This is a genomic window from Citrobacter sp. RHBSTW-01044 (genome assembly GCF_013781945.1).
GTDB lineage: Bacteria > Pseudomonadota > Gammaproteobacteria > Enterobacterales > Enterobacteriaceae > Citrobacter > Citrobacter braakii.
In genome coordinates, this window is sequence record NZ_CP056180.1 from 3730081 (window position 1) to 3787751 (window position 57671).

The following is a 57671-nucleotide window of genomic DNA, read 5'->3' on the forward strand; positions in this document are numbered from 1 at the left end:
ATGCCGTCCAAATCGCCGCCATAAAACGTGGACCCACCGGCCTGGGCCGTAAGCGGTTCATCCCACTCGCGCCGCACAATATCGTGTCCGGCAGCGTGGTGGTAATAGACGTTATCCTGAGTCGCTTCACGCGACTGGCTGCGGGCAAAACGGTCCGGGAAAATTTGGTAAAAAATCTGATCGGCGACCCACTGCGGACCGTTATCCGGCACATCAACAGCAAACTGCTCCAGACGCGCAGGCGGAAAACGGCTGAATCCCTGCGGGGTAAACCACAACTGACGATCGAGCCAAAGTAATTTAAAACTATAGCGTCGACGAGGCTGTCCGCTGGAGAGATCGATCGCCGCTCTCCACGCGGTCACGCCCGGTTGCGGCTGGCTGCGTTGCTTGTGCATACCCAACGAAATCTCTTCGTTATCGTTTTCTGCGCGTAGCGTCACCCGCTGGGGTGGATTTTCCCCCGCCAGCCATAATGTAATCGTCAGTTGATCTTTGTTTTGCTTAACAAATGGGGCAACCGGAAGGTGCCAGGCGTTCAACATCACGTATCCCCTTTGATGATAATGACGTCACCTTGCCATAGCGAAGTGCAGGATCACTCATCATCTTAACGTTTATTGGGGGAGGAGTGCGGGGGAGGAGAAAATTGCCGGGTAACATTAAGCTACCCGGCAAAAATATTACTGCGCTTCAGCCAGTTGGCGCTCGCGACGGCGCTTGAAAACCCAGCCGGCAAGCAGCAGGATAATCCACGCAAAGCCGACGTATAGCGAAATGCGGGTATCCGGATGATAGCCGATAAGCGCGATGATAAAGACCAGGAAAATCAGGCCAATGACGGTCGTCACAACCCCACCCGGCACTTTAAATTTCAGCGCCTTAACCTCTTCCGGCGGCAGACGACGACGGAAGGCAATTTGTGACAGCAGGATCATAATCCACACCCATACCGTTGCGAAGGTCGCCAGAGAGGCGATCACCAGGAAGACGTTTTCCGGCATGATGTAGTTAAGATACACCGCAAACAGCAGCGCGATGGTCATCACCATCACCGTCACCCATGGCACGCCACGACGCGACGTCTTGGCGAACATTTTCGGCGCGCTGCCCTGCTCCGCCATACCGTGCAGCATACGCCCCACGCCAAAGACGTCAGAGTTGATGGCCGACAGCGACGCGGTCAGGACTACGAAGTTGAGGATCCCGGCGGCAAAGGTAATCCCCATATGCTGGAACGTCAGAACGAACGGGCTACCGTCAGTGCCGACCTGGTTCCACGGGTAAATAGACATGATGACGAACAGCGTCCCCACGTAAAACACGAGGATACGCATCGGTACGGAATTGATGGCCCGCGGAATAGATTTTTCCGGGTCTTTGGCTTCGCCAGCGGTAATCCCGATAATCTCAATCCCGCCGTAGGCGAACATCACCATTTGTAGCGACATCACCATGCCGAGCCAGCCGTTGCTGAAGAAACCGCCGTTGCTCCACAGATTATGGATACCGGTAGGCTGTCCGCCGTTACCAATCCCCCAAATGATGATGCCAAAACCGGCGACAATCATGATGATAATGGTGGCGACTTTAAAGAACGAGAACCAAAATTCCAGCTCGCCAAACACCTTCACGCTCATCAGGTTGATGGCGCAGATAATCAATACCACGCTGAGTACCCAAATCCAGTGCGGTACGGCCGGGAACCAGACGCCCATGTAAATACCAAAGGCAGTCACATCGGCAATGGCGACAATCAGGATTTCAAAACAGTAGGTCCAGCCGGTTATGTAGCCTGCCAGCGGTCCGAGGTTTTCCTGCGCATAGCGCGAGAAGGAGCTGGCTGCAGGGTTATGAACGGACATTTCGCCCAGCGCGCGCATAATGATATACGCCGCTACGCCGCCGATAATATAGGCCAGCAACACGCTTGGCCCCGCCATTTTGATGGCATCGGCCGAGCCGTAGAACAGCCCGGTACCAATTGCTGAACCTAATGCCATAAAGCGAATGTGCCGGGTGCTCAGCCCACGCTTTAGCTTGTTATTACTTTCCATCGATTCCTAACCTGTTAACACAATAAAAAACCACGGGGCCATGTTAATAGCCCCGTGGTTAAAACTTATTGTCAGTGATATTAGTGTGCGCTGGAGGTCACTTGTCGACCCGCTGCACGATCCCAGATAACTGCCAGGACCACCATCACGACTGTTGGCATCAACCACGCCAGCCCCTGTTCCGCCAGCGGTAAACGCTGGGTCCAGGCCGGTAACACGTCGCCAATTGCAGAAGCTTTAATGCCATCAAGGATACCAAAAATCAGGCTGATAAACATCGCAGGTGCAATGACGCGGGAAGAATTATGCCACCATGAGCGGGTAAAACTTAATACAACCAGTGCGATACATGGCGGATAGATAGCCGTCAGCACCGGAATAGAGATCTGAATCAGATGGCTCAGACCCAGGTTAGAGACCACCATCGAGAAGCCGCCGAGGATAAATACCAGCGTACGATAAGACAGTGGAACGTACTGGGCAAAGAACTCTGCGCACGCGCAGGTCAGGCCAACAGCGGTGACCAGACAGGCGATGAAAATCAACGCCGCCAGCAGGAAGCTCCCTGCGCCACCAAAGGTGTGCTGAACATACGCATGCAGAATTGCCGCGCCGTTAGCAGATTGATCGACCAGAATTGCGCTATCTGAACCCAGACGGAACAGCGCGAGATACAACAGCGTTAAGCCCACACCCGCCATCAAACCCGCCCAAACGGTATAACGGGTCAGCAGACGCGCTTCAGTAACGCCACGCGAGCGAGCGGCGTTGACGATAACAATACCAAATACCATCGCGCCCAGCGTATCCATGGTCAGATACCCGTTCACGAAGCCATTAGAAAACGCAGCAGTTTGATAGGCTTCCATCGCATTGCTGATCGGGCCTGCTGGCCAGACGATTGCGGCGACAGACAGGACCACCAGCGCCAGGATTTTCAGCGGAGCCAGGAAATTACCAACCGTATCCAGCAGTTTGCCCGGATACAGCGAAACCAGAATTACAATCGCGAAATAGACCACGCTGTAGATAAGCAGTGGCAGCGCGGAGTCACCGGTCAGCGGAGCAATCCCGACTTCGAAAGAGACCGTTGCGGTACGCGGCGTAGCAAATAACGGTCCAACAGCCAGATAGCACACGGTCGCCAGCAGCAAACCAGCGACTTTACCGATAGGCGTGCTCAGTCGGTCCACACCACCACCGACTTTCGCCAGCGCGACAACGGTAAGTACCGGCAGGCCAACGGCGGTAATCAAAAAGCCAAAAGCCGCAGTCCAGACGTGTTCACCTGCCTGCAAACCAACCATTGGGGGGAAGATGATGTTACCTGCACCAACGAACAGTGCAAATGTCATAAATCCCAAAGCGATAATATCGCGCGATTTTAACTGATGGGTCATAAAGTCTTACTGCCTGTGGATGTGGTGTTGAAAATAATAAATTTTTGCCTTTCCCTGGGGGACAATACAGCGGCATTTTTGCTCAATTCCAGCGGGAAACACTCCCAGACTGGCGCGGCGAAGAATAGTTTTTCGATTTACCGCGTAAATGCAGTCGGTATGACAGCACCTGGAGCGCAATTTAAACGCTTATAACGTTTTAAAGCAAGGTGGGATCCAAAAACCAGAACAATATAGCGATATGAAAAATGTGGTTAGCACAAAACACCATTTCATGGAAAAAGGTATGGGTAATAGTTCGAACAAAAAACAACCAAACGTCGTAAAATTCAGGATGGTTATATTGACCGCATAGAAAAAGCCAGCTTGCGCTGGCTTTTGGAAAGATTATCTTACGAATGCGCCTTAACCGTTAATTTTGGCAATTAAACGTTCCGGGATCACGAAACTAAATCGCGTCCCAACGCCTGGTTCGCTTTCGATACTCAAGCGACTGTCGTGATGATGCAGCGCATGCTTAACGATGGCCATACCAAGTCCGCTGCCGCCCGTTTGCCGTGATCGCGCCTTATCCACACGATAAAAACGTTCGGTTAATCGTGGAATATGCTCGGCGGCAATGCCTGGACCGTTGTCTTCCACGCAAAACTCCGCCCCCGACGCCACATGCTGCCAGCGTACGGTAATGTGCGTTCCCGCTGGCGTATGGTTCACCGCGTTGTAGACGAGATTCGAGATAGCGCTACGCAACTGCTCCTCGTTACCCCGCACGTTCAGGCTGTTATCAACATCAAAGGTAAACGTATGTTTTTGCTGGCTCAGCGTTTGCGCTTCGTGTTCGAGCACGCGCAGCATCATGGGCACATCGACCTTCTCATTCAGCAGTAGCGTCGGCGCAGCCTCAATTTTTGACAGCGTCAGCAGCTGTTTCACCAGCCCTTCCATGCGATACGTTTGTTCACGCATGGTATGCAGCGCTTTTTCACGCGTCGTCCCTTCCAGCGGATGCTCCTGCATCATTTCCAGGTACCCTTGTAACACCGTCAGCGGCGTACGCAGTTCATGGCTGGCGTTGGCGAAAAAGTTACGTCGTGAACCTTCCAGTTGATGCATCTGGGTAACGTCGCGCGCCACCATCAGCAGTTGCTTATCGGTATAGGGCATCACGCGAATTTCCAGATGCCGTCCGGTATTGAGTACCAGATTGATCGGTCGGCTAAAATCGCGCGTTTTCAGATATTGTGTAAATTCCGGGTAGCGCAACAGGTTAAGAATATTTTGCCCGCTATCGTCCGGCCAGCGCAGTCCCAGAACCTGCTGGGCCAGTCCGTTACACCAGAAGATACCGCCTTCTTCAGTGGTCAGCACCACCGCGTCGGGTAGCGATTCCGCCCCGCTGCGAAAACGTTTAATCAGATTACCCAGTTCACGACGGCGCTTTTTGTTGCGCAGTTGCATTTGATGCAGCCCGTACAGCAACGGCTCCCAACTGCCTCGCCCCGGCGGCGGCGTCATGCTTCTGTCGACCCATAGCCACCAGGACAAACGTAATAAATTCCAGAAATGCCAGATAAGCAGGCCCGTTACCGACGCCAGTAAAAACCAGGGCAGGTAACCGAAAAAAGCGCTAAGGATAAATGCCGGTATGCAGCACAGGATCAGCTCCAGTACCAACCTTTTCCATGACAATCGTTCTAGCAAACGTCTTACTCCCTATACGGCCTAATCCTTCAGGCCCTGATTCTTGTCAGTCAGAAGCGGGTTGAAAAACGATATCCCGTCCCGCGAACCGTCTGCACCATACGATCGTGTCCGCTGTGCTCCAGCGCCTTACGTAAGCGGCGGATGTGCACATCCACTGTCCGGTCTTCCACGTACACATTGGTTCCCCAGACATGATTGAGGAGTTGCTCGCGACTGTAGACACGCTCGGGATGAGTCATAAAGAAGTGCAACAGTTTGAATTCGGTCGGCCCCATATCCAGCGGATCCTCGCCGGTCATCACGCGATGCGAGGTGGGATCAAGGCTTAGCCCCTGCATCTCTATAACCTCTTCGACCGCCATCGGTGAAATACGACGCAGAACTGCTTTAATACGCGCCACCAGCTCCTTGGGAGAAAAGGGCTTGGTAATATAGTCATCCGCGCCGGTTTCCAGCCCCCGGACGCGATCTTCCTCTTCCCCCCTCGCTGTCAGCATCATCACCGGGATATCCCGCGTCATCGCTTCGCGCTTGAGATGTTTAATAAACTGTAGACCCGAGCCGCCTGGAAGCATCCAGTCAAGCAGGACGAGATCCGGCCAGGGTTCATTAAGTTGGTTCACAGCACTGTCATAGTCTTCGGCTTCAACGGGTTGAAATCCGTTTTGCTCTAGCACGAAGCAGACCATTTCACGAATTGGAGCTTCATCTTCTACGACCAGAATACGTCTCGCCATGATTTGCCCTGTTTGTAATTAAATCGTTTGCCATCAATACAGTGCCATTATGCGTCAGTTTTATGACAGATTTATGAAAAGATAGTCCAGGTTTAACGCAGCCCGGCGAATTATGACAGCCCGGAGACAAGATATTCCCACTCGTGAAGGGTTATAATCCCCGCCATTGTTTTATCGTCATGGAACTCTTATGCGCATCCTTCACACGTCTGACTGGCATCTGGGCCAAAACTTCTACAGCAAGAGCCGCGCCGCCGAGCATCAGGCCTTTCTCGACTGGCTGCTGGAAACGGCACAATCCCAGCAGGTGGATGCCATTATTGTGGCAGGCGATATTTTCGATACCGGCTCACCGCCTAGCTATGCCCGTGAGCTGTATAACCGTTTTGTCGTCAATCTGCAGCAAACCGGCTGTCATCTGGTGGTGCTGGCAGGCAACCACGACTCCGTCGCCACGCTCAATGAATCCCGCGATATTCTGGCGTTTCTCAACACCACGGTGGTTGCCAGCGCTGGCCATGGGCCGCAGATACTGCCGCTACGCGACGGTACGCCGGGGGCGATCCTGTGTCCGGTGCCTTTTTTACGTCCGCGCGACATCATCACCAGCCAGGCCGGGCTGACAGGACAAGAAAAACAGCAGCATTTACTGGGCGCAATCACCGACTATTATCAGCAGCAGTATCAGGATGCCTGCACGCTGCGCGGCGACCACAATCTTCCCATCATTGCGACCGGGCATTTGACCACCGTCGGTGCCAGTAAAAGCGACGCCGTACGTGACATTTATATCGGTACGCTGGACGCCTTCCCGGCGCAAAACTTCCCACCGGCAGACTACATCGCGCTGGGACATATTCACCGGGCGCAGGTTATCGGCGGCACGGAACATATTCGCTACTGCGGCTCGCCGATTCCTCTCAGTTTTGACGAGTGCGGCAAAAGCAAATGTGTACATTTGGTGAGCTTTGACGCGGGGAAACTCAGCGCCGTTGAAAATCTCACCGTGCCGGTTACGCAGCAGCTTGCGGTACTGAAAGGCGATTTAGCCGCCATTACTACCCAGCTTGAGCAGTGGCGCGGCGCGCAGCAAGAGCCACCGGTGTGGCTGGATATTGAAATCACCACCGATGACTACCTGCATGATATGCAACGTAAGATCCAGGCCTTAACCGAAGATTTACCGGTAGAGGTGCTACTGGTGCGCCGCAGTCGTGAACAGCGCGAACGCATTATGGCCAATGAACGACGTGAAACGTTAAGCGAGCTGAGCGTGGCAGAGGTTTTTGACCGCCGCCTGGCGCTGGAAGAACTCGAAGAACCGCAGCGTGAGCGGCTTAACCAGCTGTTTAGCGCAACCTTACAAACGCTTGCCGGGGAGGCTGAAGCATGAAAATTCTCAGCCTGCGCCTGAAAAACCTCAACTCCCTGAAGGGAGAATGGAAAGTCGATTTTACGGCAGAACCGTTTGCCAGCAACGGGTTGTTCGCTATCACCGGGCCAACGGGCGCGGGGAAAACGACCCTGCTGGACGCAATTTGCCTTGCGCTGTACCACGAAACGCCGCGCCTGAATACCGTGTCACAGTCGCAAAACGACCTGATGACCCGCGACACCGCGGAGTGTCTGGCCGAGGTCGAGTTTGAGGTGCGGGGCGAAGCCTACCGCGCATTCTGGAGCCAGAACCGGGCGCGCAATCAGCCGGAGGGCAATCTGCAGGTCCCTCGCGTAGAGCTGGCCCGCTGCTCCGACGGTAAAATCCTCGCCGATAAGGTCAAAGATAAGCTGGAGATGACCGCCGAGCTTACCGGGCTGGATTACGGACGTTTTACCCGTTCGATGCTGCTGTCTCAGGGGCAGTTTGCCGCATTTCTCAATGCCAAACCGAAAGAACGCGCCGAGCTGCTGGAAGAGCTGACCGGCACTGAGATCTACGGCCAAATCTCCGCCATGGTATTTGAAAAGCACAAATCAGCGCGTACGGAACTGGAAAAACTGCAGGCCCAGGCCAGCGGTGTTGCGCTGTTAGCGCCAGAACAGCTGCAATCTCTGACAGAAAGTTTGCAGGTACTTACTGACGAAGAAAAACAATACCTTACCAGCCAACAAGCCCAGCAGCAGCACCTCAACTGGCTCATGCGGCAAAATGAGCTACAGGCGGAGATAAACCGCCACCAGCAGGCATTACAGGCTGCACTTCAGGCGCAGGAAGAGGCGCAGCCGCAACTGGCGGCGCTGAGTCTGGCACTCCCGGCCAGAGCGTTACGCCCACACTGGGAGCGAATCCAGGAACAAACGGCTACGATTGACCGTACGCGACAGAAGATTCAGGAAGTGAATGCTCGCTTACAAAGCAGCTTAGCGCTGCGCGGACGTATTCGTCAGCAGGCACAAACGCAGTCGGCCGCTATGCTCGCCGGACAGCAAACGTTAACCGACTGGTTGAAGGAACATGACCGCTTCCGTTTGTGGAGTAGCGAACTGGCAGGATGGAAAGCGCTGCTGGCCCAACAGTCCGACGCCAGCGCCCAACTGCGCCAGTGGCAGCAGTTGCGGGAGAACGACACGCGCAAGCTCGATGCGCTGGCGCTTCCCACGCTGACCCTTTCGGCACAACAGGTAACGGAAGCGCTGGCGCAACATGTGCAGCTTCGTCCGTTACGCCAGCGTCTGAGTAATCTGCATGGGCAAATCGCCCCGAAGCAAAAGCAACTGGCGCAGCTACGCGCCACGCTTGTGCAGCGTCAGCAGGAGCTGGCCCAGCGCAATGCGGTGCTTACAGAAAAGCGTCAGCGCTATAAAGATAAAAATCAGCAGCTTGCCGATGTGAGAATCATTTGCGAGCAGGAAGCCCGCATCAAAGATCTGGAAAGCCAGCGGGCATTATTGCAATCCGGCATGCCTTGCCCACTTTGCGGCTCCACCACGCACCCGGCGATTGAGCGCTATCAAACGCTCGAACTGAGTGTGAATCAGACACGGCGTGAAGCGCTGGAAAAAGAGGTCAAAACGCTGGCCGATGAGGGTTCAACGCTACGTGGTCAACTTGAGGCGATAACCCAGCAACTTCAGCGCGATGAACGCGAAGTACAAGCGCTTTCTCAGGAAGAGCAAGCACTTACTCAAGAGTGGCAGACAGTCACCGCCAGCCTCAACGTGACGCTGCAACCGCAGGATGACATCGCCCCGTGGCTTGCCGCCCAGGAAGAGCACGAGCAGCAGCTTCACCAGCTGAGTCTGCGTCATACCCTGCAGGCGCAAATCACCGCACACACAGAGCAGATTACTCAGCTCCAGCAGCATATTGACCAGCGTCAGGCAACGTTAACCGCCGAGCTGGCCTGTCATGGTCTGTCCCTTCCGGCCGAGGGTGAAGTCGCCTCATGGCTGAGCGAGCGGGCGAACGAAGCGCAAATGTGGCAGCTGCGCCAGAACGAACTGACTGAATTACAGGCTCGAATCGCCCAGCTTGCGCCGGTGCTGGAAACGCTGCCTGAAACCGATGCGCTTGGTGAAAACATTGAGAATCTGTCGCTGGAAAACTGGCGGCAGGTGCACGACGATTGCCTCTCTTTACAGGGGCAGTGGCAAACCTTACAGCAGCAGGAGGCGCAGGAGGTTCAGCGCGCTGCAGAAATTCAGGCGCAGTTTGATACCGCATTGCAGGCCAGCATCTTTGCCGATCGCGACGCCTTTGTTGCCGCCCTGCTGGATGAAGAGACCTTTAACCGCCTTGAACAATTGAAGCAATCACTGGAAGGCCAGCGACAGCAGGCGCAAACGCTGCTTAATCAGGCGCAGCAGGCGCTGGCGACTCATCAACAACAGCTACCAACCGGGGTGGATCTCACGCTCACCGTGCAACATCTTCACGACGCGCTGGCGCAACTCACCCAGCAGCTACGGGAGAACACCACTCGTCAGGGCGAAATTCGCCAGCAGCTCAAGCAGGATGGTGAAAACCGCCAGCAGCAGCAGGCGCTGATGCTCGAGATTACGAAAGTCGCACAGCAGGTCGAAGACTGGGGCTATCTGAACGCGCTGATCGGCTCGAAAGAGGGAGATAAATTCCGCAAGTTTGCCCAGGGGCTGACGCTGGATAATCTGGTCTGGCTTGCCAACAACCAGTTGACCCGTCTGCACGGTCGCTATCTGTTGCAGCGCAAGGCCAGCGAAGCGCTGGAGCTGGAAGTGGTTGATACCTGGCAGGCCGATGCCGTGCGTGACACGCGTACGCTTTCCGGCGGCGAGAGCTTCCTCGTGAGTCTGGCGCTGGCGCTGGCGTTGTCCGATCTGGTCAGCCACAAAACGCGAATTGACTCCCTGTTCCTCGACGAAGGTTTCGGCACGTTGGACAGCGAAACGCTGGATACCGCCCTGGATGCGCTCGATGCGCTCAACGCCACTGGCAAAACCATTGGTGTCATCAGCCACGTTGAAGCGATGAAAGAACGCATTCCGGTGCAGATCAAGGTCAAAAAAATCAACGGACTGGGCTACAGTAAACTCGATAAAATGTTTGCAGTTGATGCCTGATAGCAGCTCAGTACCTGGAGGCCGGATATGCGCCAGCGTTATCCGGCACGGCACATAGCACGATCGTGAATACACAAAGACGGATATGAAATGGCATTCCACTTCGCTTATCCGCAAGCTATCTCTATTGGCGGCGAACGTTCGCCGCTATGGCGCACATCGTGCGTCTTTCTTGTTGGCAGGTGGTATGAAAAAAGTCATTTTCTCTTTAGCTCTGGGGACATTTGGGCTGGGCATGGCCGAGTTTGGCATCATGGGTGTACTCACCGAGCTGGCGCGGGACGTGGGAATTTCCATCCCTGCCGCTGGCCATATGATTTCGTTTTACGCCTTTGGCGTGGTGCTGGGCGCGCCTATTATTGCGCTCTTTTCCAATCGTTTTTCGCTCAAGCACATTCTGCTGTTTCTGGTCACGCTGTGCGTGATCGGCAACGCCATCTTCACCCTCTCCTCCTCATATTTAATGTTGGCGGTGGGCAGGCTGGTTTCCGGCTTTCCACACGGCGCGTTTTTTGGCGTTGGCGCGATTATCCTGTCGAAGCTGGCCCGTCCGGGAAAAGTCACCGCCGCCGTCGCGGGCATGGTTTCGGGTATGACCGTTGCTAATCTGATTGGCATTCCCATCGGCACCTGGCTGAGCCAGGAATTTAGCTGGCGCTACACGTTTCTGCTGATAGCCGTCTTTAATATCGCCGTGATGGTCTCGATAACTTTTTGGGTACCCAACATCAGCGATGAAGCAAAAGGGAAACTGCGCGAACAATTTCACTTTTTGAAAAACCCCGCCCCGTGGCTCATCTTTTCCGCCACCATGTTTGGTAACGCCGGGGTTTTCGCCTGGTTCAGCTACGTCAAACCGTACATGATGTTCATCTCCGGCTTTTCCGAAGCGCTGATGACCTTCATCATGATGCTGGTGGGATTGGGGATGGTGTTGGGAAATCTGCTGAGCGGTCGCCTTTCTGGCCGCTATACGCCGCTGCGTATTGCGGTAATAACCGACTTTGTAATTGTGCTGGCTCTGCTGCTGCTCTTTGCCTTTGGCGGGATCAAAGCCGCGTCGCTGATCTTCGCCTTTATTTGCTGCGCGGGCCTGTTTGCCCTGTCGGCGCCGCTGCAAATTTTGCTGCTGCAAAATGCTAAAGGGGGTGAGCTGCTGGGTGCGGCTGGGGGGCAAATTGCCTTTAATCTCGGCAGCGCGATTGGCGCCTGATGCGGTGGTATGATGCTGACGCTGGGCTTTGCCTACAACTACGTGACGTTGCCGGCGGCGCTGCTGTCGTTTTCTGCAATGTCGTCGCTGCTGCTCTACGGTCGCCTGAAGCGCAGCGTATCCCGGATGACTCCCGCTGCCGGATAGCCTCTGCGCTACCCGGCAACGCGAATATTACTCCTGCGGCCACAACCAGGCCGCGCCGCGCACACCGCTGGAGTCACCGTGCAGCGCCTTGCGTAGAGGCGTTTCGCACTCACCGCCAAAAACAAACTGTTTAATCAACGTTGGCACGTTTTGATACAGTCGGTCGACATTGCTCATTCCACCGCCCAGCACGATCACATCCGGATCGAGAATATTCACCACATGTGCCAGTGATTTCGCCAGACGCAGCTCGTACCGACTCAACGCCTGTTCGGCCTGGGCATCCCGGGCATTAACAAGACTGATAATTTCACTGCCCTTGAGCGACTTACCGCTCAGACGCTGGTAGTCGGTGGCAAAACCGGTTCCGGAAATGAAGGTTTCAATGCAGCCTTGCTTGCCGCAATAGCAGGGCACTTCCTGCCGATAACGCAGTTCGTCTTCGTCCATCCACGGCAGCGGATTATGCCCCCACTCGCCCGCAGTACCGTTCCCGCCCGTGTGCGCCCGGCCGTTCAGCGCCACTCCTGCGCCACATCCTGTACCGATAATCACCGCAAACACGGTTTGCTCCCCCGCCGCTGCACCATCAACGGCTTCAGAAACCGCCAGGCAGTTGGCATCATTTGCCAGCCGCACTTCGCGATTCAGACGCGTACTCAGGTCTTTGTCAAAAGGTTGCCCGTTAAGCCAGGTCGAGTTGGCATTCTTCACCACTCCGGTGTAAGGCGAAATTGAACCGGGAATGCCCATCCCGACGGTTCCCGACTGCCCGGTGGCCTTTTCCGCCATCTCCACCAGCGCGGCGATGGTTTCTATCGTTTGCCGATAATCATCACGCGGCGTGGGCAGGCGATGGCGAAAAAGCTGTTCGCCTGCATCGCCAAGCGCGATAACTTCCGTTTTCGTACCGCCTAAATCGATACCTATACGCACTGTTTGCTCCTCTTCCCGATTAACAATGCAAGCATAGCGACAATTCGCTATCATGCCCGCTGGATTTAACGACAAGGCCGTGGAAATTATCATGCTGTGGTTCAAAAATTTAATGGTTTACCGTCTTAGCCGCGATGTTTCTTTGCGTGCCGAAGAGATGGAAAAACAGCTGGCATCAATGACGTTCACCCCTTGCGGTAGCCAGGATATGGCAAAAATGGGCTGGGTTCCGCCGATGGGATCGCACAGCGATGCATTAACGCATACCGCCAATGGCCAAATTATTATCTGCGCCCGCAAAGAAGAAAAAATTCTGCCGTCGCCGGTTATCAAACAGGCGCTGGAAGCCAAAATATTCAAACTGGAAGCTGAGCAAGGTCGCAAACTCAAGAAGACCGAAAAAGACTCGCTGAAAGATGAAGTTCTGCACTCATTGCTGCCGCGCGCCTTTAGCCGTTTCAGCCAGACGATGATGTGGATCGATACCGTCAACGATCTGATCATGGTTGATTGCGCGAGTGCGAAGAAAGCCGAAGATACGCTGGCGCTTCTGCGTAAGAGTCTCGGTTCGCTGCCGGTCGTTCCGCTGACGATGGAAAACCCCATTGAGCTGACGCTGACCGAATGGGTTCGCTCCGGCACAACGGCACAGGGATTCCAGTTATTGGATGAAGCCGAACTAAAAGCGATCCTTGAAGACGGCGGCGTGATCCGCGCGAAAAAGCAGGATCTGGTCTGCGACGAAATCGCCGTGCATATCGAAGCGGGCAAACTGGTCACCAAACTGGCCCTCGACTGGCAGCAGCGCATTCAGTTCGTGATGTGTGACGACGGCTCGATTAAGCGTTTGAAGTTTAGCGACGAGCTGCGCGATCAGAACGAAGATATTGACCGCGAAGATTATGCTCAGCGTTTTGATGCCGATTTCATCCTGATGACGGGTGAACTGGCGGCGCTGATTAAAAGTCTGGTGGAAGGATTAGGCGGCGAAGCGCAACGTTAAGCCGTGTTTACCGAATGGCGGCACAATGTCGCCATTCGTCATTTCTATGCTTACAGATAGCGGCAAAGATAGGATGTTGGCTCTGCCACCTGCAGATGAAACTCGCTGTTGCCCGGTACGTTGAACACGTCCCCTGCGGCATACACCTTCCACTCGGTTTCCCCCGGCAGCAGCACGTTCAGTGCGCCGCTAACGACAGTCATCTCTTCAGGCGCCGCAGTACTAAAGGTATATTCGCCTTCAGCCATCACGCCAACACTGGCGCGGCCAGTACTGCTGCTGGTAAAACCGATCGATTTTACTTTGCCGGAAAAGTATTCATTACTTTGAAGCATACAACTGGCCCTATCTCGTGATTAAGTTGAGAACCAATATAGGGGGCTGACGTTCCACCTGTCACGCAAAATTACGCCAACAGCTCCGAAGCCAGTCGGGCAATCAACACATTAGACAGAAGAACCGGGACATCCAGCGATTTTTGCAGTAAATCACGATGGCGTTGATTGAACCCCAGACAATCCAGCATGATCACATCCGCGCCTTGCTCCAGCAGTTCTTTCCCGGCATCAATCAATTGTTGTTCGGTACCTTCGATCGGATTCGCCACGGCATACACTGGTGGAGTTTGTAACACCTGCCATTTTTGCGTCTGGGCTTTGAGCAATTCGGTGACGGGGACAATAACCCCGACCTGATGCCCATCGACAATCGAGGCCACCAGCGGGGGGATAATACGTAACGGCTCCAGCAGAATGCTATTGCGGGCGGTCAGGCGAGCGATTGAGGCGGTACTCATCAGCAGGATCACGTCAAAGCCCTGGTTATCCAGCACCTCCACGATACTTTGCAGTGAGCGCTCAACCTTCTGGCGTGAGACATGCGCAAGTTGGTGGTCGCTGAGCAGCGTTAATAAAGGCTCGTCACCGGGCGAAACGCCGTACTCAGCCATCACATCTTCTCGCCGCATCTGTCCAAGCAGACTGTGGTGAGTAATGTGCTGTTCATCGATATATTCCGTCAGGAGCGGTAACACCTCACACATCGGCACCACGCCAATCGTGAGGATAGCCAACGACGCACTCATTTGTTGCTCCACCATCTTCTTACTTTGCTGTGAAATCCCGGGCAAGTGCCGGGCGCTGACCTGCGCTACAAATGCTCAAAAGCGTAGCAGCTGATCGGCGGTGTATTGTGTAAAGATTCCAAATCATTCCGGTACTGGATTGTTATTGCTTAATTTTCAATTTTAACGGTATACGGCGAAATTTAAGAAAATGTGATGAACGCCCGTCGTGGCACTTTTCAGACTCGTGCCAGGACGGTGCTTAATATCAGGTTTTATCGGGGTCTTCGTAGCGTTTTTTGGCATCCATGGCTTCCTGCGCAGAAGGATGCTCACTGATCAACGTATTCGGTTTAGGGTGATCGGCTCGAAGTTGATACCAGGTTACCGTCTGGCCTGGCGTCCCCTTTTCAACCGTAACAATGTTCGCTTGACGTGGGTAAGGTGGTTTTGTCGGCATAGTTCTTCCTTTTCACTGGATGAACATTAAGTATAGACACCGCCCTGTAACCGTGGCGCTGCCTGCGCCAGTATCTCAAGAATGTCTTCCACCACCTGCGCAGGTTTATGGGTGGCATCAACGATGTAGTGCGCAGCTTCACGGTACAGAACATCGCGCTGAGCGAGCACTTCCTGCACCTCTTCAGTCAGCGGCTTACCGGTTAAGGTTGGGCGCAATCCCTCTTCAGGCGTGGCCTCCAGACGATCAACCAGTACTGATACCGGTGCGCTTAAATAGATAACCACGCCGTGGCTGCGCATGTAATGACGATTAAATTCGGTAAGAATGATGCCGCCGCCGGTCGCAACAACCGTTGCCGGGGCTGTGACGGCCTGCAGAGCGCTCGTCTCCTGGGCACGAAACCCTTCCCATCCTTCCCTTTCGACGATCTCCGCCACGGTCATCTGCACGTGCGATTGCAACCAGCGATCGGTATCGACAAACTGGAAATCGATAGCCTTCGCCAGCGCCATACCGGTAGTTGTCTTACCACACCCCCGGGGGCCGACAAGATAAAGAGGTTGCGTCATTACAGAAATTCCCCAGGGAGCCGCGAGCGAGCGGGATCTGATGCGGTTAAAGATATAATCATATCACCAAACTAGTACATCGCCAAAACGTAAAGAAAAAATTACATACAGGGTAGAGATACCTATTAACTCCTACTATAACAAGAATTCACCATGAATAAAGTGTAAATAATAAATTACACGTTTTATTTTCTGCGCTGTACTTCCAGCCACCACTTATCAAGCTCAGCAGCAAAATGCTGCCTGTCTCGTGGTGAAAGGCTGTCCGGCCCGCCGGTCTGAATACCGCTGGCGCGTAGCGTATCCATAAAATCACGCATCATCAGACGCTCACGGATCGTGGCTTCGGTATAACGTTCACCGCGCGGATTAAGCGCCGCCGCACCTTTTTCAATGACTTCTGCCGCCAGCGGGATATCCGCTGTTATCACTAAATCACCGGCATTACACTGGCGCACAATCTCGTTATCCGCCACGTCAAACCCGGCGGGAACACGTAATGTGCGGATAAACCGCGAAGACGGGACGCGCAAACTTTGGTTGGCTACCAAAATAAGCGGCATCTGCATGCGCTCAGAAGCGCGGTACAAAATATCTTTAATCACATTCGGACACGCATCGGCATCCACCCATATTGTCATAATTTCTCCCCACTGATGTGCAGTTGCACATTGTCGCGTGCTTTTACTTGCAGGCAAAGTGCTGTTTATCCTTCTGCACATATTCAATCCGCGCTAAGCTTAGCTTTCCCAGGTAAAACAATGAATATCACGCATAGGGAGTGACAAAATGGACAAGAAAATCGGTTTTATCGGCTGCGGTAATATGGGCAAAGCGATACTTGGCGGCATGATCGCCAGCGGTCAGGTTCTCCCCGGACAAATCTGGGTCTACACCCCTTCCCCCGATAAAGTCGCTGCATTGCACGACCAGTACGGTATTAATGCGGCGCAGTCTGCGCAAGAGGTCGCGCAAATCGCTGACATTGTTTTTGGGGCCGTAAAACCAGGCATCATGATTAAAGTGTTGAGCGAAATTACCTCCAGCCTGAACAAAGACTCCCTGGTCGTCTCGATTGCCGCTGGCGTCACCCTCGATCAGCTCGCCCGCGCGCTGGGCCATGACCGTAAAATCATTCGCGCGATGCCAAACACGCCGTCACTGGTGAATGCCGGAATGACCTCCGTCACACCGAACGCCTTAGTCACGCCAGAAGACACGGCCGACGTGCTGAATATCTTCCGCTGCTTTGGCGAAGCGGAAGTCATTGCGGAGGCAATGATTCATCCGGTCGTTGGCGTCAGTGGTTCAGCCCCGGCCTATGTCTTTATGTTTATTGAAGCAATGGCGGACGCCGCCGTGCAGGGTGGCATGCCTCGCGCGCAAGCTTATAAATTCGCGGCGCAGGCAGTAATGGGGTCGGCAAAGATGGTGCTGGATACGGGTAAACATCCCGGAGAACTGAAGGATATGGTGTGCTCGCCTGGCGGAACCACCATTGAAGCGGTACGCGTCCTGGAAGAACGTGGTTTCCGTTCATCAGTGATTGAAGCGATGATTAAGTGCATGGAGCAGTCGGAAAAACTCAGCCGCTCCTGAGTTAACACCGCCGGACGTCAGGCCGCCGCCTCAGTGCGGTTACGTCCGGAATTCTTTGCTTTGTAGAGCGCCATATCCGCCGACTTTAACCATTCTCGATAATGCTCGGTTTCTGCGGTCAGCGGCGCAACGCCCACGCTGATCCGCAGAGCAACCTGCGGCGCGCAGGATAAACGCAGTTGGCCAAGTCGTTCGTGAACACGAGACATCGCCGCAATCGCGCTGGTTGCCGGCGTGCCGCACATAATCACCGCAAACTCATCACCGCCAAAGCGCCCGATCACGTCGCTACCGCGTAAGGTCATCTGCAACTGGCGGGTCAGCGCGACAATCGCCTGGTCCCCAACGTCATGACCCCAGGTATCATTAATGCTCTTAAAATGGTCGATATCGATAATCAGTAACGTGGCGTCACGCTGGTAGCGGCGGCAATTATCAAATTCATTACGCAGTAACAGTTCCCAATGGCGGCGGTTGTACACCCCAGTCATGCCATCTCGCGTACTCATCACCTGTAAACGGCGTTTATGTTCCGCCAGCTTGATGACCGTCTGGTAGCTGACCCAGGCAAACAGCAGCGGATAAATCACCAGCACCGGCAGCGTCAATAGCACGCTAAGTTGAGTACTGCTAAAAGCGACGGAGATATCGGTTAACTGTAACGTCACCAGGCATGAAACCATCATCAAAACGGCGCCTGCGATGAATATTCGCATCCCGCCTGCGCCCATCAGGTTGATGCAGATAATCATCAGCAGCGCCGTGGATGGCAACAGGTTTACGCCCATAATCCCTATCCACATACCGGCAAGAATGGCATCGGCTTTTAAGTTGGTAAATTCGCTATGCAGAGGATCGTCGGCTTTGCTGGCCAACTGCCAGGCCAAATGCGGCCAGACAAACGCCCATCCCACCAGTAATAGCCACCAGCCCCCGGTAATGGGCTGAGCAACTAATACCGACGCGATAGGGAAAAACATTCCCCCCAATCCCACCGCTCGCGGCAGCCTGATTCGTCGGGCGAATCGCAGACCGGAACGTTGGTGGTCATTTTGATGAAGCGATAAAAATGCTTCATTCGGGACGACCTTCTTTTGATAAAAGTTTTCATCATTCATTGTATTTGGGAATATTCTGAAACAAATTTCCCAAATTATAGGAAGGGGTCTGGTGGCGGAAGTATGATATTTCGGGTGAGCGATTTTACCTGCTCACCCGTAAGTGCTACGCAGATTTTTTCAGGCAAGCGCTCATAAATTTATTACGATCATCACCTTTCAGAGACTGCTCCGTCGCCTTCACGTTACATTCACGCATTTTTTGCTGCTGCGGCGTCAGGCTCTTTTCCTCCGGCGCAGATTTACTGTTTTTCAGGCAATCACTCATATATGTCTTACGCGCATCCCCTTTTAAGGTCTGCGCCGTTGCCTGCTGATTGCAGGTGGTCATACGCTGTTGTTGCGGGGTTAAAGTCTTCTCGGCAGCACCGACGGTAGTTAAAAAAATCAGACCAAAAAGCAGCGTCATTAATAATGTAATTTTCATAGCATCCTTCTTTTCTGAACGACAACACACAGGTAAGTTTGGCTGCTAACGATAAAAATACCACCCGGCGGCAAAAGTATTGCCGCCGGGCGTCGGGTTATTTCAGTCCTAACGCCGCTTTCATGGTGTAAAACAGGTCGGTTTGATCGGTCAGGCCGACCACATTCGCCGCGTGCGGGCCATAGGCTGCAATTCGCAATTGGCTGCCGGTGTGCTCCTGAGATTCCTCTTCAGAGTTGCCGTAGCTGATGACCATGACCGCGCCATCTTTGGTGTTCAGCGCCTGGGTCAGACCAGGCGCTTTGGTATCCGGCGCAACAATCTGGCTGGCATGTGCGTGGTCAGCGGTTACCACCACCAGGGTGTTGCCATCTTTCTTCGCAAAGGCAAGCGCGCGCTGTACCGCCTCGTCCAGATCGACCGTTTCACCAATCTGTCCGCACGGGTTGGCGGCATGGTCCTGTTTATCGATTGACGCCCCTTCCACTTGCAGGAAGAAGCCTTTCTCATTTTTGCTTAACAGCTCAATCGCTTTATCCGTCATCTGCGCCAGCGTTGGCACGCTGTCGTCACGCTTTGGATTTGGCGTACAGGTCACAACCGGCTTATCCAGATTGCCATGATAAGACGCTTTCGGACCTTCCCAGCGCACGGGCATATTGCCGTCAGAGAACAGGCCCAGCAGCGGTTTATCCTGATTAGCTTCGGTAATCGCCGCCAGCGTCGCGGTATCACTCACCATCTGATAACCGCGGGCCAGGGCTTGTTCACGCAACGTTTTACCCTGCCACTCGCCCGCCGCAGCGGTTTCCGCAAACGTTTTGGCCCCGCCGCCCAGCGTAACGTCAGCCCTGGCATTCAGTAATTGTTCGGTGATTGACCCTTTACCGCCTTTTTCCAGCGCATTGGTTGGGCATTTTTCACGTGTCACGCCAGGGCCATAGCACTTACGCGAAGTCACATGGGCAACCAGCGCCGCCGGGGTAGCATCCTGCAATTCAGCGGTAGAAACGTTGCCCGTTGCCAGCCCCGCCGCTTTTGCCATTTCAAGAATTGTGGCGTGATCTTTTTCATGAATATCAACGCCCAGCGCACCATTATAGGTTTTCACACCGGTGGTCCACGCCGTCGCGGATGCCGCAGAATCCGTCACATAATCGGGTTTACCCGTTTTCTTATCCAACGCATAGTGCGTGTATTGTCCGGTCAACGGTAAAGCATCAATTCCTTTAAAAAAGCCGCCTGCGCCTTCGGCATAATTTCGCGCGGCCGTTATTTCTGAGTCACCCATCCCATCGCCAATCAATAAAATAATATTTTTGGCAGGTTTATCGCTCAGAGATTCGCGCAGAGCCGCCGTTTGATCGGCAGACAATCGGCGGGCGCCGCCCGGCGTGGTGATATCACCCTGAGCGGCACGATTATCCATAACCGCTATGGCAGAGGTTTCTGCATTAATAACCGGGGTAAACAGCAAAGGTAACAGGGCAATAGCGAGTGCGCTTTGTTTCACTTTATTTTCTCCATGTATAAATACGGTAAAATTAAAACAAAGCGACTATAAGTATTTGATGTGACACTTTTATGATAATTTGTGGATGACGCACCACGGATTACTCAAAACGCTTTTGGCACACTCTCGCCAGCGTTATGAACGTTGGTCAGAAATGCAGGCATACGGCCTTCTCCAGCCAAAGCCCCCTCAATTTGGCGAATAAATATTTGCCGATCGTTACACGTCATATTGCGCAGCATTTCGATGATTACCTGCTCCAGCGTTTCAACCTGCGCCGTCAGTTCTTGCGACTCTTCTTCTTTTTGGGCGAGCTTAAGTAACAACTCAGTAACGAGATTTTTCATTTACGTATTCCCTTAACCAAATATAGGTCACGTTATCATTAAGACTCACAACTGCCTAGAGGATGAAAGTTGTATTTTCATAAGAAATAAAACGTTTTGCGAAAACAATCACAACACAAAATAAGGGAGAAGGAGTCTTAGCGCAGAATTATTCCATATAAAAGGGTAAGGGGATTAATAATCACCTGGATATATAAATGCATAATGATGGATTAACAACGCTTGCGGGCAGCGTTGTTAATCAGGTACTCAGCGTGCGCAGCGCCGACGTCGCAACGCGATAGCCAGTTGCCAGATGTTGATAAGCACAATGCACGCCGTGGCAATAAACACCCAGCGAAAGCCCGCCATTGCCGAAACCGTTGCCCCCATTAATGGCCCGGCTACGTTGCCGAGGTACATAAATGACTGGTTATAACCAAAAATGCGCCCGGTTATCTGGTCGCTGGAGTATTTCACCAGCAGCGTCTGCACCGCGGGCAACATCGCGCCGTCGGCAAAGCCGAGCAGAAAACGTAAGACCCCCAACTGCAACGGCGTAGTGACCCATGACATGGCGAAAAACAACACGACGGCGAAGATTAACGTTGCCATTAAAATCCGCTCGGTCCCAATACGATCGCCTAATTTACCTAGCCGGGGCGCAGAAATCAGCGCCGAGATGCCCGGAACCGAAGCAATCAGCCCGCTGAGAAAGGCAATATTAGAACTGTCTGGGACCATTGATTTAATAAACAGCGCCAGAATTGGCCCAATTGAGCCGTTACATAACTGGATCACCATCGTAGTAAAAAACAGGCTGATCACCAGCGCCGGATAAGGCAGCGAGGCAAAGACGGCCTTCCCGCTCAGGCGTTCGCTTTTTTTGATTGTCGGGCGCACACCTTCTTTGATAAAGAACAGCGTGACCAGAAAACTCACTACCAGCAAAGCCGCGGTAATACAGAATACCGCCCGTAAGCCAACGTGGTCGGCAATAAAGCCCCCCATCAGCGGTCCGCCAATAACGCCGCTAATTTGCGCCGTCGAGAGCGTACTCAGCGCCCACCCGCTGCGTTCGCGCGGAACCTGTGAGGCTACCAGCGCCATCGCATTGGGAATATAGCCAGACGTTAACCCCATGATCCCACGCAGCAGAAAAAGCTGCCAGACGTTAGTGGCAAAGGCCTGCAGTAAAATCGCAATCGCCATGCCCAAAGAGGCCCGCAGCAGCATCAGCTTGCGTCCTTTACGGTCGGCTAAACTCCCCCACATCGGAGAGACGATGGCTGAAATCAGGAAGGTGACGCTAAACGTTAAGCCGGACCACATTGAGAGTGCTTCATGGGAGCTTACCCCCAGTTGGGAGATATAGAGCGGTAAAAAAGGCAGGATTTGGCTGATCGCCAGGCCGGTGAAAAAGCAACCGAACCATACGGAAATGAGGTTGACTCTCCAGGATTCCATAGGGACTCATAACGATAAGTAGCTGAAAACTGTGAGTAGTTTAACAAATTACTTAGCCAAATAAGGGTTCACAGGTGCGATATATCACAGTTTAGGATTTTATCTTCCCGCTCATCATATTTGTGATATACCTCACGTCAACCCCACAATATCAGCAGGGGTTTATGCTCCGCGTCCGTTCTGCGCGTTTGCGCTTATCTGTTCCTCTGTTGCCCACCAAAACAATCTGCCAGAAGCCGAGGAAACCTGCGTTTTGTCGTGGTAAGGTATGTGCTTTGCATTCATGGAATGGGTTTTTTAAGATGGCAAAGTTGCGGGTAGGAATCGTATTTGGTGGTAAATCAGCGGAACATGAAGTGTCATTGCAATCGGCAAAAAATATTGTCGATGCCATCGACAAGACTCGCTTTGACGTTGTGCTGTTAGGTATTGATAAGCAAGGGCAATGGCACATTAGCGATGCCAGTAACTATCTGCTCAATTCAGATGATCCAGCGCATATTGCGCTGCGTCCTTCCGCGACCAGCCTGGCTCAGGTCCCGGGTAAACAAGAGCACCAGTTGATCGATGCGCAAAACGGTCAGCCACTGCCAACGGTCGATGTTATTTTCCCGATCGTACACGGCACGTTGGGTGAAGATGGCTCTCTGCAGGGTATGCTGCGCGTGGCGAATCTGCCGTTCGTCGGTTCTGATGTCCTGGGTTCTGCGGCATGTATGGATAAAGACGTGACCAAACGTCTACTGCGCGATGCCGGATTAAACATCGCGCCATTTATTACGCTCACCCGTGCCAATCGCAACCGCATCAGCTTTGCCGAGGTGGAATCCCGCCTTGGCCTGCCACTGTTTGTGAAACCAGCAAACCAGGGCTCGTCCGTTGGCGTCAGTAAAGTGACCAGCGAAGCGCAATACAATCAGGCCGTCGCGCTGGCATTTGAATTCGACCATAAAGTCGTGGTGGAACAAGGGATCAAGGGCCGCGAGATCGAATGCGCGGTGCTGGGCAACGATCAACCGCAGGCCAGTACCTGTGGCGAGATCGTGCTGAACAGTGATTTTTACGCTTACGACACCAAATACATTGACGATAACGGTGCCAAAGTGGTTGTTCCGGCAGCGATCGCACCGGAAGTTAACGATAAGATCCGCGACATTGCTATTCAGGCTTATCAGACGCTGGGCTGCGCCGGTATGGCGCGCGTGGACGTTTTCTTAACCGCAGAGAACGATGTTGTGATCAATGAGATCAACACGCTGCCGGGCTTTACCAACATCAGCATGTATCCAAAACTGTGGCAGGCGAGCGGCTTAGGCTATACCGATTTGATCACTCGCCTGATCGAACTGGCGCTGGAACGTCATGCGGCGGATAGCGCGTTGAAAACCAGTATGTAAACCCGCCTGGATGCCTGATCGATAGCTATTGGGCATCCTTTGCTTCTTCTTCATCTTCCACGCGGCGACGGATAATTAATCCGGCCAGCCAAAAGCTAATCACCCACGTCACCAACCCCACCGCATAGGTCTGCCATCCCTGCGCTTCAAAACCCAGTAAGCCGACCACACCGTTCAGAATAAAGATAAGCCCAATAGCGAAGGCATAGTAGTGCCAGTCTCGGCGGATTTTAACAGGCAGGTTCATAACGGCTCCGGTGGAAATACAACGTGAAAGCGCATCCTCGCACATTTCCTCATAGACGTCTGTGGCCTGTGCGGAATTTCTGAAATGTAACTTGATTTCACTTAAGGTTACGTAATTGTGACAACCAGCAAAAAACCGAGATCCAGGAATAATCTCTACCTGAAATTACCATCATTCTGATATTGACATTGCCGATCACCTGTCAGACTCACTGTCAGTTCCAGGCATCACGTCAAAAAAAGCAGGTTATTTCCGGAGGTCTTTATGGCTGATTTTACGCTCTCAAAATCCCTGTTTAAGGGCAAACATCGGGATACCTCCTCCCTGCCCGGCAACATTGCGTATGCCGTATTTGTGCTGTTTTGCTTTTGGGCAGGCGCGCAGGTTTTAAATCTGTTGGCCCACGCTCCCGGCATCTATGAACAACTGATGCAGTTGCAAATGCAAGAGACAGGACGCCCACGAGTTGAAATTGGCTTAGGCGTCGGTACCCTTTTTGGGCTGGTCCCTTTCCTTGCCGGAAGTCTGATTCTTGGCGCCATCGCGGCATTCGTGCGCTGGCGCCGCCGTCATCATAATGATGGCTGACCCATACATTTCGCCCGACGCTCGTCCACGCGTTTCGCAAACCATGCGGTAGTCAGATTACGTGTAATCTTCGGGCTTTCCAGCTGAATGCCTGGCAGCATTTCACGGGGTAGCGCTTTCCCGCTCTTCGCTTCCGCCAGCTTATAGACCTTCTCGTACAGCGCGGTATCCTCAAAGGCCAGACTGTCACCTTTTTGCAGTTGACGGTGGATCTCACTCTCGCTCATCCCCAGCTTCCCGGCCAGTTTACGTACCGCCAGCTCGGTTTTGCCCGGCTCGCTGCTGCCGTAGAGAATCAAGTCACCATCCATCGCCAGCTTCACTCCGCTGGCTTTACTGACCGCATTCTGGAAAGCTGCATTGCGGCTGGCATACCATCCCGCATTGAAATCGGCGAAACGGAAGATTGGCGCGCTGTAATTCGCCGGGTAGTTAAGCAGATGATACGTACCGAACCACAGCCCACCGCGGCGGCTGAACACTTCCTGACGAACTGTTCCCGCCATTTTCCACGGATACCCGTCGGCGTGCTGCTCGGCAAACGCGATACTGACCTGCATTGGCCCACCGGTATGTACCGGATTAAGCGAACCAAACAGCGTCTGCCCCATCGGTACCATATTGATAAAATCATCAAAAATGGCGCTAAGCTGTTTTTCCGTTTTCACCGTATCCAGACGCTCGCTGTAGCTTTTCCCCGTTGGCGAGTTAATCTTCAGTGCGGTATGCACCATAAACTGCGGGATATGCATACGCTCGGCGCGCCGGTCGATCTCTTTCCAGGCGATTTTACTTAAGTTTGGAACGGCCGGATCCGCCTGATAGTTTGACTCCTGTTGCGCAACCGCTAGCACCGAACAGATATTTTCAACCGTCGGCGCCAGCTTCTGGCTTTCAAACGTCTTCGCTAAATCCTGCGCCCATGCGTCCCGGTCTTTCACGCTGGTGGGCATTTTCTGGCGCACCACGCTCGCCACATCGACGGCTTTCTCCCCTTTTTTTAGCGGCTGCGCGGGTTGGCTACTACATCCCACCAGCACCAGAGCGGCCAGACCGGACAAGGGGTAAAGACGGGAAACCGTCGACATAACATCTCCTTTTTTATTAACTAAGCGTATGGGTAACTTCCTGAATATCCTGGCCATCAAGCTCACGTTCAAAGCTGCGCAGACGCTTATAAATAGACATCAGTTCGACTAACGTTGTCCAGGAGTTAATCAAATACTGGAACGAGCCGCGCACCTGGCCAAACACGTTGGTGATTTGCGTCATCAGGCCGAGCGTAATCGTACCGGCAACAATCGACGGAAACAGCAGGAACAAGCCGAAAACGTTATCAACCTGCAGGTATAGAATACGGGCGATATTGAAGTACATATAGTGAAAATAGAGGCGGAAGTAGTTCTGGCGCACCGCATGGAACAGTTCACGCACCGTCGGCGGGGTCGCACGATTAGCGTCATCTTCGCCGTAAACCAGTTCTTTACGGTAAGCCGCTTCCACGCGCTGGTTTTTAAACTCCAGCCCCGGAAGTTTGATGCCGACTACCGCCAGCAAGCCGGTTCCCATCAACGACCAGACAATCGCGGCAATCACCAGGCCATAAGGAACATGTCCAACAATGGGCAGGTCCGGCACATGGGCCGAGAGAGTGACCAGGACAGGTAAGAAGGCAATCAGCGTCATAATCGCATTGATAAAGCTGACCCCCATATCTTCAAGCGTGGAGGCAAAACGCATGGTATCTTCCTGCACACGCTGCGCCGCGCCTTCGATATGACGCAGATGCTGCCAGTGCGCCATATAGTGTTCGTTCATTGCGGTACGCCAGCGGAATACATAGTGGCTGACGAAGAAGTTGTTCATCACCCCAATGACCACGGCAATCAGCGCAATGCCAAGAAAGATGCCTACTTCATGATAGAACTGCTCAATCTTCACCTTATGCGGCGCACTCAACGCGGATTGAATCAGATCATAGAATGGCGCATACCAGGCGTTGACGGCGACGCCAACTTCAACCAGAAACCAGGTCACGAAAATAATCAGCGACGTGCCCAGTATGGACCAGTACTGCCAGCGGTGCGGGCTGTAGATAAACCAGAACAGCGCGAACACACCAACACAAAGAATGTAATACGCATAAAAAATCAGGTAATCCAGTGACCAGAATCGGGCCGCGCTAATCGGTACGTCTCCCGACGCGCCGGTAATATGTGCAACCCAGGCTCCCCCACCTCCTTGCCAGAATACAACGGCGACCAGTGCCCAAATAAATGCCGAAATAAAGAACGGCCCCGGCTTTGGGAAAAAAGACTTAAACATAGTGCTCTCCTGCTAACTTCTTATCGTTATGACGACTGCTGTGTATTTGCCACCGTGGAGTGCGGCGGCCAGACGGCTTACGCCCAAAAACACAAGCTGAAACCGACAAGTGTGACCAAAACCGCGGCACTTAGTTCGCACCCGGGTATGAAGAATTGTTTCTGTGATTTTCACACTCGACAACGTTCCAGCAAGTGCAGATTATCACAGCGTGAGATCACAAAAGCGAACATCCGTAATCCGGGAAACGCTCGCGTTTACTCATCGTTACGTTTTTCACACTATCATTGGCTGATAAGCGCTTTGCAATACGCCGATGAGTAGTATAAATACGCATACGCACGACATCCTTTTTCACTTTCTCTAACTCATGGACACCACCGTTGAAACGTAGTCTGCTTTTTTCTGCCGCGCTGTGTGCGGCGTCATTGACATCTGTCCAGGCGGCACAGCCTATAACCGATCCGGTCTTCGCCTCTGATATCGTCGATCGTTATGCCGACCATATATTTTACGGCAGCGGTGCTACGGGGATGGCGCTCGTGGTGATTGATGGTAACCAGCGAGTATTTCGCAGCTTCGGCGAAACACGCCCTGGCAATAACGTCCATCCGCAGTTGGATTCCGTTATTCGAATTGCCTCTATTACTAAATTAATGACCAGCGAAATGCTGGTGAAATTACTCGATCAGGGTACGGTTAAACTCAACGATCCATTGAGCAAATATGCGCCGCCTGGCGCGCGCGTGCCGACTTATCAGGGCACGCCGATCACGCTGGTGAATCTGGCGACACATACCAGCGCGTTGCCGCGCGAACAGCCTGGCGGCGCGGCGAAGCGCCCGGTATTTGTCTGGCCAACCCGTGAACAGCGCTGGAGCTATCTCTCAACCGCCACGCTTAAAGCCGCACCGGGCTCGCAGGCTTCTTATTCCAACCTGGCGTTTGACCTGCTGGCCGATGCGCTGGGAACCGCATCCGGAAAGCCTTATCCGCAGCTGTTTGAAGAAAAAATCACCCGTCCGCTGGGGATGAAAGACACCACCTTTACCCCATCCCCCGATCAATGCAGACGCCTGATGGTCGCGGAAAAAGGCGCCAGTCCTTGCAACAATACCCTGGCGGCGATGGGCAGCGGCGGTGTTTATTCAACGCCCGGCGATATGATGCGCTGGATGCAGCAGTATCTCTCATCTGATTTTTACCATCGTAGCCAGCAGGCCGACCGTATGCAGACGCTGATTTATCAGCGTACGCAGTTAACCAAAGTGATAGGGATGGATGTTCCGGGTAGAGCCGATGCGCTGGGTTTGGGCTGGGTCTATATGGCGCCGAAGAATGGGCGACCGGGAATTATTCAAAAAACTGGTGGCGGCGGCGGCTTCATTACCTATATGGCGATGATCCCGCAGCAAAACGTCGGGGCATTTATCGTGGTGACCCGCTCTCCGCTAACCCGCTTTACCAATATGAGCGACGGTATCAACGATCTGGTTGCAGAACTGAGCGGGAACAAACCGCAGGTTATTCCTGCATCCTGACTTAATACTCAAAAGGCAAACGGTTAATGCTCACCAGTTTGCCTTTATTCATTTCAATGTAACCACCTTTACGCAATGCCGCGAGAACCTCAGCGACAACTGAGCGTGAAATTCGCGTGCGTTGGTGAATATAGTTCATGACGCCGATACGCGAACGCAGTACGTCGTCCCATTTCATCATGGATATCAGCGTCGCGCGGATCTGATCGTAGGAGTTATTGCCGATCAGCTGCAGATCGCGCAACTCAAACATGGAGTTTTGCCATGCCAACCAGCAAAAGGCTTCACGCCAAAGCTGGCATTGTTCAATTATATTTATCGTTTGCGAAGCAGGCAGGTGGTATCCCGTACAATTACTTTCGGTTATTAATTTGTATTGTACATCTGTTTTCATCACGCCATCAGAAAGGCCCATAATAAAAGGCGCCTGTGCAATCCCGACCAGTACGCATTCCCCTCTACGTAAGGAAACAACACCACTTAAAATAACGAAAGTATCATCACTATTAATATCACCGGAATAAATTATTTCTTTTTCGTTCCCACACTCAAAGTGTTTACCATATTTCGCTAAACATTTATCAAGCTTACCAAACTCAAGAAGAGGTTTATTTGAAGATAGCATGTGCGCATTCCTTGCAAGAAATGCCCGTCAAATCCGTGACGGGCATTATTCTAAATTAAATTACCTTTTATTTCTCTGCGAGAAAGTTGTTACCAGGTATATTTAACACCAACGTTTGCAGACCAGTCTTGATCGACATCACCACCACCGAGGTAATTAGCATCAGTGTATGCGCTGAAGTTCTTGGTGAAGCTAAACTGAGTACCCAGTCCAACGCGTACCGCAGAACCTTCTACGCCGTTGTCGATAGAATCACCGTTTACATCAGAATCGTTGTTAGAGTCGTCGTAAACGTAGGCCAGTTTGAAGTACGGGGTCAACGCCTGGTCATCGCTGTAGGCGAAGGTATAACCTGCATCTACACCAAGTTCATAACGCATGCTGTCATAAGACTGACCGTCAACTTTCATGTCGTTGCTCAGCTTATAGTCATCACCAGACTGGAACAGACCGGATACGCTACCGTAAGGGGTTACGTAACCTGCGTCACCCAGCTTCAGGTCATAACCCAGTTTCAAGCCAAAGCCCCAGGCATCAGAAGAGGTGCTGCCATCAACATACTGACCGTTGCTCATGCTGGCAGACAGATCGTTGTTGAAGTGGGAGTAGCTTAAGTTACTGTCAACAAAGATGTTGTTCGCAAAACGAGCAGAAGAGTAGATATAGGCAGTCTGGCTATCCTGATCTACCTGGCCGGTACGATCACTCATGTCACCTTTCGCAAAGCCTGCCGCAGCACCGACAATCCACTTAGCGTTGTTACCATCGATTTTGGAATCAACACCGACCATGATGCCGTTAACATCCTGATCATAGTTAATGTTGCCGTTATCCGCATCGAAGCTGCCGCCGAAGTAGCTCACCCATGCACCACCGTTATCTACCAGACCATGACGCGCGTTAGTCAGACGAGTACCAACGGTGTCTTGTTCCAGGTTCCAGATATTCGTATTGGCAGACGGAATGCTCAGCGCCATGTTCGCGTAGTCGGTCAGCTCCATCTGCTGCAGAACAACGGTGTTACCCTGCTGCTGAGCCTGATAGGTGTAAGCACCCAGGTCTGCTTTGTTGGCTGCAGAGAAAGTTGCGGTGCTGTTCGTGTCGTTAACGTAGATCAGCTCGTTACCGTTGTAATCAGCAACAGAACCTGCGCCAGTGGCGTTATCGATGCGAACTTTATAGTTACCGGTTGCCGCTGCTACGTGATCACCGTAGTTATCAACTTCAGACTGATCGCCTGAGGTGTCAGAATCGCCGTTACCGTTGATAGTCAGATGACCATCAGAGTTCATCGCGATCACACCATAACCGTAGTTAGCCTGGCGCGTATCGTTGGTACGATCGTTGGTCAGGTCAGCATTCAATACATAGTTAGCGCTGTTGATGTCGAAAACACCCGCATTAACATGGTTGTAAGCGTCGGTGTAGCTGGTCAGATTCAGGGTATCAACTTGCAGTGCGTTCCCGGTGCTGTTGCCCACATCCAGAACGCCGTTGTTGGTGACGTTAATGGTATTGGCATACAGCGCGGCATTAAGCACATTCCAGCCGGCAGAGACATCATCAGCAATCGTTACGGTACTGTTGTCAATAGACAGCGTATTAGTCGCAACACGACCATCTTCATTGATGTTCAGTGCGGAAGCACCGGTCAGAGAGATGGAGTCAGAAACCAGCGCAGAATCACCCACGTTGACAACGGAACCGCTGTTGATGCTCAAAGTGTCAATCAGAGAAGTTTTGGTGGTATCCCACTGGGAAGCGCCGTTCAGCGTCACGTTGAACAGACCGCTCTGATAAACGGTATTGCCAACCACATGACCATTTTCGTCATAGGAGGATGTGTCGCTATCGATACCGTAGGTTGAAGAAGGCCACAGGCTGTTGGCAGCGATATCAATCAGCGTAGCGGTGGCTTCAGTGCCCTCAGCATAGCTTTCGTAAACACCATCACCATCAACGTCAACCTGATGGACGGACATTGCCGCACCAACCCACTTGCTGCCGTGGTTCAGGGTCAGATCCAGACGGTCAGTACCATCCCAGCCGTTGGTATCCAGATCGGCATCAGTATCGCGGTAAGTATCAGCACCGTTCGGGAAGAAGTTCTCATCAAAGTTGCTGGAGAACAGCACATCGCCCATCAGCGTAGCGTTATCAAACGTGGCGGTGGTCTGCATCGCGTTATCTGCATTGGGATTAGCAATAACCGCCAATGCGATATCATTCGCGTTCCAACCGTTACCGTTGTAGTCGCTCGCATTGCTGGTGTTACCAAACCAGCCGGATCTTCCTTCATCAGACCAGGAACCTGAGGTCAGGGTAGAGTCGGTAACAGCGATAGTGTTGTTAAACACTTCGCCGCTGTTTACGCCGGTGATGACGGTATTATCGTCAATATCTTCCCACTCATAACCCTGAGTCAGGGTAATACCCGCGACGTGAGAGTTGTTGGAGATAGACAGATCAACTTCTTGATCCAGAGTGATAGCCGTACCCAGGTTATAAACGTCGACAACGTGCGTATCAGCCACGTCATTATAGGTACCGTTGTAGGTATAATGTTCGTAGTTGTCATCGATAGTGGAGTTGATGACGTTCATTGCCAGACGGTCGTAGTAATAGTCGGTACCCGTACGGTTAGTACAATCCGTGGTCATACACTCGGATGTCACCATACCGTGAATGGTACTGTTTTTAATCGTCAGGCTGTTATAATTGCCGTTAGTTGACAGTCCATCATCCAGATAATAAGTAGAAATAACGCCGTTGACAGTAGCGTTATTGATTACCGGATAAATATCACCGTTATAAATGCTATCAGTGCCGTAATTGTTCCAACCGACATAGCCATCGAAGTAAACGTCATCAACATGTGATGCGTCATTATAATGGGTGAACGTTGTGTACGTAGTTCCAGAAATATCAGTAGAAGCATTCGCCTGAGAAGTGATTGCCAAAGTACAGGCTAATGCTAATTGTGAGACTACAAGTTTCTTTTTCCAAGTGTGCATTTGTCATCCCTCCTCAGGGACGTAATATAGTTGATCCATCAATTATCAATGCAAAGAAAACATTTTATGTTTCGCGGGGACGATTATGCGGTTTCACAAAGGAAAGGTTCAATTATTCTTTGCTAGTCGTCCGAAACCGGACAACACTACGAATACTCCCGCCTCTGACACAAAAAACAAAAATACTTATCCTTTCAATGAAATACTGCACAACACACCGCTGAAACATATAATTAATAAATAACTCACCACACACCCAAACAAATAAACAATAAATAAAGAGAAATTATCACCAGCCCTACAGAAATAAACGCATCGATATTTAAAATAATAAAAACAGAAACAAGCAAAATAATGAATATAAATAACTTGCCATAAATGTGAATAAATTGCTCTAATGATTCAGCCTTCCACGATGGAAAATCCAGATATAACGCCAACTTTCGTAAACCACCCACCCTCAGGTTCGGGTATACTACGGCCTTCGATTCCACAAACATCAGGCATACCATGACAGACCTAATCCAACGCCCTCGCCGCCTGCGCAAATCACCTGCGCTGCGCGCTATGTTTGAAGAGACAACACTCAGCTTAAATGACCTGGTGTTGCCGATCTTTGTTGAAGAAGAACTCGACGATTACAAAGCTATCGAGGCCATGCCCGGCGTGATGCGCATTCCAGAGAAGCATCTGGCGCGCGAAATTGAACGCATTGCTAATGCAGGCATCCGCTCGGTTATGACCTTCGGCATTTCCCATCACACCGATGACACCGGCAGCGATGCCTGGAAAGAAGACGGTCTGGTGGCGCGCATGTCGCGTATCTGTAAGCAGACCGTACCGGAGATGATCGTCATGTCCGACACCTGCTTCTGTGAATACACCTCGCACGGTCACTGCGGCGTATTATGCGAGCACGGCGTTGATAACGATTTAACCCTTGCCAATCTCGGCAAACAGGCGGTCGTTGCCGCCGCTGCGGGCGCAGATTTCATCGCCCCTTCCGCCGCAATGGACGGCCAGGTGCAGGCGATTCGCCAGGCGCTGGATGCCGCGGGCTTTACCGATACCGCGATCATGTCCTACTCCACCAAATTTGCCTCTTCTTTCTATGGCCCATTCCGTGAAGCCGCAGGTACCGCGCTGAAGGGCGATCGTAAAACCTATCAGATGAACCCGATGAACCGTCGGGAAGCGATCCGCGAATCGCTGCTGGATGAAGCCCAGGGCGCAGACTGCTTGATGGTCAAACCGGCTGGCGCATACCTCGATATTCTGCGCGATATCCGCGAGCGCACCGAGCTGCCGATTGGCGCTTATCAGGTCAGCGGTGAATACGCGATGATCAAGTTTGCAGCCCTTGCGGGTGCAATAGATGAAGAGAAAGTGGTGCTGGAAAGCTTAGGCTCGATCAAACGCGCTGGCGCGGATCTGATCTTCAGCTACTTCGCACTGGATCTGGCTGAGAAAAAAATCCTGCGCTAATCACTTTGTTGCCTAATGACGGCTTCGCTTTACCGGACCTACAGGTCGTAGGCCCGGTAAATGAAGCGTCTCCGATAATCACCCCGCCCGAAAAAACGGCTTGTCTCCCAAAATTGTCGCCCGGTGCATAATGCGCCGCAGGGGCAGATAATCCGCATTCGCATAATGCTGCGTCACGCGATTATCCCAAATCGCCACATCGTTGGGCTGCCAACGCCAGCGCACCTGGAACTCCGGTTTAGTGATATGCGCGAACAAAAAGCGCAGTAACGCCTCGCTCTCTTTTTCCGTCACATCGACAATTCGCGTGGTAAATCCTTCATTCACGAACAGCGCCTGCTTCCCGCTCACTGGATGCGTGCGCACCACCGGATGCAGCAGGGGCGGATGCTTTGCCACCGCCTCCAGCCAGCGCTGATGCTCCTCTGGCGTCTGGCGGTATTTATATTCCTGGAAGGATTTACGAAAATCATGCTCTGCCCGCAGGCCGCTCAGCAACTGGCGAAACGGCTCAGATAATGCGTCATAAGCGGCAATCCCGCTGGTCCACAGGGTGTCTCCCCCTGTCGATGGCAGCTCTTTTGCCGCCAGAATCGCGCCCGCTGGCGGCGTGTCGATAAAGGTCACATCGGTGTGCCAGTTGTCGTTATCCGGCGGATTATCGTTATGAGTATCCAGCACGATAATCTCTTCAACCCCTTCGGCATGCGGATAGACAGGGTGAATATGCAGATCGCCAAAACGCAGCGCCAGCGCCCGCTGTTGTTGCGGCGTAATCACCTGCTCACGCAGAAACACCACCTGATGGCGCAGTACGGCGTGATAAAGCTGTTCAAACTGATTATCGCTCAGCGGGCGCGTCAAATCCGCACCGGTGATTTGTGCGCCAATGTTCGGCCCCAGCGGGGTAATGCTCAGACGTTCACTCATTGTACTTCTCCATGCCAGGGCGTCAGGCGGCGCTGAAGCGCGCGCAGACCCAGTTCTAAAATAAACGCGATAACGGCAATCACCGCGATCCCCGCCAGCACCACATCCGTTGCCAGAAACTCACCGGCTGACTGCACCATAAATCCTAAACCTCGCGTGGCGGCAATCAGCTCTGCTGCCACCAACGTCGACCAGCCCACGCCAAGCCCGATACGCAACCCTGTGAGTATCTCCGGCAATGCCCCCGGCAAAATAACAAACCACAGCACCTGCGTACGGCTGGCTCCCAGCGACTGTGCGGCACGCACTCTCACCTGCTGCGCGCTTTTAACCCCCGCCAGCGCCGACATCGCTACAGGGGCGAATATCGCCAGATAGATCAGCAGGATCTTGGAGGTCTCACCAATGCCAAACCAGATCACCATCAGCGGCAAATAGGCCAATGGCGGAACCGGACGATACAGTTCAATGATCGGATCGAGAATGCCGCGCATCGTCGGACTCAGCCCCATAGCGATCCCAACCGGAACGCCGAGCAGTACCGCCGCCAGCAGCGCGATAACAATACGCGTCAGGCTCGCCGCCAGATGCTGCCACAGCGTGGCATCCATAAACCCCTGCGGCCCGGCAATAACCATCAGTTTTTGCAAAACCTGGCCCGGCGGGGGTAAAAACAGCGGACTGATTAACTGCAGCGCCGCCACCGTCCACCACACCGCCAGAATGACGACCAGCGTACCGAAGCTTAAGGTAATCTGCCGCGAGAACGGCCAGCGCCAATTCAGCGCGCGCTGGCGACGGGGTTTATCATTAATCACCACGCTCATGAGAATGCCTCCCGTTGTTCAAAGACACGACCTAACACATACTCGCGCATGGCGATAAACTGCGGGTCGGACTTAATGCTGCGGCTCGGCTCTCCGGCCACAAAGCGACGAGCGAAATTCAGCGGCAGACGCTCCAGTACCCGGCCAGGGCCTGGCGACAGCAATACCAGCTCCGTTGCCAAAAAAACGGCTTCTTCAATATCGTGGGTAATCAACAGCACCTGTTTGCCAGTCTCATGCCACAACTTCAGCAGGAGGGTTTGCATCTGCTCGCGGGTAAAGGCGTCGAGCGCGCCAAAGGGTTCATCCAGCAACAACAGCTGCGGGTTGGCAGCCAACGCCCGCGCAATACCGACGCGCTGACGCTGACCACCAGAGAGCTGCCAGATAAAACGTTTTCCCGCATCCTCCAGCCCAACTTTCTGCAACATCTCCCGCGCGATTCGTTGACGTTGGGGCTTCTCCATCCCCGCCAGTTGCAGCCCGAAGGCCACGTTGTCCTGCACGTTGCGCCAGGGCAGCAGGCCTTCGTTCTGGAACACAACCCCGCGCTCTGCGCCTGGACCTTCAACTTTGTTGCCCGCCAGCATAATGCTGCCATGCTGATACGGCACAAACCCGGCAATCAGATTTAACAGCGTGGTTTTTCCGCAACCAGAAGGTCCGAGTACCACCAGCAGTTCGCCACTATCGAGCGTCAGGTTGATATCTTCCAGCACCGGTTTTCCACCGTAGCTGGCGGCAAGATGAGAGATTTGCAGCATCAGCGCCTCCTTATTTATTGCACGAAGCGATCGGTCACATACTGGCTGTAATCCGTCGCGACGGCGGGGACTTTGCCCTGCTCTTTGAGGAACTGCGCGGTGTCGATAATCGCTTTATTCACCGGGCCGGTTAGCTCAGCGGTTTGCTGTTGTGCCGTCAAATAGGTGTTACCTTTCACCAGCCCTGGCACATCCGCCTCCGGTACGCCACTCAAACGCGACAGTTTGCTGATATTCTCCGGCAGTTTCAGCCATTCATAGGGATTAGCGATATAAGGCTGCTGGGCGTCGATGGCGCTTTTGGCAAAGGCTTTCACCACGTCAGGATGCTTCTCGGCAAAATCTTTGCGCACCACCCACACGTCCAGCGTCGGTGCGCCCCACTCGCCAACCTGCGATGAGTCGGTTAATACCTTGCCATCTTTTTCCAGCGCGTTTACCGCAGGCGCCCAGACATAAGCACCATCAATATCTCCGCGCTGCCAGGCGGCAATAATCGCGGGTGGCTGCAGGTTCACAATCTCCACCTGCCCTGCTTTGATACCCCAGTGTTTCAACGCCGCCAGCAGGCTGTAATGGGTAGTGGAAATAAACGGCACGGCAATGCGTTTACCAATCAAATCTTGCGGTTTACTGATGTTTTTCTTCACCACCAGCGCTTCAGAATTGCCGAGTTTTGACGCCAGCAGGAAAACCTCAATAGGCACCTGCTGGCTGGCAGCGACCGCCAGCGGGCTGGAGCCAAGATTACCGATCTGCACATCACCGGATGCCAGCGCACGGACGATGCTCGCACCGCTGTCGAATTTGCGCCAGTCAACGGTAGCCCCGCTCTCTTTAGCAAAGGTGTTATCCGCCTGCGCCACTTTGGCGGGTTCAGCGGAGGTCTGATAAGCAACGGTGACGTTCACCGCCTGTGCCTGAAATGCGATGAATGCCAGTGCGGCAAGTAGTGCGTTACGCGATGAAATAGCCATGATTGTCTGCTCCCCTGTCTTGTTATGGGGGCAGTATTTCGTTGCGGCACAATTTGATAAAGGAATTAAAAATTCTGGCTAATAGCGATCTGTTTTTAGAAAAAAAGCGGCAATGCTTAGCCCGGAAATGCATTTGATTGCAGGCCGGCAAATTATTGCGATTTTGTTACATTCGTTACATATCCGCGCCACGGGGATTGCCAGCGCGGCGCTGGCAGGCATCATAGACGCTATTGTCAGGCAAGAGAGCAAGATCATGATTCATGTTGTGCTGGTGGATGACCATGTGGTGGTGCGTTCCGGCTTTGCGCAATTACTCAGTCTCGAAGACGATCTCAACGTTGCTGGCCAGTACAGCAGCGCGGCACAGGCGTGGCCTGCATTACTGCATGATGACGTCAACGTTGCGGTGATGGATATCGCCATGCCGGATGAAAATGGCCTGAGCCTGTTAAAACGACTGCGGGCGAAGAAGCCCGGTTTTCGCGCCATTATTCTCAGCATCTATGACTCACCCACGTTTGTGCAAAGCGCACTGGATGCCGGTGCCAGCGGTTATCTGACCAAACGTTGCGGACCGGAGGAACTGGTGCAGGCGGTACGATCGGTTGGTATGGGCGGGCATTACCTGTGCGCCGACGCGCTACGGGCGCTACGCGGCGGCGAACAGCCCGCGCAGGTACTGGAGATACTGACCCCGCGCGAGCGCGAAGTGTTTGATCTGCTGGTCAAAGGCGACAGCGTAAAAGAGATCGCCTTCAAGCTCGACCTCAGCCATAAAACGGTGCACGTTCATCGTGCGAACGTGCTGGGCAAACTGCAATGCCACAGCACCATCGATCTGGTGCATTTTGCACTCGACCACCAGTTGCTGACGGGGCATTAATGTCACGCAGCCTTCGTCATTGGGTTATTTCTCTGTTTATTCTGCTGGCCTGGGGATCGGGCTGGCTGATGCTGTGGACGCTGGGGTTTTACCTGACCCACAACGGCCAGCAGGCAGCGCTATTCCTGCCGCACGGCGTCTATCTCGCTCTGCTAATCCTGCTTTCTCGCCGTTACTGGCCCGCGCTGGTACTGCCGCCGGTGCTGATGCTGTTCTGGCTGCACAGCGAGCAATTAGTGAATGGCTATATCCTGCTGGCTGCGCCGTTGATTAGTCTGATCCCGGCGAGTATCGGCCAGTCCTACTGGCACCGCTTCCCCCTTTACTGGCAGCGCTTAACGCTGCTGCTGGCCGCGGTGACGATCACGTCATTGCTCAATACCCTCCTGCTTTCACCGTTTATCCAAAGCCCGGCAACGTTAATTGGCCTGGCATCGTTTACTGGCGGCGTACTGCTGACGCCGTTTGTCTATCTGATCTATGAATTTCTGCGCCAGCAGCACCGCTATCATTTGCTCGGACTGGATACCACCAATCCCCCCCTGCGTACCTCGCTTATCATCTGGTGCAGTCTGTTTTTCATTATTGGCATAGGTACCCAGATGGTGCTGTCACCGGAGATCGAGCGCCTGCTGCTAATCGTGGTGTTCTTACCGAACGTGGTGATGGCGTGGAAATTTGGCTGGCAGGGCGGCGTGTTGTCCGGACTGCTCGGCAGCATGATGATCACCATCGCCCGGCAAATCGGCGTCGGGTTCAGCAATTTACTGGAGCTGGAGATTTTCCTCGCCACCCAGGCGCTGCTGGGCATAGGGCTGGGGATCGCTATCAGCCGCCAGCAGCATCTGGCGCAAAACCTGCACCATTATCGCCAGCGTCTGGAAGCCGAACTGGCAGCGCGACGCGCGCTGACCGAACAACTGATCCGCACCGAGGAAAATACGCGCAAAAGCCTGGCGCGGGAGCTACACGACGAAATTGGTCAGAACATCACCGCCATTCAAATTCAGTCGCAACTGGTCAAGCGCGCGCCGGGTCGCGAGCAAACGCTTGAAGCGGCAAATCAGATCAACGACCTTGCCCGGCGCATTCACCACTCCACCCGCCAACTGTTGCGCCAGCTGCGGCCGCCCGCGCTCGATGAACTGGCCTTTAAAGATGCACTGCATCATCTGGTGAATGAATTTGCCTTTGCCGAACGCGGCATTCGCTGTTGGTTTGACTATCAGCTTGAAAATACGCCAGAAAATGAAACGGTGCGTTTCACACTGTATCGCCTGCTGCAGGAGTTGCTCAATAACGTCTGTAAACATGCCGACGCCAGCGAAGTGTCGATTACGCTGCGCCAGCAGGAACACCGCGTGTTTCTGCACGTCGCTGACAACGGTGTAGGTATTCTCGCAGAGAAAATCCCCGGGTTCGGTATCCAGGGGATGCGTGAGCGGGTCAGCGCCCTTGGCGGCGAACTGACGCTCGAATCGAACAACGGCACGCGGGTAATTGTTAACCTGCCCACAAATTTGCAACAAATCAGCCGTTAACCAGGAAAAAGTCTTAGTCACTGCGGACTTTATCTCATCCCATTTTGCTTTCACTTTCCTATAGTCAGCACAAACGGAGGCTGCCATGCATGCACGTGCATCACGCGAAACAGACCAACAATACCGGGCGCTACGCCCCCGGCTGCTGATGTGTATGGTGATTGGGTACGCCGCGTTTTATCTGACGCGCAAAAGCGTTAACTACGTCCTCCCGGCGCTGCAAACGGATCTGGGTCTGGATAAAGGCGATATCGGCCTGCTGGGATCGCTGTTTTATCTGACCTATGGCCTGTCGAAATTCACCGCCGGGCTATGGCACGACAGCCACGGACAGCGCGCGTTTATGGGCATTGGCCTGTTTGCCACCGGCGTTTTAAACGTGCTGTTCGCCTTTGGTGAATCGCTGAAGCTGCTCCTGGTGGTCTGGACGCTGAACGGATTTTTTCAGGGCTGGGGCTGGCCGCCCTGCGCCCGACTACTGACTCACTGGTACTCGCGCAACGAACGCGGCTTCTGGTGGGGCTGCTGGAATATGTCGATCAACATCGGTGGGGCCATCATCCCGCTGATTAGCGCCTTTGCCGCCCATTGGTGGGGTTGGCAGGCAGCCATGCTGACTCCAGGAATAATCAGCATGGCGTTAGGCGTCTGGCTCACCCTGCAACTGAAAGGCACGCCCCGGGAAGAAGGCTTACCCACGGTTGGGGAATGGCGGCAAGACCCGCTGGAGTTGCGTCAGGAGCAGCAAAGCCCGCCGATGGGACTGTGGCAAATGTTACGCACCACCATGCTGAAGAACCCGATGATCTGGCTACTCGGCGTGTCATATGTGTTGGTCTATTTGATCCGCATTGCGCTCAACGACTGGGGCAACATCTGGCTGACGGAAAGCCACGGTGTGAACCTGCTCAGCGCCAATGCCACGGTAATGCTGTTTGAAGTCGGTGGCTTGCTGGGGGCGCTGTTTGCCGGATGGGGATCGGATCTGCTGTTCAGCGGTCAGCGTGCGCCAATGATTTTGCTGTTCACACTGGGGCTGATGGTCTCCGTCGCCGCGCTGTGGCTGGCACCGGTGCACCACTACGCGCTACTGGCAGTGTGTTTCTTTACCGTGGGCTTTTTTGTGTTTGGCCCACAGATGTTAATTGGCCTCGCGGCCGTGGAATGCGGACATAAAGCGGCGGCAGGTTCAATTACTGGTTTTCTCGGGCTGTTCGCCTATCTGGGGGCCGCGCTGGCGGGTTGGCCGCTGTCGCTGGTCATAGAACACTACGGCTGGTCGGGAATGTTCAGTTTGCTCTCGGTTGCCGCTGTCTTTATGGGGTTATTGCTGATGCCATTGCTCATTGCGGGCATTCCCCCTTCTCTCAGTCAAAGGATAAAACAATGAAACTGACGCTTACCTCTACCCTAATTGCCTCCGCTCTGACGCTGGCAGCCTTCAGCAGTGCAGCTCAGGCGCAGGGTCGTCTGGTGGTGTATTGCAGCGCCACCAACGAAATGTGCGAAACCGAAACCAAAGCCTTCGGTGAAAAATATGATGTGAAGACTTCATTCATTCGCAACGGCTCAGGCAGTACGCTGGCGAAAGTGGATGCCGAGAAGAAAAACCCGCAAGCGGATGTCTGGTACGGCGGTACGCTGGATCCACAGTCTCAGGCCGGTGAAATGGGGCTGCTGCAGCCGTATAAATCACCAAACCTCGAACAAATCATGGAGAAGTTCCGCGATCCGGCAAAAGTAAAGGGCAACCTCTCCTCGGCGGTTTATGTCGGTATTCTGGGCTTTGGCGTCAATACCCAGCGCCTGAAAGAGAAAAACCTACCGGTGCCAAAATGCTGGAAGGATCTGACCAAACCGGAATACAAAGGCGAAATCCAGATTGCTGATCCGCAAAGCTCCGGTACCGCCTATACCGCACTGGCGACTTTTGCCCAACTGTGGGGAGAAGATCAGGCCTTTGACTACCTGAAACAGCTCAACGCCAACGTCTCGCAGTACACCAAATCCGGCATTGCCCCGGCGCGTAACGCCGCCCGTGGCGAAACGGCTATCGGCATCGGTTTCTTGCACGACTACTCGCTGGAAAAAGAACAGGGTGCACCGCTGGAACTTGTCTCACCGTGCGAAGGTACCGGTTATGAAATCGGCGGTGTCAGCATCCTGAAAGGCGCGCGTAACCTCGATAACGCCAAACTGTTCGTTGACTGGGTACTGTCGAAAGACGCGCAGGAGCTGGCGTGGAAGAAAGGTAAATCCTATCAGATCCTGACCAACACCACCGCCGAGACGTCCCCTAACTCGCTGAAGCTCGACGACCTGAAGCTTATCAATTACGACATGGATAAGTACGGCTCGACCGACGTGCGTAAAGCCCTGATCAATAAGTGGGTCAGCGAAGTGAAGATGGGTAAATAACCCCAGATTTGCGTTCATTTGCCGGATAAGGCCTTAACGCCATATCCGGCCTGAAATACCGGAACCGCTATGTCACACACACTTGCACTCCATCCCGTGAAAAAACGGGATGCGATATTTCTTTGGATTTTACTCGGCTGGCTGGCGTTTGCCCTGCTGCCGAGCTGGAGCCTGGACTACGGTCTGCTTGAGTCGACGCGCGAAGAAATTCTCGCCGCCTACGGCTGGTCACAGTTCAATATCAGTTGGCTCTGGTATCTGCTGCCAAGCCTGCTGCTGGTGCGCCCGTTCCATGAAGCCAGACGCGAACAGCGCAGCCGCCATTATTTTGACGCGGGCTGGGCGTTTTTCTGTATGGCGTTTATCGTCGCCAGCGCGACTATTGAGGGACGCGGCTTAGGCTATGCCACCATCGTGCTGTTTGTAGCACTTGGTGCAATCATGACCCTGGCGCTCACCCGTCTGGAATGGCTGGGCGGCGACCGTTTCGTCATCGGCTCGCTCACCGCGATTGTCGCGCTGATCGGTATTTTTATCGTCTGGCCAAGTATCGCTATTTTCATTCCGATGTTCACCAACGACGCCGGGGAATTTGCTCCACTGGCGTTTATGAATGTGCTGTCGCAGGCGCATATCATTCAGGTGATCCTCAACTCGATTATGCTGTCGATTGCCGTCGGCGTCGGCTGTACCTTCTTTGGCCTGGTGCTGGCTATCTACACTACCCGTATTGCGAAACGCAGCGCCATTATCGGACGTATTTTCTCGATTCTGCCGATCGTCACCCCGCCGTTTGTTGTGGGTTTAGGCGTAACGCTGATGATGGGACGCTCCGGTTACATCACCGAATTTATGGTCGAATGGTTTGGTTTGACCAACACCAACTGGCTGTACGGTTTTACCGGCATCTGGCTGGCGCAGGTGCTGGCCTTCACTCCGATGGCGTTTATGATCCTCGACGGGGCGATCAAAACCATTCATCCGTCGCTGGAGGAGGCGTCATACACCCTGCGCGCCAGCCGCTGGCAAACCTTTAACGGCGTGTTTGTCCCGCTGCTAAAACCGGCACTGGCAAACGCCTTTTTAATTGTGGTGGTGCAGTCGCTGGCCGACTTCAGTAACCCGCTGGTGCTTGGCGGTAACTTCGATGTGCTGGCAACGCAAATCTACTTCTACATCACCGGTTCCCAGCTCGACTACCAGGCCGCCAGTACGCTGGGTGCCTTCCTGTTGCTGTTCTCGCTGCTGGTGTTCTGCGTGCAGTACATGTGGATTGGTAAACGCTCGTACGTCACCGTTTCTGGTAAATCCTATCGGGGCGACGTGCAGCCGCTGCCGGTAACGCTGGTATGGAGCGTGGTCGCGCTGCTGGCGGTGTGGATTGCCTTTAACGCCCTGCTCTATGGCAGCATTTTCTACGGCAGTTTCACCGTTAACTGGGGCGTGGACTACACCCTGACGCTGGCGAACTTTACCAAACTGTTCGGTCAGGGAATGAGCGACGGCGCGTGGCCTTCACTGCTCGACACCCTGCTCTACGCCGGGATTGCCGCGCCGATCACCGCTATCTTCGGCCTGCTGATCGCATGGGTTGTGGTGCGTCAGCAGTTTAAAGGCAAAAAGACCATCGAGTTTACCACTATGCTGTGCTTTGCCGTTCCGGGCACCGTAGCGGGCGTATCGTACATTCTGGCCTTTAACAGCGCCCCGGTATACCTCACCGGCACCGCCGCCATCGTGATTATCTCAATGGTGATGCGTAACGTCCCGGTCGGTATCCGGGCGGGCATTGCGGGCTTAGGCCAAATCGATAAATCGCTGGATGAAGCCTCGCTCAGTCTGCGCGCCGGTTCCCTGCGCACCATTACGCATATCCTGTTGCCGCTGCTGCGCCCGGCGATCCTCTCAGCGCTGATCTACAGCTTTGTGCGCGCCATTACCACCGTCAGCGCCATTGTGTTCCTCGTCACGCCGGATACCCGCGTGGCCACGGCCTACATCCTGAACCGCGTAGAAGACGGCGAATACGGCGTGGCGATTGCCTACGGTTCCATTTTGATCGTGGTGATGCTGGCGATTATTTTCATCTTTGACTGGCTGATCGGTGAATCACGTACCTCCCGTTCAAAAGCCAAAAACCAGGCGTAATGGAGCGCACTATGACTCAGAAAAATTTCGTTGAACTGCGCAACGTCACTAAACGATTTGGCAGCAACACGGTTATCGACAATATCAATCTCACCATTCCGCAGGGGCAAATGGTAACGCTGCTCGGCCCGTCCGGCTGCGGTAAAACCACCATCTTACGTCTGGTTGCCGGGCTGGAAAAACCGAGCGAAGGACAGATTTTCATTGATGGCGAAGACGTTACCCATCGTTCTATTCAGCAGCGCGATATCTGTATGGTGTTTCAGTCATATGCCCTGTTCCCGCACATGTCGTTAGGGGAGAACGTCGGTTATGGCCTGAAGATGCTCGGCGTGTCGCGCGCGGAGGTGAAAACCCGCGTCAAAGAGGCGCTGGCGATGGTGGATCTGGAGGGATTTGAAGACCGCTTTGTCGATCAGATCTCCGGCGGTCAGCAGCAGCGCGTGGCGCTGGCCCGTGCGTTGATCCTCAAACCGAAAGTGCTGCTGTTTGATGAGCCGTTAAGTAACCTGGACGCCAACCTGCGTCGCAGCATGCGCGACAAGATCCGCGAGCTGCAAAAGCAGTTTGATATCACCTCGCTGTACGTCACCCACGATCAAAGCGAAGCCTTTGCGGTTTCCGATACCGTACTGGTGATGAACAAGGGACACATCATGCAGATCGGCTCGCCGCAGGATCTCTATCGCCAGCCCGCCTCCCGCTTTATGGCGAGCTTTATGGGCGATTCTAACCTGTTCCCGGCCACCTTCAGCGACAGATACGTTGATATCTACGGCTATCATCTGCCGCGCCCACTGCACTTTAGCGATCAAGGCGAGGGCATGGTAGGCGTGCGCCCGGAAGCGATCACGCTCAGCGACCGCGGCGAAGAGAGCCAACGCTGCGTGATCCGCCATGTCGCGTATATGGGACCCCAATATGAGGTCACGGTGGAGTGGCACGGACAGGAGATTTTATTGCAGGTCAACGCTACGCGTCTGCAGCCGGACGTCGGCGAGCAGTATTATCTCGAAATCCATCCGTACGGCATGTTTGTGCTGGCGGATGCGGCATAAAGTGTTACCCATGTTTCCGGTTCATACCGTATCGCCATCCGGCAAAAATGCCCGATGGCGGCTTACGTCTTATCGAGCCTGAACTTGAACTTTTAACGCGGCAATATCCGCGGGCGTGGTGCGACAGCACCCGCCAATCAATCGTGCGCCAGCGGCCTGCCACTGTGGCAGATAATCCGCCAGTTGCGCACAAGACTCACCGTGATGATGCCAGGTTTTGCTCGCGGCATCGTACTGCTCGCCCGAATTCGGATACACCACCAGCGGCAGCGCCGTTAAGCCGTGTAAATGCTGCAACGCAGCGGTGGTGTTTTCCAGCGCAATGCAGTTAATACCTAACGCCACCACCTGCGGATAATCCGCCAGCAACGCGACCACGTCACGCAGCGGCGTACCGTCGCTCAGGTGCTCGCTGTCACGCAGAGTAAATGAGAACCAGGCACGCGCACGCGGGTACGCGGTCAACAGCTCAGCCAGTGCGCCAATCTCGACAAAATTCGGCAGAGTTTCGCAGGCCAGCAGATCGGCCCCGGCATCCAGCAATGCTTCCACGCGCGGGCGATGAAACGCCTGGAACGCCTCGGCGCTGCGCTGGTAATCGCCACGGTATTCAGAGCCGTCCGCCAGATACGCGCCGTAAGGTCCGACAGATCCCGCCACCAACAGCGTGCCCGCTTGCGGGTTCTCTGCCAGATACGCTTCACGCGCTTTACGCGCCAGCTCCACGCTTTTGCCAATCAGCGCTTTCGACTGCGCTTCATCCAGGCCACGCGCGGCAAAGCCCGCCGGTGTCGCCTGATAGCTGGCGGTGATCGCGCATTGCGCCCCCGCCCGGTAATAATCAAGATGCACTTCGCGGATAAGCTCCGGGTTTTCTACCAGCACTTTGGCTGACCACAGGCTGTCGGCTAAGTTACACCCTCGCGCTTCCAGCTCCGTCGCCATCGCGCCATCCAGTAACAGGACATCCTGTTTCTCAAGGAGAGCGCGTAACGGATTATTCTGCGACATGTTCTGGCTCCTGTTTTGCGTTACGGGGTTGAGTAAGGAAATATGCACCATAGCACAACGCAACAAACGGTAACCCGCACCACAACGCAATTCTCTGCGCTGGATCGAATGCCAGCCCCACACAGGCCACCAGGCACAACACAAATCCCAATACCGGCACCAGCGGATACCACGGCGCACGATAATGTAATGCACTCAATGCCTTACCCTGTTGCAGATGACGGCGGCGAAAAACAAAGTGCGAGGCGCAGATGCTCAGCCACACCGCCACCACCGCAAACCCGGAGATTGCCGACAGCGCGACAAATACAGTGTCCGGGGCCACCACGCTGGAAAACAGCGCCAGTACGCCGCCGAGCATACTGACCGACAGCGCCGTCAGCGGCACGCCGTTTTTCGTTACTCGCGCAAAACAGGCTGGCAGCGTACGTTCATTCGACAGCGACCAGAGCATGCGCCCGGAGGCATACAGCCCGGAGTTCGCCGCAGAAAGAATGGCTGTCAGGATCACGAAGTTAAAAATATCGGCGGCGTACGGAATACCTACCTTCTCAAACACCAGCACAAACGGGCTTTTCTCCACGCCCGCCTGCTGCATCGGGATCAGCGCCGCCAGCACAAACACGGTGCCGATAAAGAAAATAATCAGTCGCGCGATGGTGGTACGAATCGCCACCGGGATCACCTTGCGCGGATTTTCCGTTTCACCGGCGGCAATACCGATAAGCTCCGTTCCCGAAAAAGCAAAGTTCACCGCCACCATAGTCATCAGGATCGGTAAGCCACCATGCGGGAACCAACCTTCCGCTGTGATATTACTTAGCCCCGGCGCGGGCGAGCCATCCTGCATCGGGATAAAGCCAAAAATCGCCGCCCCGCCGAGGATAATAAAGGCGATGATAGTGACCACTTTCACCAACGAGAACCAGAACTCCCCTTCGGCAAAAAAGCGCGTGGAGATAACGTTCAGGCCAAAAATAATCACACAGAACACCACGCACCAGACCCATACTGGCACCAGCGGAAACCAGTACTGCATACAGAATCCGGCAGCGGTAAAACTCGAACCAAGCGCCACGGTCCAGGTCAGCCAGTAGAGCCAGGCCACGGTATACCCCGTCGCCGGGCCGAGATAGCGCGCGGCATAGACGTGAAACGCCCCGGTCTCCGGCATCGCGACCGACAGCTCGCCCAGACACTGCATAACCAGCCAGACCACCAGCGCGCCAATCAGATAGGCCAGCAGCGTTCCCGCGGCCCCGGTAGTGGAGATGATGTAGCCGGTATTGAAGAATAACCCTGTGCCAATCACGCCGCCTAAGGAGAGCATAATCAGGTGACGCGTTTTCATCGTGCGCTTCAGTGGCGCATTTTGTTGTGTTGTTTGCATATAACCTTCTAAACGTATGGACATCTAAACATCCAAAGAAGGTGTGTTATACCGCGTTTGTTAACACAATGCAAAGTCAACCCTGCACCAGACGCAGATGACCGCGCCGGGCGCTTAATACCGGGTGGGGGTTAATTATCAAATATAAAAAGGGCCGCCAGCTCATAACGCCTCCGTTGCCAGGCTTTACATAAACTCTGGCAACGTCATCGCCGGCTGGCGTTCACCCGGAAGTGGGAACCGTATCTCCCCACTCATACAACCGAACGATTGTTTATGAGCCACTGGTCGGGATCGGCATCTGCGATTTACGGCTCATCAGGAAAAATACCGCCAGCCCTGCCAGTAAAATGCCCGGCGCAGAAGCCGCCATCACGCCTACCGTTCCTGTGCCGAGTGCTAACATTTTTCCTGCCAGCAGCGGGCCGCTCATCGCCCCCAGACGCCCAACGGCGACGGCGGTACCCACGCCTGTCGCGCGGATCTGCGTACTGTAAAACAGCGGAGCCAGCGCATACAGCACGCTTTGTCCTCCAGTGGCAAACATCCCCGCCACAAATCCGGCCATCAGCATACCGCTCAATGACGACACCGTCCCCAGCGCCAGCAACGAAGCCAACATCCCGGTGTAGATCAGAAGCGACATGACCACCGGGCGCAGTTTGTCCATTAATGCCCCGAGAATTAACGTGCCGCTGGCCGCACCGATTTGCAGAGCAAACATCACGCCAGCCGCCTGCGAGGGCTGAAAGCCCTGCTCCACCAGCAGCATCGGCAGCCAGTTGATCAGCATATACACCACCAGCAGGGTGAAGAAATAGCACAGCCACAGCAGCAGCGTGGCGGTGGCGGTAGCGGGTGCGAACAGGGCGCGCAACGGCGCGGCGGCCACCTGCGTTTGCTGGGCATAAACCTGTGATTCTGGCAGCCAGCGCATCAACAACGGCACCAGCAGCAGCGGGATCACTCCGCCAACCCAGAACACCGTTTGCCAGGCGGCGGCCAGACCGCTAAATCCGAGCGCCGCCGCTAACGCCGCGCCAATCGGCACGCCACAGTACATCAGGCTCACCGCCGTACCGCGAAAACGCGGGCCCGCCGCTTCGGAGGTCAGCGCGATCAGATTCGGCAACGCCGCGCCCAACCCGACGCCGGTCATCAGACGGGCAAACACCAGCGACGAGAAATCCCAGGAAATCGCCGTCGCCAGCGAGAACAGGCCGAAAAGCGCCACCGAGGCAATAAGAATACGCTTGCGGCCATAGCGATCGGCCAGCATGCCGCCCACCAGCGCGCCGGGCAGCAGTCCGAGAATGCCCGCACTGAAGATCCAGCCCATCTGCATTTTATCCAGCGCAAACGCCTGGGCGATACCGACGGCAGCGATCCCGGCGGCCTGTAGATCCAGCCCTTCCATCAGGGCAACTAAAAAGCAAAGCCCGACGGTTAACGTCAGGCGGTAAGATGTGGGGGTACGGGTAGTCATAAGATGTACCTCTGAGGTCACGATGCAGGTGAGTCGCGGCTGATACGTTGCCAGCCGCGTAATCATTTTTATTTGCTATTGCGCAGATCCAGCGCCACGTCGACGATCATATCTTCCTGGCCGCCCACCATTCGGCGTTTGCCCAGTTCAACCAGAATATCGACCGCGCTCAGGCCATAACGCGCCGCCGCCACTTCGCAGTGACGCAAGAAGCTGGAGTACACCCCGGCATAGCCCAGTGCCAGCGTTTCGCGATCCACCCGCACCGGACGGTCCTGCAATGGACGCACCAGATCGTCGGCGGCGTCCATCAGCGCATACAGATCGGTGCCGTGCTGCCAGCCGAGCTTATCCGCAGCGGCGATAAATACTTCCAGCGGCGCGTTGCCCGCGCCAGCGCCCATACCCGCCAGGCTGGCGTCGATACGGTCGCAGCCCTCTTCCACCGCGGCAATCGAGTTCGCCACGCCGAGACTCAGGTTGTGATGCGCATGCATTCCGGTTTCTGTCTCCGGCTTCAGCACCGCTTTCAGGGCGCGGAAGCGGGCGCGAATATCGCTCATATTCATCGCCCCGCCGGAATCGACCACGTAGATACACGTCGCGCCGTAGTTTTCCATCAGCTTCGCCTGCTGCGCCAGATTCTCCGGCGTGGTCATATGGCTCATCATCAGAAAGCCGACGGTATCCATGTCGAGCTCACGCGCGTACTGAATATGCTGGGCCGACACGTCCGCTTCGGTGCAGTGGGTCGCCACGCGCACCACTCGCGCGCCGGCCTGATACGCGTTTTTCAGGTCATGAAGAGTGCCGATGCCCGGCAGCAACAGCGTGGCGATCTTTGCGTGTTTGACCACGTCTGCTGCCGCTTCAATCCACTCGAGATCGCTGTGCGCGCCAAAGCCGTAGTTAAAGCTGGAACCTTGTAAACCGTCGCCGTGGGCCACCTCAATGGAATCAACCCGCGCGTCGTCCAGCGCTTTGGCAATCTGGCGCACGTTTTCCAGCGAGTACTGGTGACGAATCGCATGCATACCGTCGCGCAGGGTCACGTCAGAGATATAGAGTTTTTTACCGTTCATGCTGCTTCTCCTGCCTGACGGGTGAGTGACTGCGCCATCTGCTCAGCGGTCGCCAGCGCGCTGGAAGTCATAATGTCGAGGTTGCCCGCATAGGCGGGTAAATAGTGCGCCGCACCTTCCACTTCCAGATACACCGCGGTTTTCAGCCCGGAAAACTGACCAATACCCGGCAGATTCACCGGTTTATCCTCCGGGATGACTTCAAACTGGACGCGCTGTTTCAGGCGATAGCCTGGCACATACGCCTGCACCGCCGCCGCCATGTCATTAATCGACGCTTCAACTTCAAGCTGGGAGGCCGCTTCGCTCAACACATACACCGTGTCGCGCATCATCAGCGGCGGCTCAGCCGGGTTAAGTACGATAATGGCTTTGCCTTTGGCCGCGCCCCCCACCACTTCAATCGCCTTCGAGGTGGTTTCGGTAAACTCGTCGATATTGGCGCGGGTGCCCGGTCCCGCAGATTTACTGGCGATCGAGGCGATAATTTCGGCGTAATGGACTTTTGCCACGCGAGAAACCGCCGCCACCATCGGGATGGTCGCCTGCCCGCCGCAGGTCACCATATTGACGTTCTGCTGGTTAACGTTGGCCTCCAGATTCACCACCGGGACGCAGTACGGGCCGATCGCTGCGGGCGTCAGGTCGATCAGACGGATCCCCGGTTTTACGGCGCGCAGCGCGGCGTCATTTTTCACGTGCGCGCCCGCGCTGGTGGCATCAAACACGATGTCGATGTCAGCGAATTCTGGCATCGCAAGAAGCCCCGTCACCCCTTCATGGGTGGTGGCAACGCCCATACGCCGGGCGCGTGCCAGACCGTCGGATTGCGGATCAATCCCCACCATCACCGCCATCTCCAGACGTACGCCGTGACGCAGAATTTTAATCATCAAATCGGTGCCGATGTTGCCAGAGCCGATAATGGCGACTTTACGCTTACTCATGACTGACTTCCTTTTGTAACCGCCGCTGAAAAGGTGGCGGCAACTGAACCAATACCGTCGATATGGGCTTCAAAACGATCGCCCGCATTCACCGCCACCATCGGGCCTAACGCCCCGGTGAGAATAATGTCCCCGGCGCGCAGCGGCTCGCCGAGGCTGGCCATTTTGCGCGCCAGCCACACGGCGGCGTTGATCGGATGTCCCAGACATTCGCTACCGCGCCCGCTGGAAACCTCTTCGTTATTGCGCGTCATTTTCATCGCGCAGTTTTTCAGATCTAATCCTGCCGGATGTTGTGCCGGGCCGCCGACCACATACACGCCACAGGAGGCGTTATCCGCCACGGTATCAACAAACTTGATCGACCAGTCGCGAATACGGCTGCCGACCACTTCCAGCGCGGGTAGCACCCACTCGATGGCGTTGTACAGCTCGTCAAAGGTGGTATCGGCATTGGGCAGATCGCGGTTCAGCACCAGCGCAATCTCCGCTTCAATACGCGGTTGTAGCACGCGGGCAAACGCAATGGTGTCGTTGTCGCCGTAGCACATGTCGGCGAACAGCGTGCCGAAGTCAGGCTGATCGACGCCCAGCTGCTGTTGCACTTTCGGGTGCGTCAGTCCCACTTTGCGCCCGACGACGCGACGCCCTCGCGCCACGTCATACTGCACATTGATACGCTGAATGGCGTAGGCCGCTTCGGCGTTATCCACGCCGATCAGTTCACGCAACGGGGCGATAGCGTCCCCTTTTTCCTCAGCCTGACGTAAATCGGCGGCTAACTGCTCAAGATTAAGATTCGTCATGTCCGTTCCTTAAGGGCGTGCGAGGAAGTTCAGCACCAACTGGTTAAAAGCATCCGCATGTTCCCACTGTGCCCAGTGCCCGCAGTCGCGGTAGATGTGCAGCTCAGACCCGGCAATCCCGGAGAGCAGGCGCAGGCCGGCGTCCATCGGCACGAAGCGGTCGTTGCGTCCCCAGACAATCAGGGTCTGGGCTTTGATTTCCCCCAGGCGCGGGCTGAAATCCGGAAACTGTTTCGGGTTGGCTTCAAGGCTGTGGACAAAGTTTTCCAGGTGATCGCGACGCGACAGCATGTTATTCAGACGCGCCTCAAACAGCGCCTCGGTCAGGTCGCTGGTGTCGAAGACAAAGATCTCCATCATCAGCTTCAGGTTCTCGATGGTCGGTTCGCGGTACAGCTGATTCAGGCGCTTGATGCCTTCGGTCGGCATCGGGGTAAACAGGCTCATGCCCCCCGTCCCGCCGCCCATCAGCACCAGCTTGCCCACACGCTCCGGCCAGCTCAGGGTGAACGCCACGGCACTGTGGCCCCCCATCGAGTTGCCCAGCAGATGGATTTTCTGAATATCCAACTGATCGACCACGCTTTTCAGGATGCGAGCATTGAGATCGGATCGCGAACCGCGGTTAACGATGCCATCGCTTTTGCCCCAGCCAGGACAATCCAGCAGGATCACCCGGTATCCAGCCTCCACCAGCGGATCGATATTGCGGCTGAAGTTCGCCCAGCCCGTCGCACCCGGACCAGATCCATGCAACAGCACGACGGTCTCTTCGCCCTGCCCACAGTCATTGAAATGCACGCGCAGCGTTTCGCCTGCTTCCTGCACCTGCAGAAAACAACTGGTTGCGGCTTCGGTTTGCGGTTGGTAAGTCATGATGTTCTCCTGCATATTCAGTTCTGTTTCAGTTCTGTGTGGTGGCGCTCAGGGAGCCGAATCCAGCGATCCACTCTGGGATCGGGCGGTAATAACGGCCTTCGCTGCGCCAGTTGCCAAAGGCAGAAATAGCGGCGAAGGCAGCAACCCAGGTTTTAACTTCGTGCGTTGATTTGCCCGCCATCGCGGACAGTTCTTCGTTACTGACCGCGTCCAGCTCCTGCAAACGCCCCTGTTCAAGCAGCGTCATAAAGCGGTTATCCCAGACAGGATTAAGCGGATGCAGCGTGTGTTGATCGGCCACAAACTTCTCGGCGGCGCTGATCACCCGCTGCTGGCGCAGCTCGCGCTCGTTTTCAGGCAGTTGTTTGCCGCTGCCGAGCAGGCGGTCGCGCATATGGGCATCAGCCTTCGCCAGCTCCGGGACCGGCGGCTGATGCGACAGGCCGCCGGAGCCTAAAAACAGCACACGCTGATTCAGCGAGCTGGCGAATCGGCCAATCGCTTCACCGAGCATGCGGGTACGCTGAAAGCCCGGCAGCGGCGTGGCGACGCCGTTAATAAACACCGGCAGCACCGGCACGTTATCCAGACCGCCGAGCAAAAACTCCAGCGGCTGCGCGAAGCCGTGATCGACCTGCATGTTGTAGGACACGGCGAGATCGATGCCGCTTTTCATTACCGCGTGGGCGCAGGCTTCAGCGAGATCTGTCGGCACCGGCAGTTCCCCCGCCGCGCTACCGAAATCGCCGATCGCCGTAGCGCCTACGCCTAAACAGAACGGCGGCATCACGTCGTAGAAAAATCCGTTGTAGTGATCGGGGGCAAACAGCACCACCAGTTCAGGGTCGAACGCCGCAATACGTGCCCGGGCGCTGGCGATCACACCGTTAACCTCGTCGAGCACGGCCTGCGCCGGGTCGACGTAACCCACCAGCGGCGAGTGGGAAAGACAGTGAAGATAAGCGTGCATATCAGGCCACCTTTTCAGCGGGAATGTGGGCATTAACGCGGGTGAGCGTCATCACCGACGCCAGTTTATTCAGGGTACTACCCAGGGTTTGTGGAATGGCGATGGCGGCCACAAAGCGGTCCGGGCGTATCACCACCAGCGCGGCGTTGTGCTGGGCAAACCACGCGCGCAGGCGGTTTTGCGTATCGCCAATGCGGGTAACGCCGTCGTGGTTATCCTGATCGGTTTGTATCTGTGTATCCGGCACCACCTGGATAAACTGTGTCCCCAGCGCCTGCCACTGTTGGATCTGCGCCTCGCTCATGCCCCACAGCGGGTTACAGCCCCAACCGATCACCGCGAAATTCGGTCCGATGACGTTGTCGAGCAGCGTCACTTCACCTGATTCCAGCGTTACCTTCGGCTGGATAAACATCTTGCCAACGGGAGAGGTTTTCGCGTCGCCTTCACGCACCAGCGCCCCAGCGTGGTACTGCGGCATCGGCTTAAAGCGCATTTCAAGGAAGTAGCGTTTGACCGGCGGAATGTAGTTCAGCAGCCAGGAAACCCCGTCGCGCACCGCGCCGTGCCAGCGTTTCGGCGGCGCAAGTACGTTGCCTGCGGTCACCGAGAGATCGATCATCGCTTTGGCGTGGTCGCGGCGCTCCTGCTGGTAGGTATCCAACAGCGCATCACCGGCTTTGCCCTCAATCACCAGCGCCAGTTTCCACGCCAGATTGAAAGCATCGCGCATGCCACTGTTGTACCCCTGCCCCTGCCAGACCGGCATAATGTGCGCCGCATCGCCCGCCAGCAGCACGCGATCAATGCGAAAACGTTCGGCCAGACGTGCGTTATGGGTATATACGCGCTGGCGGATCAGCTCGACGTTGTCCGGGTTCGGCAGCACTTTGCTCAAAAGCTGGCGCATATTCTGCGGTTCGCTGAGCTGCGCTTCGGTTTCCCCCGGCATCACCATAAATTCAAAGCGGCGCACCGCGTGCGGCAGCGCGGCGGAGACATACGGGCGCACCGGATCGCAGCACAGATACACATGCGGCGTGCTGAGCGGATCGTTAGCGATATCCACCACAATCCACTGATTCGGCGCGGTTTTGCCTTCAAATGGCACATTCAGCGAACGTCTGACGTTGCTGGCCCCACCGTCGCAGGCCACCAGCCACTGAGCTTTCACCGTTTCACGCTGGCCATCCGGCGCTTTCAGGTTCAACGTCACTTCACCATTTTGCTGGCTGAAGGCTTCCAGTTCGCGGGAGAACAGGCAGCGCACGTTGGGAAAACGCGACAGCCCTTCCAGCATCACCGCGTCTACCTGCGGCTGAATAAACGCGTTGCGGCGCGACCAGCCAAATTCGTCAGTCATCGGCTGGATATCAGCAAAACAGCGCCCTTTCGGGGTGAGAAAGCGCATCGCATGCCACGGCGTGGTGTGCGGCAGAACATTTTCGACCAGACCGACGGACTGCATGGTGCGCAGCGCTTCATCGTCAATGCCGATGGCGCGAGGATAGTCGATAAGGGTATCGAGCTTCTCCACCACCAACACCTCAATGCCCATCTGGCCAAGATAGTTCGCCATCATCAGCCCTACCGGACCGGCTCCGGCAATCGCTACCTGCACGGTGTGCTGCACAGCGGGTTGGATATCTGGATTTATTGTTGTCATTTCAGAACCTCACTACTCGGACAAAATGCAATTGCAGACCCTGGTGAGGCGCAATTGTTTTTTGTTAAAAGAATGTGAATAATTTTTTATTGTGCGGTCAGTATAGAAGTGAGTTTTTGCGCTACAATCAAAACATGCCTGGATGTGCACTAAGTGCACAACGTTGTTTTAACTGTAGATTTGTCTATAAATATGAAAAGTGACGACGGTACCGAATACAAAACCGTGCGCGGGTTAACGCGCGGACTAATGTTATTAAATATGTTAAATCGTCTCGACGGCGGGGCCAGCGTTGGCCTGCTGGCAGAGCTGAGCGGCCTGCACCGCACCACGGTCAGGCGACTACTGGAAACCCTGCAGGATGAGGGTTACGTCCGGCGCAGTCTGTCCGATGACAGCTTTCGCTTAACCATTAAGGTCCGTCAGCTCAGTGAGGGATTTCGTGACGAGCAGTGGATTTCTGCGCTCGCCGCCCCGCTGTTGGGGGATTTGCTGCGCGAGGTCATCTGGCCGACCGACGTTTCCACGCTGGATGTGGACGCGATGGTGGTGCGTGAAACCACCCATCGCTTCAGCCGCCTGTCGTTTCATCGGGCGATGGTCGGGCGTCGTTTGCCGCTGCTGAAAACCGCATCCGGCCTGACCTGGCTGGCATTTAGCCCGGAGAATGAACGTCAGGAACTGATTGAAATGCTGGCTTCACGACCGGGAGATGAGTTCCAGTTGGCGCGCGAACCGCTGAAGCTCGACGCCATTTTGAGCCGTGCGCGAAAAGACGGTTTTGGCCAGAACTTTCGCGGTTGGGATCAGGAGGAGAAAATCGCCTCTATCGCCGTCCCCATTCGCAGTGAACAGCGGGTGATCGGCTGCCTGAATCTGGTGTATATGGCCAGCGCCATGACCATCGAACAGGCCGCGGAAAAACATCTTCCGGCCTTACAAAAGGTGGCGAAACAGATAGAGGACGGCGTTGAGTCGCAGGAGATTTTGGTTGCCGGGAGGTGAGATGGATCACAGTTAAGCGGATCATCTGATTAATAGCTGAGATAACTCACTCACCGACCGATATAACACTGTGGCGTCTTGCCCTAAATATATCTTCATCACATAGTGTGCATTCGTTTTCTGCCAGGAGGCTGCATGTTAAAGGTAATTGCCGAAGATTTCATCAAACCTGAGTATATTGAAACCGTTCTCCCTTTGTACCGTGAGCTAATATCGGCGACGAAGAAAGAGCCGCAATGCATTGCTTATGACCTCTATATTGATGAAAAAGATCCGGGGCATTTTATTTTTATCGAAGAATGGCCAAACCACGCGGCTCTCGATGAACATTGTGCCAGTGAGCATTTCCGGCGACTTGTGCCGTTAATCGATCAATACACGCGCCAGGAAGCACGTTACATACTGATGGATGACGTGGTAATTCCAGGTGCCTCATCAAAATAAAAAAACAGAATGGAATTTGCTATTTGGCTCAAATGGATATTCCCTTCTGACAAAAATACGCATGAAAAAACCGAAACCCCGCTTCTGAAAAGAGCTGGATTTCGGTTTTCATTCACTCTGAAGGGCTTCAGACCTTAAGCAGTTTCACCGTCTCGTCGATATCGATTTCATCTTCCGAGAAGATCAGCGTCGTGCCCTGGAAGGTGGTGATGGCCAGCTTTTTCAGCGTGCGCATTTCACCAGGCTTCACGTCTGATTTCGGTCGGATGCTGTTCATCAGCACACCAACGGACAGCACCGCATTTTCTTTGTCGATACGAGTCTCAGCAGGGACTTCTTCGCTGTAGACCAGGTAAGACTTGATCGCCGTGAGCTTCAGACGCTCACCGGCGATATAGATGTATTTGCTGTCGGGTATGACTTTTACCGCGTAGGCAGATAAGCCTTTGTTGTTGGTGGTAGGCTCAAAGGTCACCGCCGCGTCTTTCTTGATCAGCTCAGGATTAGCAACCTTAATCACATGAAAATAGCGGTTGTCGCCGTTTTCATCTTTGATAAATCCAAAGCCTTTATCTTTAAACCACGTTGTGATTGTTCCGTTCATTGCTGTTTCCGCCTGATTAAACCTATTACTTGTAGAGTATACCTACTCAATTTGCGCGCAGTGTAAAACACAGGCCATGTCTTTGGCTACTCGTTACCCCAACGATTGAGGAACTCCGCGATATCATCGATACGCTGTGCGTCGACTCCGGCCTCGGTTGCCATCTCCTGCTGCGCTTCTTCGCTGATCTCTTCATTGTTCATCAAACGAGTGATCAACTGCTGGAAGTAGAGTGCCAGTGCGTCGCGTTCTGTATCGCTCACCGGCTTTGCAGCTTCAGTCGCGTATTCGTCGGCGATATCATAAAATTTTAGCGGAATGTCGTTGTTCAT

52 protein-coding genes and 1 pseudogene (1 of these 53 running past the window's edge) are annotated in these 57671 nt (G+C 54.4%); 17 read left to right on the forward strand and 36 right to left on the reverse strand.

Translation table 11 applies throughout. The annotated features are described in order from the left end of the window. The 5 genes from malZ to phoB all read right to left on the reverse strand — a co-directional run. On the reverse strand, positions 1-545 hold the start of the coding sequence (gene malZ, locus HV352_RS18125; protein WP_181634950.1) for a maltodextrin glucosidase. 1273 nt of this gene lie to the left of the window's left edge; 545 of the gene's 1818 nt are visible here — the first part of the coding sequence; it begins with the start codon at positions 543-545; its stop codon lies off the left edge, out of view. 138 nt (positions 546-683) lie between these two features. After that, positions 684-2057, reverse strand: a complete 1374-nt coding sequence (proY, locus tag HV352_RS18130; protein ID WP_016152018.1) for a proline-specific permease ProY — start codon at positions 2055-2057, stop codon at positions 684-686. Between the two features lie 80 nt (positions 2058-2137). Next, positions 2138-3457, reverse strand: coding sequence for a branched-chain amino acid transporter carrier protein BrnQ (brnQ, locus tag HV352_RS18135; protein ID WP_016152017.1), 1320 nt, complete (start codon positions 3455-3457; stop codon positions 2138-2140). Positions 3458-3862: 405 nt separating this feature from the next. Next, a complete protein-coding gene (phoR, locus tag HV352_RS18140) occupies positions 3863-5158 on the reverse strand; it encodes a phosphate regulon sensor histidine kinase PhoR (protein ID WP_181634951.1) in 1296 nt (431 codons plus the stop codon). Between the two features lie 50 nt (positions 5159-5208). After that, on the reverse strand, positions 5209-5898 hold the full coding sequence (gene phoB, locus HV352_RS18145) for a phosphate response regulator transcription factor PhoB (protein ID WP_003021496.1): 690 nt from the start codon (positions 5896-5898) through the stop codon (positions 5209-5211). 190 nt (positions 5899-6088) lie between these two features. Here phoB and sbcD point away from each other — a divergent pair, with 190 nt between their 5' ends. From sbcD to araJ, 3 genes and pseudogenes are all read left to right on the forward strand, one after another. Continuing rightward, the gene (sbcD, locus tag HV352_RS18150; RefSeq protein ID WP_115190901.1) at positions 6089-7291 is read left to right on the forward strand and encodes an exonuclease subunit SbcD; all 1203 of its coding nucleotides are present in this window, start codon (positions 6089-6091) and stop codon (positions 7289-7291) included. After that, positions 7288-10434, forward strand: coding sequence for an exonuclease subunit SbcC (gene sbcC / locus HV352_RS18155; protein WP_181634952.1), 3147 nt, complete (start codon positions 7288-7290; stop codon positions 10432-10434). Before sbcD ends, sbcC begins: the two co-directional genes overlap by 4 nt. Positions 10435-10621: 187 nt before the next feature. Then, positions 10622-11794 (forward strand): annotated as a pseudogene (gene araJ, locus HV352_RS18160) (MFS transporter AraJ). Between the two features lie 27 nt (positions 11795-11821). Here the strand turns inward: araJ and mak are convergent. Beyond that, positions 11822-12730: a fructokinase gene (gene mak / locus HV352_RS18165; protein WP_181546166.1), complete on the reverse strand. Its 909-nt coding sequence runs from the start codon at positions 12728-12730 to the stop codon at positions 11822-11824. 91 nt (positions 12731-12821) lie between these two features. Here mak and rdgC point away from each other — a divergent pair, with 91 nt between their 5' ends. After that, positions 12822-13733 carry a recombination-associated protein RdgC gene (gene rdgC / locus HV352_RS18170; protein WP_003021479.1) on the forward strand — a complete coding sequence of 304 codons (912 nt, stop codon included), beginning with the start codon at positions 12822-12824 and terminating at the stop codon, positions 13731-13733. 50 nt (positions 13734-13783) lie between these two features. Here rdgC and ppnP read toward each other — a convergent pair whose 3' ends face one another. From ppnP to HV352_RS18195, 5 genes are all read right to left on the reverse strand, one after another. Continuing rightward, on the reverse strand, positions 13784-14068 hold the full coding sequence (gene ppnP / locus HV352_RS18175; protein ID WP_016152010.1) for a pyrimidine/purine nucleoside phosphorylase: 285 nt from the start codon (positions 14066-14068) through the stop codon (positions 13784-13786). Between the two features lie 71 nt (positions 14069-14139). Continuing rightward, positions 14140-14817: an AroM family protein gene (locus tag HV352_RS18180; RefSeq protein WP_016155840.1), complete on the reverse strand. Its 678-nt coding sequence runs from the start codon at positions 14815-14817 to the stop codon at positions 14140-14142. Positions 14818-15064: 247 nt separating this feature from the next. Next, positions 15065-15256, reverse strand: a complete 192-nt coding sequence (gene yaiA / locus HV352_RS18185) for a protein YaiA (protein ID WP_016155839.1) — start codon at positions 15254-15256, stop codon at positions 15065-15067. Positions 15257-15282: 26 nt separating this feature from the next. Further along, complete coding sequence (gene aroL / locus HV352_RS18190) at positions 15283-15828, reverse strand: shikimate kinase AroL (protein ID WP_016155838.1); 546 nt, start codon at positions 15826-15828, stop codon at positions 15283-15285. A 185-nt stretch (positions 15829-16013) separates the two neighbouring features. Beyond that, a complete protein-coding gene (locus tag HV352_RS18195; protein WP_155574017.1) occupies positions 16014-16469 on the reverse strand; it encodes a YaiI/YqxD family protein in 456 nt (151 codons plus the stop codon). A gap of 148 nt (positions 16470-16617) precedes the next feature. On the opposite strand from HV352_RS18195, the gene proC reads away from it, so the two are divergent. Continuing rightward, positions 16618-17427 (forward strand): pyrroline-5-carboxylate reductase, encoded by an 810-nt coding sequence (proC, locus tag HV352_RS18200; RefSeq protein WP_016152005.1) that lies wholly within the window; start codon positions 16618-16620, stop codon positions 17425-17427. A 17-nt stretch (positions 17428-17444) separates the two neighbouring features. On the opposite strand, the gene adrA is transcribed toward proC, so the two are convergent. The 5 genes from adrA to HV352_RS18225 form a co-directional block, all read right to left on the reverse strand. Then, positions 17445-18560: a diguanylate cyclase AdrA gene (gene adrA, locus HV352_RS18205; protein WP_088583121.1), complete on the reverse strand. Its 1116-nt coding sequence runs from the start codon at positions 18558-18560 to the stop codon at positions 17445-17447. Positions 18561-18651: 91 nt separating this feature from the next. Continuing rightward, positions 18652-18972: a phosphate starvation-inducible protein PsiF gene (gene psiF, locus HV352_RS18210; RefSeq protein WP_003830956.1), complete on the reverse strand. Its 321-nt coding sequence runs from the start codon at positions 18970-18972 to the stop codon at positions 18652-18654. A gap of 97 nt (positions 18973-19069) precedes the next feature. Then, positions 19070-20485: an alkaline phosphatase gene (phoA, locus tag HV352_RS18215; protein WP_019076143.1), complete on the reverse strand. Its 1416-nt coding sequence runs from the start codon at positions 20483-20485 to the stop codon at positions 19070-19072. Positions 20486-20589: 104 nt separating this feature from the next. Beyond that, positions 20590-20832, reverse strand: coding sequence for a sigma-S stabilization anti-adapter protein IraP (locus HV352_RS18220; protein ID WP_016152002.1), 243 nt, complete (start codon positions 20830-20832; stop codon positions 20590-20592). Between the two features lie 249 nt (positions 20833-21081). Continuing rightward, a complete protein-coding gene (locus tag HV352_RS18225) occupies positions 21082-22278 on the reverse strand; it encodes a multidrug efflux MFS transporter (protein ID WP_065554242.1) in 1197 nt (398 codons plus the stop codon). Positions 22279-22580: 302 nt separating this feature from the next. Here HV352_RS18225 and ddlA point away from each other — a divergent pair, with 302 nt between their 5' ends. Continuing rightward, on the forward strand, positions 22581-23675 hold the full coding sequence (gene ddlA, locus HV352_RS18230; RefSeq protein ID WP_101700605.1) for a D-alanine--D-alanine ligase: 1095 nt from the start codon (positions 22581-22583) through the stop codon (positions 23673-23675). 25 nt (positions 23676-23700) lie between these two features. Here the strand turns inward: ddlA and HV352_RS18235 are convergent, their stop codons facing one another. Then, positions 23701-23922: a DUF2754 domain-containing protein gene (locus tag HV352_RS18235; protein WP_019076140.1), complete on the reverse strand. Its 222-nt coding sequence runs from the start codon at positions 23920-23922 to the stop codon at positions 23701-23703. 264 nt (positions 23923-24186) lie between these two features. Here HV352_RS18235 and HV352_RS18240 point away from each other — a divergent pair, with 264 nt between their 5' ends. After that, the gene (locus tag HV352_RS18240) at positions 24187-24510 is read left to right on the forward strand and encodes a DUF2755 family protein (protein WP_047357674.1); all 324 of its coding nucleotides are present in this window, start codon (positions 24187-24189) and stop codon (positions 24508-24510) included. On the opposite strand, the gene HV352_RS18245 is transcribed toward HV352_RS18240, so the two are convergent. Both HV352_RS18245 and sbmA read right to left on the reverse strand, forming a co-directional pair. Next, a complete protein-coding gene (locus HV352_RS18245; protein WP_181634953.1) occupies positions 24495-25598 on the reverse strand; it encodes a DUF1615 domain-containing protein in 1104 nt (367 codons plus the stop codon). The two genes, HV352_RS18240 and HV352_RS18245, sit on opposite strands and share 16 nt — an antisense overlap. 16 nt (positions 25599-25614) lie before the next feature. Further along, on the reverse strand, positions 25615-26835 hold the full coding sequence (gene sbmA / locus HV352_RS18250) for a peptide antibiotic transporter SbmA (protein ID WP_016155831.1): 1221 nt from the start codon (positions 26833-26835) through the stop codon (positions 25615-25617). 383 nt (positions 26836-27218) lie between these two features. Between sbmA and ampH the strand changes: the two genes are divergently transcribed. Beyond that, on the forward strand, positions 27219-28376 hold the full coding sequence (ampH, locus tag HV352_RS18255; RefSeq protein WP_016151995.1) for a D-alanyl-D-alanine-carboxypeptidase/endopeptidase AmpH: 1158 nt from the start codon (positions 27219-27221) through the stop codon (positions 28374-28376). Between the two features lies 1 nt (position 28377). On the opposite strand, the gene iprA is transcribed toward ampH, so the two are convergent. Continuing rightward, positions 28378-29001, reverse strand: coding sequence for a hydrogen peroxide resistance inhibitor IprA (iprA, locus tag HV352_RS18260; protein ID WP_016155830.1), 624 nt, complete (start codon positions 28999-29001; stop codon positions 28378-28380). Between the two features lie 89 nt (positions 29002-29090). Further along, the gene (gene ehaB, locus HV352_RS18265) at positions 29091-32015 is read right to left on the reverse strand and encodes an autotransporter adhesin EhaB (protein ID WP_075846787.1); all 2925 of its coding nucleotides are present in this window, start codon (positions 32013-32015) and stop codon (positions 29091-29093) included. Between the two features lie 510 nt (positions 32016-32525). Between ehaB and hemB the strand changes: the two genes are divergently transcribed. After that, on the forward strand, positions 32526-33500 hold the full coding sequence (gene hemB, locus HV352_RS18270; RefSeq protein ID WP_016151991.1) for a porphobilinogen synthase: 975 nt from the start codon (positions 32526-32528) through the stop codon (positions 33498-33500). Positions 33501-33578: 78 nt separating this feature from the next. Here the strand turns inward: hemB and tauD are convergent, their stop codons facing one another. From tauD to tauA, 4 genes are read right to left on the reverse strand one after another with little or no spacing between them, the layout of a single operon-like run. After that, positions 33579-34430, reverse strand: a complete 852-nt coding sequence (gene tauD / locus HV352_RS18275) for a taurine dioxygenase (protein ID WP_049042258.1) — start codon at positions 34428-34430, stop codon at positions 33579-33581. Further along, on the reverse strand, positions 34427-35257 hold the full coding sequence (gene tauC, locus HV352_RS18280; RefSeq protein ID WP_016155826.1) for a taurine ABC transporter permease TauC: 831 nt from the start codon (positions 35255-35257) through the stop codon (positions 34427-34429). Before tauC ends, tauD begins: the two co-directional genes overlap by 4 nt. Further along, a complete protein-coding gene (tauB, locus tag HV352_RS18285; protein ID WP_016155825.1) occupies positions 35254-36021 on the reverse strand; it encodes a taurine ABC transporter ATP-binding subunit in 768 nt (255 codons plus the stop codon). Before tauB ends, tauC begins: the two co-directional genes overlap by 4 nt. Positions 36022-36035: 14 nt before the next feature. Further along, positions 36036-36998 (reverse strand): taurine ABC transporter substrate-binding protein, encoded by a 963-nt coding sequence (gene tauA, locus HV352_RS18290; protein ID WP_181634954.1) that lies wholly within the window; start codon positions 36996-36998, stop codon positions 36036-36038. Positions 36999-37254: 256 nt separating this feature from the next. On the opposite strand from tauA, the gene HV352_RS18295 reads away from it, so the two are divergent. From HV352_RS18295 to fbpC, 6 genes are all read left to right on the forward strand, one after another. Next, the gene (locus tag HV352_RS18295) at positions 37255-37884 is read left to right on the forward strand and encodes a response regulator transcription factor (protein ID WP_181635485.1); all 630 of its coding nucleotides are present in this window, start codon (positions 37255-37257) and stop codon (positions 37882-37884) included. Beyond that, entirely contained in the window at positions 37884-39425 is a 1542-nt protein-coding gene (locus tag HV352_RS18300; RefSeq protein ID WP_016155822.1) for an MASE1 domain-containing protein, read from the forward strand. Before HV352_RS18295 ends, HV352_RS18300 begins: the two co-directional genes overlap by 1 nt. Before the next feature lie 85 nt (positions 39426-39510). After that, on the forward strand, positions 39511-40815 hold the full coding sequence (gene uhpC / locus HV352_RS18305; protein ID WP_181634955.1) for an MFS transporter family glucose-6-phosphate receptor UhpC: 1305 nt from the start codon (positions 39511-39513) through the stop codon (positions 40813-40815). Further along, the gene (locus HV352_RS18310) at positions 40812-41843 is read left to right on the forward strand and encodes an ABC transporter substrate-binding protein (RefSeq protein ID WP_016151983.1); all 1032 of its coding nucleotides are present in this window, start codon (positions 40812-40814) and stop codon (positions 41841-41843) included. The genes uhpC and HV352_RS18310 overlap by 4 nt, the downstream gene beginning before the upstream one ends. Before the next feature lie 69 nt (positions 41844-41912). After that, the gene (locus HV352_RS18315) at positions 41913-43991 is read left to right on the forward strand and encodes an iron ABC transporter permease (RefSeq protein WP_019076131.1); all 2079 of its coding nucleotides are present in this window, start codon (positions 41913-41915) and stop codon (positions 43989-43991) included. 11 nt (positions 43992-44002) lie between these two features. Next, a complete protein-coding gene (gene fbpC, locus HV352_RS18320; RefSeq protein ID WP_016151981.1) occupies positions 44003-45049 on the forward strand; it encodes a ferric ABC transporter ATP-binding protein in 1047 nt (348 codons plus the stop codon). A 69-nt stretch (positions 45050-45118) separates the two neighbouring features. Here fbpC and mmuM read toward each other — a convergent pair whose 3' ends face one another. From mmuM to HV352_RS18365, 9 genes are all read right to left on the reverse strand, one after another. Beyond that, a complete protein-coding gene (gene mmuM / locus HV352_RS18325; RefSeq protein ID WP_094761417.1) occupies positions 45119-46060 on the reverse strand; it encodes a homocysteine S-methyltransferase in 942 nt (313 codons plus the stop codon). Further along, complete coding sequence (gene mmuP / locus HV352_RS18330; RefSeq protein WP_032946968.1) at positions 46047-47450, reverse strand: S-methylmethionine permease; 1404 nt, start codon at positions 47448-47450, stop codon at positions 46047-46049. The genes mmuM and mmuP overlap by 14 nt, the downstream gene beginning before the upstream one ends. Before the next feature lie 274 nt (positions 47451-47724). Further along, positions 47725-48936, reverse strand: a complete 1212-nt coding sequence (gene mhpT / locus HV352_RS18335) for a 3-(3-hydroxy-phenyl)propionate transporter MhpT (protein WP_016155816.1) — start codon at positions 48934-48936, stop codon at positions 47725-47727. 68 nt (positions 48937-49004) lie between these two features. Further along, complete coding sequence (mhpE, locus tag HV352_RS18340; RefSeq protein WP_181634956.1) at positions 49005-50018, reverse strand: 4-hydroxy-2-oxovalerate aldolase; 1014 nt, start codon at positions 50016-50018, stop codon at positions 49005-49007. Then, entirely contained in the window at positions 50015-50965 is a 951-nt protein-coding gene (mhpF, locus tag HV352_RS18345) for an acetaldehyde dehydrogenase (protein WP_019076126.1), read from the reverse strand. Before mhpF ends, mhpE begins: the two co-directional genes overlap by 4 nt. Then, on the reverse strand, positions 50962-51771 hold the full coding sequence (mhpD, locus tag HV352_RS18350; protein ID WP_046275616.1) for a 2-keto-4-pentenoate hydratase: 810 nt from the start codon (positions 51769-51771) through the stop codon (positions 50962-50964). Before mhpD ends, mhpF begins: the two co-directional genes overlap by 4 nt. A 9-nt stretch (positions 51772-51780) precedes the next feature. Continuing rightward, on the reverse strand, positions 51781-52647 hold the full coding sequence (gene mhpC / locus HV352_RS18355) for a 2-hydroxy-6-oxonona-2,4-dienedioate hydrolase (protein WP_181634957.1): 867 nt from the start codon (positions 52645-52647) through the stop codon (positions 51781-51783). Positions 52648-52675: 28 nt separating this feature from the next. Then, positions 52676-53620 (reverse strand): 2,3-dihydroxyphenylpropionate/2,3-dihydroxicinnamic acid 1,2-dioxygenase, encoded by a 945-nt coding sequence (mhpB, locus tag HV352_RS18360; protein WP_046275617.1) that lies wholly within the window; start codon positions 53618-53620, stop codon positions 52676-52678. Position 53621: 1 nt separating this feature from the next. Then, positions 53622-55286, reverse strand: coding sequence for a bifunctional 3-(3-hydroxy-phenyl)propionate/3-hydroxycinnamic acid hydroxylase (locus tag HV352_RS18365; protein ID WP_016151971.1), 1665 nt, complete (start codon positions 55284-55286; stop codon positions 53622-53624). Positions 55287-55478: 192 nt separating this feature from the next. Between HV352_RS18365 and HV352_RS18370 the strand changes: the two genes are divergently transcribed. Beyond that, complete coding sequence (locus HV352_RS18370) at positions 55479-56291, forward strand: DNA-binding transcriptional regulator (RefSeq protein ID WP_046275638.1); 813 nt, start codon at positions 55479-55481, stop codon at positions 56289-56291. Positions 56292-56426: 135 nt separating this feature from the next. Continuing rightward, positions 56427-56735 carry a putative quinol monooxygenase gene (locus tag HV352_RS18375; protein ID WP_019076121.1) on the forward strand — a complete coding sequence of 103 codons (309 nt, stop codon included), beginning with the start codon at positions 56427-56429 and terminating at the stop codon, positions 56733-56735. Positions 56736-56862: 127 nt separating this feature from the next. Here the strand turns inward: HV352_RS18375 and HV352_RS18380 are convergent, their stop codons facing one another. Further along, a complete protein-coding gene (locus HV352_RS18380; RefSeq protein WP_016151966.1) occupies positions 56863-57339 on the reverse strand; it encodes a cold shock domain-containing protein in 477 nt (158 codons plus the stop codon). An 86-nt stretch (positions 57340-57425) separates the two neighbouring features. Continuing rightward, on the reverse strand, positions 57426-57671 hold the full coding sequence (locus tag HV352_RS18385) for a DUF2543 family protein (RefSeq protein WP_019076120.1): 246 nt from the start codon (positions 57669-57671) through the stop codon (positions 57426-57428).

Bases quoted from the DNA above. Each gene is read 5' to 3' on its own strand.
- mhpE (WP_181634956.1), bottom strand. From the start codon at position 50,018: ATGAACGGTAAAAAACTCTATATCTCTGACGTGACCCTGCGCGACGGT.
- sbcC (WP_181634952.1), top strand. From the start codon at position 7,288: ATGAAAATTCTCAGCCTGCGCCTGAAAAACCTCAACTCCCTGAAGGGA.
- sbcD (WP_115190901.1), top strand. From the start codon at position 6,089: ATGCGCATCCTTCACACGTCTGACTGGCATCTGGGCCAAAACTTCTAC.
- phoB (WP_003021496.1), bottom strand. From the start codon at position 5,898: ATGGCGAGACGTATTCTGGTCGTAGAAGATGAAGCTCCAATTCGTGAA.
- sbmA (WP_016155831.1), bottom strand. From the start codon at position 26,835: ATGTTTAAGTCTTTTTTCCCAAAGCCGGGGCCGTTCTTTATTTCGGCA.
- HV352_RS18220 (WP_016152002.1), bottom strand. From the start codon at position 20,832: ATGAAAAATCTCGTTACTGAGTTGTTACTTAAGCTCGCCCAAAAAGAA.
- HV352_RS18385 (WP_019076120.1), bottom strand. From the start codon at position 57,671: ATGAACAACGACATTCCGCTAAAATTTTATGATATCGCCGACGAATAC.
- HV352_RS18240 (WP_047357674.1), top strand. From the start codon at position 24,187: ATGGCTGATTTTACGCTCTCAAAATCCCTGTTTAAGGGCAAACATCGG.
- psiF (WP_003830956.1), bottom strand. From the start codon at position 18,972: ATGAAAATTACATTATTAATGACGCTGCTTTTTGGTCTGATTTTTTTA.
- HV352_RS18365 (WP_016151971.1), bottom strand. From the start codon at position 55,286: ATGACAACAATAAATCCAGATATCCAACCCGCTGTGCAGCACACCGTG.
- HV352_RS18225 (WP_065554242.1), bottom strand. From the start codon at position 22,278: ATGGAATCCTGGAGAGTCAACCTCATTTCCGTATGGTTCGGTTGCTTT.
- HV352_RS18375 (WP_019076121.1), top strand. From the start codon at position 56,427: ATGTTAAAGGTAATTGCCGAAGATTTCATCAAACCTGAGTATATTGAA.
- mmuM (WP_094761417.1), bottom strand. From the start codon at position 46,060: ATGTCGCAGAATAATCCGTTACGCGCTCTCCTTGAGAAACAGGATGTC.
- fbpC (WP_016151981.1), top strand. From the start codon at position 44,003: ATGACTCAGAAAAATTTCGTTGAACTGCGCAACGTCACTAAACGATTT.
- HV352_RS18300 (WP_016155822.1), top strand. From the start codon at position 37,884: ATGTCACGCAGCCTTCGTCATTGGGTTATTTCTCTGTTTATTCTGCTG.
- yaiA (WP_016155839.1), bottom strand. From the start codon at position 15,256: ATGCCGACAAAACCACCTTACCCACGTCAAGCGAACATTGTTACGGTT.
- hemB (WP_016151991.1), top strand. From the start codon at position 32,526: ATGACAGACCTAATCCAACGCCCTCGCCGCCTGCGCAAATCACCTGCG.
- rdgC (WP_003021479.1), top strand. From the start codon at position 12,822: ATGCTGTGGTTCAAAAATTTAATGGTTTACCGTCTTAGCCGCGATGTT.
- tauD (WP_049042258.1), bottom strand. From the start codon at position 34,430: ATGAGTGAACGTCTGAGCATTACCCCGCTGGGGCCGAACATTGGCGCA.
- mhpD (WP_046275616.1), bottom strand. From the start codon at position 51,771: ATGACGAATCTTAATCTTGAGCAGTTAGCCGCCGATTTACGTCAGGCT.
- mhpC (WP_181634957.1), bottom strand. From the start codon at position 52,647: ATGACTTACCAACCGCAAACCGAAGCCGCAACCAGTTGTTTTCTGCAG.
- mhpT (WP_016155816.1), bottom strand. From the start codon at position 48,936: ATGACTACCCGTACCCCCACATCTTACCGCCTGACGTTAACCGTCGGG.
- brnQ (WP_016152017.1), bottom strand. From the start codon at position 3,457: ATGACCCATCAGTTAAAATCGCGCGATATTATCGCTTTGGGATTTATG.
- mhpF (WP_019076126.1), bottom strand. From the start codon at position 50,965: ATGAGTAAGCGTAAAGTCGCCATTATCGGCTCTGGCAACATCGGCACC.
- uhpC (WP_181634955.1), top strand. From the start codon at position 39,511: ATGCATGCACGTGCATCACGCGAAACAGACCAACAATACCGGGCGCTA.
- HV352_RS18180 (WP_016155840.1), bottom strand. From the start codon at position 14,817: ATGAGTGCGTCGTTGGCTATCCTCACGATTGGCGTGGTGCCGATGTGT.
- tauC (WP_016155826.1), bottom strand. From the start codon at position 35,257: ATGAGCGTGGTGATTAATGATAAACCCCGTCGCCAGCGCGCGCTGAAT.
- HV352_RS18380 (WP_016151966.1), bottom strand. From the start codon at position 57,339: ATGAACGGAACAATCACAACGTGGTTTAAAGATAAAGGCTTTGGATTT.
- HV352_RS18235 (WP_019076140.1), bottom strand. From the start codon at position 23,922: ATGAACCTGCCTGTTAAAATCCGCCGAGACTGGCACTACTATGCCTTC.
- aroL (WP_016155838.1), bottom strand. From the start codon at position 15,828: ATGACGCAACCTCTTTATCTTGTCGGCCCCCGGGGGTGTGGTAAGACA.
- proC (WP_016152005.1), top strand. From the start codon at position 16,618: ATGGACAAGAAAATCGGTTTTATCGGCTGCGGTAATATGGGCAAAGCG.
- ehaB (WP_075846787.1), bottom strand. From the start codon at position 32,015: ATGCACACTTGGAAAAAGAAACTTGTAGTCTCACAATTAGCATTAGCC.
- mmuP (WP_032946968.1), bottom strand. From the start codon at position 47,450: ATGCAAACAACACAACAAAATGCGCCACTGAAGCGCACGATGAAAACG.
- HV352_RS18245 (WP_181634953.1), bottom strand. From the start codon at position 25,598: ATGTCGACGGTTTCCCGTCTTTACCCCTTGTCCGGTCTGGCCGCTCTG.
- ppnP (WP_016152010.1), bottom strand. From the start codon at position 14,068: ATGCTTCAAAGTAATGAATACTTTTCCGGCAAAGTAAAATCGATCGGT.
- tauB (WP_016155825.1), bottom strand. From the start codon at position 36,021: ATGCTGCAAATCTCTCATCTTGCCGCCAGCTACGGTGGAAAACCGGTG.
- HV352_RS18370 (WP_046275638.1), top strand. From the start codon at position 55,479: ATGAAAAGTGACGACGGTACCGAATACAAAACCGTGCGCGGGTTAACG.
- HV352_RS18295 (WP_181635485.1), top strand. From the start codon at position 37,255: ATGATTCATGTTGTGCTGGTGGATGACCATGTGGTGGTGCGTTCCGGC.
- ddlA (WP_101700605.1), top strand. From the start codon at position 22,581: ATGGCAAAGTTGCGGGTAGGAATCGTATTTGGTGGTAAATCAGCGGAA.
- iprA (WP_016155830.1), bottom strand. From the start codon at position 29,001: ATGCTATCTTCAAATAAACCTCTTCTTGAGTTTGGTAAGCTTGATAAA.
- tauA (WP_181634954.1), bottom strand. From the start codon at position 36,998: ATGGCTATTTCATCGCGTAACGCACTACTTGCCGCACTGGCATTCATC.
- HV352_RS18315 (WP_019076131.1), top strand. From the start codon at position 41,913: ATGTCACACACACTTGCACTCCATCCCGTGAAAAAACGGGATGCGATA.
- mhpB (WP_046275617.1), bottom strand. From the start codon at position 53,620: ATGCACGCTTATCTTCACTGTCTTTCCCACTCGCCGCTGGTGGGTTAC.
- HV352_RS18310 (WP_016151983.1), top strand. From the start codon at position 40,812: ATGAAACTGACGCTTACCTCTACCCTAATTGCCTCCGCTCTGACGCTG.
- HV352_RS18195 (WP_155574017.1), bottom strand. From the start codon at position 16,469: ATGACAATATGGGTGGATGCCGATGCGTGTCCGAATGTGATTAAAGAT.
- proY (WP_016152018.1), bottom strand. From the start codon at position 2,057: ATGGAAAGTAATAACAAGCTAAAGCGTGGGCTGAGCACCCGGCACATT.